The following is a 56,457-nucleotide window of genomic DNA, read 5'->3' as shown; positions in this document are numbered from 1 at the left end:
CCTGTCCACCGTCAAAGTCCTCGAAGACGCCTAACCCCGATCCGCTACAACGTCCTGACGGACATCCAACTCAACGCAATAACGATGCGGGACAGGTGAGACGACCTGTCCCGCTTCGCCCCGACGTGGCCGCTCAGATGGGCAATGTCAGTTCGTCCTGCTAGCGTGCTCACCGAGAGCCTGGCCAACCGGACCATCCCCCCGGTCCTGGGACCACTCCCCCCGGTCCCGACACGTTTCTCCCCAGACCTGTGTCGCGTTGGCCAGGCTTCTCTCCCCCTCAGTCCGCGTTCTCGGACCTGGCGGTCCGAGCTTCGCCGTGGTGGTCACCACAGGGGGCGCGCGCCTTCTCATGGTGGCTGGCCGGGGACCCCGACCTGTCAACCCACGCCCCGGCGGTGTCGCCCGTTCTCCGCTGCGCTGCGCCCGTGCGCTCCAACCACTTTCACACCCCCACTCGCTGCGCTCGCGTGAAAGAGGCTTCCGGCCGCCGGGACTCTTCGGGGTTGACAGCCCACCCCGGCCAGCCCGACCGCGAGGCGTCAGCGCCACCCACCGAAAGGCCACATCATGACGTCTGCACCACCATCGACGGAGTCCAGTACGGACCACTGAACCCCGGTGTCGCTGATCTGCAGACTCGTTTGCTGCGCTACTCCTCGATGTATCCGGTGTTGGGGTTAATCATGCCGAGGAAGTCGCGGATGCTGTTGCGGTAGTGGCCGAGTGTGCCGGTCGGCGGGGATGGTGGGGGTCGAACCTTCGTTGCGTCGTCTGCTGAGATCTGTGCCGTTTGAGGCGCGCTCTCTGAGAATCCGTAGTCGGGGTTGGGTCCGTTGTCCCAGTTGTAGTCGTGTCCGCCGTCGCGTTCGGTGATGGTGAAGGTTTGGCCGTCGACGGTGAGGACGATCGGAAGTTGCGGGACGAGGTCGTCGGGCGCTGCCGTGTCGATCAGGACGGGCGGGCCGGCAGTGGTGGTGGACGTGTTGCTTGAACGCAATTCGGTGGCGCTCGATGATCCAACGTCACCGTCGCTGGTGGTGCAGGCGGTAAGCGTCCACATCAGTACGCAGACGAGGCCGAGGACGGCTCTGGGGATGTTGATTCTGGTGCTCGGAGTGTTCATCACGGTGCCGGGAATGCCGGTTGTTGGCATGTTGCTCTGGCGGTGAACGTCTTCGTGCGCGTCGGGGCGAGGGGGTCGGGTGCGCTTCCGGTGACGGTGTAGGTGTCTGGGGATTCGATTGTTGCGGTGGCCGATCCGGTGTTGCCCTCGCCTTCAACGTTGTTGGCGACGTACACCCAGATACCAGCGTCTGGGCCGGTGGGCTGGCTGATGTTGACCCGCTTGACGGTGGGGGCGGCGTTACGAAGTCCGACGAGTTCGATGTCAAAGCTTCCGAGGCCGACTCCGGTGTTGTAGTTGTTGTTTCTGTTGTCGTCGTACCCGTAGCCGTGAGTTTCGGCGGACACAGTCACGGCATCACCGTCACCGCTGCGGGTGCAGATCTTGGTGAACTCGATGATGGTGATCGGTTGGCCGTCCACGGTGGTTTCGATGGTGGCGCGTTGAACCGTCGCACCGGGGTCGGGCGTTGTGGCCGTCTCACCGGAACCGATCTCGACCCCGATGTAGCCACTCTCCGAGGTGTCCGGCGGTGGCTGGGTCGTGCAGGCGACGAGCATGCATGCCGCAGTGGCGAGCGCGACCATGCCGACAAATTTCATGTGATCCCCCTGATGGCAGTGCTGATGGCTGCCCAGGACGGATTATGCAGCACGGGTTCCGCAGGGCCGGGTGCGTTCGTAGTTGACACGATGGCCGGCCGTTCCCCGCATGCTCCGCTCTGAGGCGGGGAGCCCTTTCAGACGGAAGTCCGCCGGCCTTCTCGCGGTTCCGTGCCGACCCGGTGCCCGGGAATGTCCGCTGCGCGGTCACCTGATCGGAAGCGCCTGCGGCGCACTGTAACCGGCCTGGCGGCCGGTTTCATCGTTTTGTCCCTTCTGGCCGTTCGAGTGTGACCGGCGTCGTCCGCCACACAAGACCGCGGCTGCGGCCCTGCGGGCTCGAAAACTTTTCACACCCGCACTCCGCTGCGCTCCGCGTGAAAACTTTCCGCCCACGGTCTTGTGTTCTGTCCTCCTGAGCCGGTCCACCTCTCCCTTGCCAGAAGGGCAAAACAGTGGGTGGACACCAGGTCTGCCGCACCGACCCGAGGGAGACGCCAGTCATGGACATTGCCGAGATCGCCAATCGCATCAACCCGCGCCGCGCCCAGCTCGCCGTCGCATCGGTCCTGGCCGTGCTCGGATCCGCCGAAGCGTGGCGCGGGGACCAACTGTCCTCCATCAACCATGAGATACAGCCCGCGTGGGCCGGAACCGGGCTGCCGCCCTACAGCGACCAAAACGCTGAGGCGCTGGAGTTTTGGCAGAGCGCCGTCGACGTCGGAACCCCGGCCGAGGCACCCGACGCGCTGACTGTGTGGGCCGACATCTTCGGCGGCCTCGACGTGGCCGACGACATCGCCGGTGCCCTCACCTGCCTCGAAGCCGAAGCGACCGTCGCCGCGTTGCGGGCGGCCGGAAGCCCGACCGCCGCCGACACGTTCCTGGCCGCGCACCTACGCCGCGACACCGCAGACGGCGAAGGACACACCGATCACTGATGTGGGTGGGCGGGCCACCCCCCGACCCGGTGGCCCGCCTGCCGCTCATCATCACCGAAAGGCACCCGACATGAACAGCGTCACCGAACTGGAGTTGTTCGCCCGGTGCGTGCTCCCCGGGTGCGCCAACCCGATCGCCGAGCAAGGCGACGTCTGTTCGGACTGCACGCGGGCGTTCACCGGTTACCTGCGTGCCGGCACCCGGCCGCCGCTGACCGAGGCCGAGCAGCACGACCGCGACCAACAGGTCCGCGCCGCCCACCGCGCCCAGCTCACCGTGGCCGCCGCCGCAGCGGCCGCCGATCAGACCGGCGACACCATCACCCGAGCCAACCAGCGGTGCTGGCTCTGCGAGCAGCGACGCACCTGCAGCCGCATCAGCGGGCAATGGGAATGCCGCCACTGCCGCACCGTCACCTAACCCACCGTCCCGAAATGTGCTGAGCCACAGCCCCCGATCCAGGAGAACCCCCATGAACGCCGTTGCCACCCTCACCCTCCCCGACCTGCACGCCACCGTTTCCCCAGACGGAGACACGTTCGTTCTGTGGTGGACCGACTACGTCGCGAACGCGTGGACCGAAACTCACCCCGACCTGGGCACCGCCCTGGCCCGCCTCGCCGTGCTGCACCACTGCGTCACGCACGGGGAAGGCTTCGACGTCGAGCCCGGCGACTTCGTACCCGTCGCCACCGCGTTCCTGGACGCAAGCACCACCATGCCCGCTGCGCGGTCACCTCAACGGAGCGCCTGGCGGCGCGCAATGATTGGCCTGCGGCCGAGATCCGCGTGACGTGACCGGCCTTCGGCACGGTCACGTTTTGTCCTTCTGGCCTTCCGAGTGTGACCGGTTCGTCCGCCACTTCGAACAGGTGACTATCGCCCCTGCGGGGTCGAACACTTTTTCAACCCGCACTCGCTGCGCTCGCTGAAAAACTGTCCGATCACCTGCCACTCCGTTCTGTCCTCTGCCGGTCCACCTCTCCATTGCCAGAAGGGCAAAAAAGTTGGCGGACACCAGGTCTGCCACCGATTTCGAGGGAGACGTCGCCATGGTCGCAGGGAAAGCACGAGCACAGGCCCAAGAAGCACGCCGCATCGCCAGCAGCCGCCCCGAACACATCAAGACCCCGCTACCGCTCCGCACCAACGGTGTAGTCACCAACGTCGCGGTCACCGTCTGCGGAGAACAACGCGCCCGCGTCGACGTCATCGCGGCCGGGACCGGCGTCGCCATGGTCCAAGTCCAATTCCCCGGCGTCACCATGCAATTCCTGAGCTGCGAACAGGTCCAGCACGTCCTGGGACTGTTCGCCACCGCCCGCCAGGCCCGCATGGGCATGGCCAAAACCACCATGCTCCCCGGCATCCTGCCCGGCGGATACCCCGAAATGCAGACCACCCTGCGCTGGACCCGAGGCCCCCTCGGTGCCGCTGCCCGTGAACAGTTCACCCACCCCGCGACCCAGAAAGTGCTCCCCTACGTCCGGCTCACCATGTCGCCGCTCACCCTGGCCCTGATGGACACCACCGCCATCGACACCATGGTCGCCACCATGAAAAAGGCCCACAAACTCGCCATCGCCACGTTCGACGACGGCGACCAATTCGCCGACAACTCCGCCGCCGAAAGCTGGCGACCACGCGCCGCCCACCGCTACAAAATCACCGGCACCGGATGGCTCGCCAGCGGCCCCGTCCCACCCGCCGACCAGCACTAACCCAGGCTTATCCCCAGACCCGGACCACTCTGCACAACCGGGTCTGGGGACCCACACATGCCGCGCGGCCCGAGGGGCCGCGCGGCATCCTTGTCACCACCACAACCACTCGCCGACAAGGAGACCTCACTGATGATCTGCTGGAGCGTCACCGCATTCACCCTCACCGACCCCCACAACGGCATCCTGATCGCCAACGCCGACACCACCTACACCGACGCCCACCACGCCGCCGGCGACGCGGCACTCGCTGCGCTCGACCACCTCGCCGGCCACCAACCCAACGGCGCACCATTCCTCACCATCAGCATCGACGACAACCCCCTACTCCTCGCCGGCGCAGGCAGAGACGAACACGGCAACATCGACCGCGAGTGGCTCACCAACGCAGCCATCCACGTCCGCGACACCGGCACCGCCTACTCACCAGAACCAACGCTCTACTGACAGCACTCCCCGCCGTCAGACACATATGGCACCCTGGCCAACGGGAGGGGACACCCAGCAACCAGCAACGCCACGGCATAGCTCTGCTCACCGATCCTCGACTACCGAACAGCACCAACAACAGTGAAAGGTTCTGACTGATGGCGTCCAGTCACAACGACATTCGCAGCATCGACACGATCGAACCAGTGCGTCCACCCCTATCTGACGGGGTCCTCAACGCCCTCCAATGGACCGGATTCGGACTCGCGCTCACCATCGCAGCCATCGGCCTCTTCGTCGCGATCTACAACCGCACCACCAGAGACGAGAAAGCCGGCTTGGGCGCACTCATCGTCGCAGGCCCAACAGCATTCCTCCTCAGCATCTTCGTCGGCGCGTTCTTCGGCAGCCCCGTGTCCCTCCCCGTCGGCGTCCTCATCATCGTGACCACCGCAGCACTCACCACCGCCGCAGCACTCCTCGCCTCAAAGCTCAACCACGATCACCGCTACTGAGTGGACGCCCTCACTGACCAGACATGTGTCACAGCACCAAACCGATCACCAAATGATCCGTAACAGGCGCTGCCAGAACCCATTTGGGAATGAGGCGACACCCTCAGTCGCGAGCGATGGCCTGGTATCGCAGCCGATACGAATGGTCACCAAAGTGACCTGTCGTCACACCAAGCAAAACGTCATCTACCAGGCCTAACGACCGACGGACGATTCGTTAAAACGACGCGCTTTGTGGATCTGGCAAAAGAAAAAAAATCTCGTTACAGTGAAGGGGTCCGCCGCCGCCACGGCAATGACGACGACGGACACGGTTAGATGTTCCTCTCGACGATCTGATCAGAGAATCGAACTACATCTGATCAGAGAACCAACGGATGAACTGATATCCATTCCGGACGAGCTGGGTCAGCACAAAAAACTTGGTCCAGCCGTTCCGGATTTTTTTATTTCCGGCGGCGATAGCCATTACCTCCTTCCTCATATCGGGGACAGGGAGAGCCCGAAGGTACTCCCAGACAATGCTTCCCCTTCGAAGGGAAGTGTTCTCCATACTACTGGGTAAGGCGACAGGGAATGGCCCTGCAACACCCCTGACTTGTCCGCAGACGGATTTTCTCGGATGAGACCTAGTCCGACCAACACAGCGGGTACGTCGACCACGTTCTGACGGAATCCGCCGCATCCGGGCTAGCTCTTACTCAATTCAAGAGCTGCCGCGGCACCGAGCCCTCCCGCGGCGTAGCGCAGCTCCCGCACAGCTAGCTTCCGGCGGGATCGCGTGGAGCCACACCCGTTCCGTTTAGGCCGGTCACCTGATCTAGGTGGCCGGCCTTCTTTGTTTGCCCGCTGCGCGGTCACCTGAACCGAGCGCCTGCGGCGCACTGTGACCCGGCCTGACGGCCGGGCTGGGTCGTTTTGTCCCTTCTGGCCTTCCGATCATGACCGGCGTCGTCCGCCACACAAGGCCCCGGCTGCGGCCCTTCGGGCTCGGAAACTTTTCACACCCGTACTCCGCTGGCGCTCCGCGTGAAAACTTTCCGCCCGCGGTCTTGTGTTCTGTCCTCCTATGCCGGTCTTTATCTCCATTGCCAGAAGGGCAAAAAAGTTGGCGGACACCAGGTCTGCCGCACCAAGGCCGGGAGGGTCACCATGCCGAAGTTCACCACGAAAGAGACTGCCGCCGAGCTGCGTAAGCACCTGCGCGCCACCTGGCCCACCGTGAAGTTCTCGGTACGGTCCGGACGCGGCACCGCCAGCGCATGGCTGCGGGTCGCCTGGGTCGACGGACCGGCCTACACCCAAGCCCAAAACGAGTGGTTCGGGTTTCAAAGCGCCCAATTCAACGGGATGACCGACAGCTACGACCAGCTCGACGACCGCCTGGTGTGCACGGACCCGGCCAAGCTGCCCGACGTGCGTTCGTACTCGTGCGACGGGATCAACGGCGAACGCACATTCACCGACGATGCAGTGCGCACCACCGTGCGTCAGCTCATGGACGAAAACACCTGGATCTCAGCAGCATTCGCCGTTGAAGGTATCGACCCCGACGCCCTGACCTACAACACCCTGCACCGCTCAGCGTCCATGCTCACCCTCGACGCCGGCCGCTGGCTCTCCTACCTGGGGGAACCGCTGCCCCGTAACCCCTACGACCTGGGCACCGCGATCACCAGCGCCCTATCGCTTACCGACTTCACCACGCCCACGCCGGCACTGCACACCCGCTGACCTACCCCACCCACCGAAAGGACCCCCGTCATGACCTCGACCACCAGCGCCTACGCTCCCGCTGTCATTCCCGACGAGCTGGCCCGCACGTTCACCGGGATCCTGTGGGCAGCAGCCAACATCGCCGCCACCCGCCCCGAGGTGGTCGACGCCATCACCGAAGCTGTCCGCGAGATCGGCGGAGTCAATTACGACCAGCAGCTCACCGTGGAATCGGTGTGCGTCAAAGCGGCCGCCCGCCGCGACCCCTGCGCCCTGAACCCGATGCTTCCCGGCCGCCGCTGGGCCAGCTGGGCACCAGGACTGACCGAACGCGAACGGTGGGACTGCCTCGCCGAGATCGCCGACCGGTGGAGCGACCCCAGCGACCGCGACACCGGGCTACGCCCCGGCCGATGGGACGAGCCCACCACCTCGTAAACCGACCGGCCGGGTGGCTGCCCGACCCCTCACACGGGCAGCCACCCACACATCAATATCCACTCCACAGGAAAGAGTTACGCCGCTATGACGATCACCATTCGCCACACCCACGCAGACGGAACCCTCGTCGAGGGCACCAGCAAAGGCGACGGCACGAACACGATTTTGAAAGCCAACGGGTTTCGCTGGTTCCGCACGCTGGGGCTGTGGGGCATCGCCGGAAGCCGCGACCGCCAGCCCAACGACTACAAGATCAACCGCGCCGCCCACGCCTTGCGGGAGGCCGGCCACACCGTGACCGTGGAGATCGACCGCACCCACCGGCCAGCGGCCGAGGCCGAGGCCGACCGCCTGGCCCGCCAAGACGACCGCGCCGCCGCCCTGGCCGCGAAAGCCGAACGCAAGAAGAGCGACGCCGAAGCCGCGTGGGCGAGAGAACGCGCCGCCACCGACGCCCTGCCCCCAGGTGGGGAGCCGATCAAGATCGGCCATCACTCCGAACGCCGGCACCGGGGCGCGATCGACAAAGCGTGGAAGACACTCGGTCAGGCCGTGGAGGCCGAGAACACCGCCAAGGCTGTCGAGCAGCGCGCAGCGGCGGCCGCCGCGACCACCGAGCACCGGTACAACCCGGTCACCGTGGCCAACCGCATCGACACACTCGAGGCCGAACAGCGCGCCGACCAAAGAAGACTCGACGGGCACCGCCGCACCCTGTTCACCGACGCCGCGGGCGACAAACGCGAAGAGGTCACCACGGCAGCGGCCGGCCCATACCGCGAGCGGGTCGCCGCCCGCATGGCCCAACGCGCCGAGGACATCGCCTACTGGACACAGGTCCGCCAGCAACAGATCGCCAGCGGCGACACCACCAACTACACCCGCGACACCATCAGTGTCGGGGATCTGGTGCGCGGCCGGCACGACGACTGGTATCGAGTCCGCCGGGTCAACCCCAAATCGGTGACCGTGGAATATCCCGCCTACGGCGGCGGCACCCTCACCCACACCATCAAATACGCCCACCTCACCGGCCACCGCACCACCACTGCGGACCAGAACACCACCGGCGCAGGCGAGGCGGACAAGGCCGGCTAAAACGGTGTGGCCGCGCAGCGTGACGGTATGTCCGCTGCGCGGCCACCCGACTAGTCGGGCCTTCGGCCCGAGCTTCGTCCGTGTGGTCACCAAGGGGCGCGCGTCTTCTCATTCTCTCAGTCCGGGGGCCCGACCGGTCAACCCACGCACCGGCGCTTCCGCCCGTTCTCCGCTGCGCTACGCCCGTGCGCTCCAACCACTTTCACACCCACACTCGCTGCGCTCGCGTGAAAGTGGCTTCCGGCCGCCGCTGCTCTTCGGGGTTGACCGCCCACCCCGCACTGAGCGACTGCGAAGCCGACAGCGTCGCCCACAACGAGGAGAATCTTAATGACGATGTCAAGCAGCGGTAGCGGCTCCTGGCACGTCGACAGTGAACTCCCGCCCATCACGCAGCAGTGCCCACAGGACGTCGACGAGTCGCCGCGCGAGGGCGATCAGAGCCTTGGTGTGAACCATGTTCTGGGCGCGTTTCCTGTCGTAGAACTCTCGAGACGGCCCTTGTGTTTTCAGGCTCGAGAGAGCGGCCATGTAGAACACCCGTCGCAGTCTTCGGTTATAGCGTTTCGGTCGGTGCATGTTGCCAGTGATTCGACCGGAATCGCGAGGAACAGGAACCAGCCCGGCATAGGAGGCGAGCTTCCCGGAATCGCGGAAGGCCACCATGTTGCCGCCGGTGATGACGAGGAATTCCGAACCGAGACCAGGACCCATTCCTGGCAGCGATTCGATGATTCTCGCCGACGGATGCGTCCGGAACAGCGCAGCGATCTCCCTATCGAGATCCTTGATCTCGCGATCGATCTCAAGCAGCCGGGCGGCCAACTTGCAGATCAGCCGTGCGGTGCCGGCTTCGCCGGGCAGCCGATGCCGCTGACCGTTCGCCGCTACGACCGCGGCCTCGGCCATCGCGGGGATGCCTTTGGCCCAGGCCTTGTTCTCACGCAAGTACTTCGCCACGCCAGCTTCGCCGGCGTTACGGATCGCCGCGGGTGTGCAGAACCGCGAGACGAGGATCAGCGGCGACCGAGTCGAGTAGTCAAACGCAGCCTCAAGAGCTGGGAAGATGCTGCCGAGCATGTCGCGCAACCGATTGATGCCCCGCACCCAGTCGGCCATCACATCGGTGCGGTAGGCATGCAACTGCCGCAGCTCCGCAACCAGATCATTTTCGACCACGACCGGCGACAGGTCCCGCCGCATCCGAGCCGTGTCTGCAATCACCCGAGCGTCCTTGGCATCGGTCTTGGCCTCGCCGCGAAACACCGGAGCCATCACCGAGGTGGTGCGGCCGGGCACATAAACAACGGTCTGCTCGCGCAGCAGCAAAGTGGTATTCAGCAGCGCGGCGGCGGGCGAAACAAGGTCAACGGCCCACACCACCGGTCCTTCTACGGTGGTCACGACACGGTCGATCAACGCCTCGATCTTGGTCTCGTCATTGGCGATCTTCTGGTCCCAAAGCTTGGTCCCTTCAGAGTCGATCACGCACGCATGGTGATGCGACTTGCCGACATCAATACCGATCCACGCTGCCATCGAATCCGGTCTCGTAAGGGCCATATACCTGCTGCCTTCCGACGAAAAGCCTCGGCCATAGGCAACCCCGTCGTCAGGTCCTTAGAGCAGCGACCACAGCCCATTCGCGTCAGTACGAGCAGCGTCAGATCTCAATTAGCGACCAGAGCCACCACAGCGGCGGGGCAGCCATTCTCCTAAAGATCCCGAGAATCAACCAACCATCAGCTTCACCCTGCCGCCCTGGCCATCTAGAGCACCTAACCCCAGACACAACGATCCTAAGGAACCCACCATGACCATCACCACTGCCTACGCCGACATCGACGGAACGATCATCATCCGAGAAGGCATCACCACCCACACGATCCGCCAGGACGGAACCAGCCAACTCGAAACCGACTGGCACCTGCCCGACGGCACACCATCTGACCCGTTCGCCGAGACCAGCTAGCGGCGGCCGCCAGGCCCCACCCGCAAGGGTGGGGCCACCTACGGTGCGTCGGCTTACAGGATGTTGATCGGCGCGTTCAAGTGCCACGGCGAGGTCATGCTGTCGGCACCGCACACCGCTTCATTGACCATGAACAATTCCGACAGCTGCGGATTCGATTTCGCGAAACCAATGCAATGATTCGCATCGCGAAACGGCCCGTATTCGTAATACGTCGCATTGTCCCACCAATGCCGCGTCTTTTGCACCACGTTAATGGTGTCAGCACCGGCGGCCGGCACCGCCGCCAATGACACAGCAGCAGCGGCCACAATTCCGCTGAGCCCAACACCGATTCTCTTTGCGATTGTCACAATGAACCCCCTTTATATGCGGAAATTCAGGCCCAGGGTTGAGCCGAATGGACAGAAAGGGTCAGCACACAGGGCGCCCACAACGCGCACCACAAACCACTCGCTCACACATGCATGCGAGCGAGTTCTGACAGGGTGTCCGACGCCAATCCGACGTCTCCACCCTAGCCCATACGTGTGGTGTGCGCTGCATGTTTGTCTTACCTGGCCGGTCATCCCCTGATGCGCCGATTCTGACTGGATCGGGGTGGCCCCGCGTCAAGCAGCTTCGTCGACAAAGACCCACGCGCTACCCGCCGCTGGCGCGCCGATCCGCTTATATCGCGGCCCTTTCTCTCCTCCACAACGTGACTCGAAACCACCCCGACAGGGCGGCGCTAATATCAGGAAATGCCCAAAAAAGGAATGACCGAAGAATGCACACCAATTCACGGAAAGTGTTGCGAATCAACGCAATAAGAAATAGAATAGACGTATCAACTCAACCAGTCGCACGTAACTAATCGAGAGGCCAAAACAATGACTGAGCACACCATCACCGTGTACACCAAGCCTGCGTGCGTGCAGTGCAACGCCACCTATAAAGCCCTCGACAAGAACGGCCTGGACTACACCGTCGTGGACATCACCACCAACGACCAGGCTCGTGACTACGTGATGGGACTGGGCTACCTGCAAGCACCCGTTGTGGTGGCCGGCGACGACCACTGGTCCGGCTTCCGGCCCGACCGCATCAAAGCACTCGCTGCCAGCGCAGCGGCATGAAGAGCTGAAACCCAATGAGCAGTTACAACGTCACAACCCCGGAAGGGTGGGCAAGTGCCGGCGAGCTCCACAGCCTGACCGACACCCACTCCCCCTCTCCCAAGCCTTCTTTGATCGGAGCCCACGCCGTGACCACAGATCGCCGCAGCACCTACGCCGACCGAGCAGCCCGCTTCGAGGCCCTTGCTGTTACCGCCCGCACTGCCGGCGACACCGACCATGCCGCTCACCTCGAGGCGATGGCCCACCGGGCGCACAAAGCCCACGAGGACCGTGCGTGGCGGCACGCCGAGGGACTGATCTACGACCACGACGAGTGCTGCACCGAATGCCACGAACACATCAGCGACCCCCACGGCCCTGGCTGCGTCTATGCCGATGCCGCCTACGCCACCACCTGACCCACGAACCGATGACTGACGAGGAGGACCCCATGACGATCACCGCCAGTGACATGGTTACCGACCCGGCGGCGGCCGCCGGCGAGATGCCCGCAGACGACGAGGTCCTGACCGTCGATCAGTTCCCCAGCCACCTGGGCCCCGACGTCAGTACCGAAGACGCCATCACCACCAGCGTTGAGGCTGCGTTCCTGACCGCGTTGATGTGGGCACCGAAAGACCTTGCCCAGCAGGTCCGTCAGATCATGACCGGACCCGACCGGTGGAATCCGTTCTGGAGCCCGGCTCACACCGAAATCTTCGACGCGGTGTGCAGCGTCTTGGACGAGGGCGGCCCTGCCAACCCGGTCCTGGTCCAAGCTCGCCTGTTCGAGACTGGCCGCCTGGCCCGCGTCGAGCAGCACTTGTTCGCGATCCTGTCCCCCGCTCAGGGACCGCTGATCGGTGGTGTGGAACTGCCGCACCTGGCCGCCAAAGTGATCGACCAGTGGTACCGCCGCGGCTACGCCGGCCTGCTGGCCCGCATGTCCCAGATCCGCGAGACCGTCAGCGTCGAGGAGCTCGCCGGCCATTGGGAAAGCCTCACCGGCCACCAACAGCGGGCCGAAGAACTGTGGTTGACCAAACGCGACCAGCTCGCCCGCCTGCACCAGGGCACCGCATGAGCACCGACTACGTGAGCGGGGGTCCGGTGTTGCGGGCCGAGGATCTGCACAAGATGGCCTGGCACATGCACTACGACGAAGGCATGAGCTGGGAACAGATCGCCGATGAGCTCGAAGAACCCCACGCCGCCGTGCAGCGGATGGCCGCCGCCTACGAACGGCTTACCGACACTGCCGCCGCCCAGGCCCAACACACCCTGTTCTGACCCGAAAGGACGACCTCTCGATGAGCTACTACGAAGTTCCCGACCACACCCACATCGCTGATGTGTCCCTGCGGCGCAGCGACCGCGGCTACGCCGTGACGGCCGCTTTTGTCACCGTGCCTGAACGCGCCATCGACGAGCCCTACACCGACACCCGCACCTGGCACGTCGAATCATCAAATCTGTGGCGCGATTTGGGGTCGGCAGGATGGGCAATGGACCACTACGACCGACTCGTCGACGGCCACCGCATCCATGCTGAACCCAGCGTCGGCAGCACCCTGCCACTGCCCGAGATGCTCGCCGTGGCCGCGAACCGGGCACAGGCCTGCGCCTCGGACTCTGAACGCCAGGCCTACAACGATGTCGTCGAGCTCCGTACGCAGCTGCGCGAGTACACCCACCCCCACACCGCGCACCCCGAACCTGCCTTGCAACTGGCCGGCAACCAGCACCTGCCCGAGCAACAGCACCTAGCCGCCGATCAGCGCCCTGCCCCGCAGCACTACGAGCAACACCCCGAACCAGTGCACTACAACCAGCTCCTCGACACCCCACACCGCGACAACGGCCCCGAACGGCCCGCCCACCACCGCGGCATCGAACGCTGACACAGACCACCACCACAGCACGCGAGGGAGAAATACGATGACCGTCATGACACAGGAACCCGAATGGGCAGTGCGCTACCCCGACCTGTTCGCCGAGCTGACCATCGAGCAAAAGTGGTCCGTGCACAACACGATCGCCAACAACGTGATGGAAGGGTGGACACCCACCCGCGACAACGTCGCTGACCTGATCGCCCTCACACGCGGCGACATCACCCTCGAGGAGTACGTGCGCCGCGGCCGCGCCGGACTGGCCGCCAAACGCTCACCGTCCTAAACAACCGACACGCGGGGGGAACGTCGAGTCGATGGACTGGGACGACTACTACTGGCCAGGAACCACGGTGCTGGCCAACAAACTTGGCCACCACAACCAGCACGACCTCTCCGGCGAGGAATACATCTGGACCGCCGCCCGAGAAGAACTGATCCGCAACGGCACCGCCCAGATTGAGCGCACGTTCGACGTCGAACACCTGCGAGCGTTGCACGGCTACCTGTTCCAGGACGTGTACGAGTGGGCCGGGCAGTACCGCGAAGTGAACATGAGCAAAGACGGCAAACCGTTCGCGCACCGCCACGACATCGACCACTACCTTGCCGCGGCCGCCACCACCGCCGCCGAAACCTCGTGGGCGACAGTGGACCGTGGCGAGTTCGCCGACCAATCAGCGGTCATCTACACCCTGATCAATCACGCCCACCCGTTCCGTGAAGGCAACGGCCGGGCCGCGAAACTGTTCATGGCCCAGATCGCCGAACAATCCGCCTACGACTACAACTTCACAGCCATCGACCCCTACGTGTGGAACATGCGCTCAGGGATGAGCCGCCCCGAGGCCGGCGACTTCACCACCCGGCCCGCCGCCCTGACCCCGGTGTTCGAGTTCATCACCATCGAACGGCCCACCCCCACACCCGCCGCCGAAACCACCAGCCCGGCGCACGACCACCAGCACGAGCTGAGCTACGACCAACGCCCCGAACCCATCGCCTACCAACAACATCCCGAACCGGTCCATTACAACCAGCTCCCCGACACCCCACACCAGTACCGCGACAACGGCCCCGAACGCCCCGGACACCACCACGGCATCGAACGCTAACCACCGGAGCACGCAACGCAGGCCGCGAAGGAAGTAGATCCTAGGTGAACACAGAACCCAGCTACGCCGACCTATTCGCCGGCCTGACCATCGCGCAGAAGTGGAACGTGCACAACAACATCGCCAGCCACGTCCTCGACGGCTGGGCCCCGGACCGCGACGACATCGCTGACCTGACCGCGCTGGAACGCGGCGACATCGACGGCGACGAATACGTGCGGCGTGGTCTGGCGCGTGTGGACGCCCGGTTTCCGGACGCCTGAACGCGCAAGCCGACCCAGCCACCCACCGAACACAGGACCTCGTGCACATGGCCTCTCGCTACCGAGCACTCATCGCCGCCGCAACGCTCAGCGCAGCCACCCTGCTGGGAGGCTGCGCCTCAGTTGCCGACGATGACGTCGCGCCCGTGACTGACACGGCCGTCGATGTGATGCGCGGGCAGATCCCCGACACCGCCGGGCCCGAGGTGACAGTCAGTCGTGTCGTCGACGGCGACACCATCGAGGTCACCGATCGAGCCGGCGCCACCTCCACCGTCCGGCTCATCGGCGTCGACACCCCCGAAACCGTCAAACCCAACGCCCCCATCGAATGCTTCGGGCCACAAGCGAGCGACTACACCAGCACGATCCTCACCGGCCGCGCGGTGCGACTCGAACACGACCAGACCGTCGGCGACACCGACCGCTACGACCGCCAGCTGGCGTACGTGTGGACCGTTCAGGATCAGCGGTTGTTCAACCTGGCGCTCATCGAAGCCGGAGCTGCCCGTGAATACACCTACGACCGCACCCGCTACCGCTACCGGAATGCTTTCCGCGCCGCCCAGACTGACGCTCAACGCGACCGTCACGGACTGTGGGGCCACTGCCCGACCGACAGCTAACCCCCGCCACTGTCAGACCCCTACGACACACTCACCGGCACAGGCCCCAACTCACAGAAGGTGACCGCTATGGCGTCGCTCGTGTTCATCGCAACCGGTGTGCTGCTCGTCGCCATCCTGCTGTGGGGCATCGGCTCTGGCCTGGCTCGCCTGGTCGGCATCATCCTGTTCATCGACGGCATCGGCGGAATGTTCATCCACGGCGGCGACCTCGCCAACACCCGCTACCCCATCGAGGCCGGCATCGGACTGGCCCTGTGGCTCGCCGGCCACTGGCTCTACGCCCTCAAACACCGCCTGTGGCGCTCACACCTCGCGCTGGTGGTGTGGCGCCTGCCGGTGCTGTCGATGCTCGCACCGATCCCTACGCGGTAGCCGTTCGGTGCACTCACAGGAAGATGATGGCTCAGGGGGCGGCCCGTTTCAGGCAGCGAATACGTCACGGTCCGTCACGGCCACTCACCAGAAGCGCGTTAGGCAGCGTGGGTGCTTGTTGTTTACTTGCCCGGCGGCAGTAACGGTATGTCCGTGCGTCGCGACGTACGGGCATGTTCACGAAACGGTCGTTGCTGGGTGTGTGTGCGTTGGGTGTTTTGCTGACGGCCTGTGCCACTGACAATCCCGACAAGACCGGTGCGGCGGAGTCGTCGTCGACTGCATCATCGGTCGCCGTCAGCACCGTCACTGTCACTGCACCTCCGCCCTCGTCGTCGACCCCCGCGCCGGCACCGGCGCCGCCGGCAGAGATCGTTGTCGAGGAGACCGTCGTGGAACCAGAGCCCTACATCGTGGGCTGCCAAGTTGGGTTGGGTCCGATCGAAACCTATTGGTCCGATGGAACAGTCACCGGTTACTCGGACTACTGCCAAGCCCAACATGACAACTCATTGAGTCGCGAACGTGAAGCCAACACCCCTGTCTGTGACGGGACCGTCTGTCGCTACCCCAACGGGGCGCAAGTCCCGGACCCCAACGCGGTCATTGCTGACCGCTGTACGAACCAGATTGACTACGCCGGGGATCCGCGGTCGAACGCAGAAATCAACTCGATCGGTGCTCAAACCGGGCAATGCCCAGCCCCCATTTCGTGAACCGCCCACGTGCGTAACATCCTGAGCTAGCCAGCGCCTGCCTGGCATAACCGTCTCCGACCGCCAGGGAAACTCCATGAACGCTAAGAAGGCCGCCGCTGCTCTGCTTACCGCCGTCGCGGTGACCCTCGTGGCCGGCGGGTGCAGTGACAACGAGGAGACGGGCCATCCCACGGCGCCGGTGGGCATCAACAACTTTGCGCACCCGGATAACGAGAACTCTGGCTCGGGCGAACACGAAGTGTCACAAGTGGCGTGGGGTGAGGCGGTTCTCGTTGAGGACTACGACATCATGGGCGACAAGACCGGAGACGCTGCCACCATCACCGTCAACGCGCCCGAGATCCGCGAAGACGGCGCAGACGACAAGCCGTATTCAAAGGTGTTCGTCACTGTGGTCGGCGAGAACGGGAACTACGACGCCAGCCAGCTGGCCTACGCGCACGCGTACGCTCTGCTCGCTGACGGCACCAAGGTGGAAATTAACTGGGGTGTCGCCAATGACAACGCACTCCGAGGGCAGGTGAAGCCCGGCGAAAAAGTCAGTGGATACATCGCGTTCGAGACGGACCAGCCGTTGCACAAGGTCGTCGCTCGAGGCATGTACCTCGACGAAGCCGAGTGGTCCGCGCCGTAGGTCATAAGGGCAGAAACTTGGAACCGAACTGGTCGGTGTTGCCCCATCGAGGAGACCCCTACGGAGGCAAAGACGGGGTGGATGGCCCGGACTAAATGCCGCCGTGAAGAGCGAACAGAGGTTCCTGGCCGGGCATCCCAGCACCTAACGCTTCTGAGACCGCCGTGCGGTCCCATCCGTTGATGAGTGCGGCGCGCACGGCGTGGGCGCGGGCTCGTCGGGCTTGGCGATCTAGACCGCTGGCGCCGCGGCCCCATCCGCTGCCGCCGCCGCGGTGTTTGCGGCCCATGTCGGTGAGATTGTCGGACTGGGTACCGATCACGACGTGACGGGAGCCCACGCGCACACAGAGTGGGTTGTCGCATTCGTGCATGGCGACCATGCCGGCCGGCATCACGCCGTGGACGGCGGCGACGGCGAACCGTTGAGCGCGGACCACTTTCGGACCGCCGGGTCGGCCGAGCCAGAACCGGCCGTAGCCGTCGTCGCCGATCGCGCCGACGAACACCGCACAGTCGTGCGCGCTGGGGCCGACGATGACGTACCGGGTGAACCGCCGGATCTCGCCGGCGTCACCGACCGGGTCGACAACCAGCCGGTGGCTGGTCACGACCCGGCCTTGACCGAAACGGCAAACGCGGTGGTGATGTCCATGGGTGTGGTCTACCCCAGGGCTACGACGCGAGTTCTGCCGGCGACTGGACCGGCTGACTTTGACCGTCTCCCCCGGCCGCCGGTGCCGGCTGGTGTGGTGCATTGTCGGTGTCACTGTGCTCGGTGCCTGGCGCCGCGGCCTGGCTGTCTGTGGTGGCCTTGGATTCGTGGAGCCTGATCAGCCGGCGCACTTCGGTGTCGGGCAGGTCGGAGAGCTCGGCGAGCGCGGCGATCGTTTCACCGCGATCGCGCATCGCTGCGAGCGCGGCACCCATGCGGGTGTGTGCCTCGTCGACTTTGCTCTGACATTTGGTCTTGGCCGCGGCGATTGCTTTGTCGCGGACCGTTTCTGCAGCCGGTACCGCTTCGGCCGCTTTGAGGACAGTGGCCAGATCGGTTTCGTTGGCTTGGTCGCGCAGTCGCTGCGCTTCGCGTTGCGCGGCGACCTTCTTCCGTGCGAGATCGCGTGCGGACATTCTTTTTTCGGTGGTAGCCACGAGGGCCCTCCCTCATCTGAACCTGTGTAAGCCCCGTACGTGCATACGGAACTTCTTGCAGCACTCGACGCCAGTTGAATGCAGCCCCAACATTACCCGCTGACGCGGCCGTTGGGGGGTTCTGGCAGACCGTTGTCGCCTGGTGGTCGAATCCCGGTGTTGCCGGCCCCGGGGGGCCTTGCACCGTCTTTTCGCCCTGTCTGTCTCCGCTGTCTGCTCTGTGCCCGATTTTTGATCTCGGTTCTTCGAACCATCGCCTTGTGCCATGCCCTTCGGTCATGACCTGCTTGTTTGATCCCACAGCTTTACTGTGAGTGATTAGTTCTGACACACCTCTGGCAGATCTTCTGACTTTGGGGGCGGCGCGTTTCTTCCACCACGGCCGTGGCCGGGTTATGGTGCGGTGGTGATGACCCTGCACGTGCTGCATGCCGGTGACGGCTACAGCTATCTGACGGACCAGGTAGCCAGTCAGGATCGCGAGCGCGAGCGGGGCCAGGAGATGGCCGATTACTACACCGCCCATGGCACTCCCCCGGGGTTGTGGTGGGGCGATGGGCTTCTCGCGCTCGAGGACCACCGCCTGGCCGGGGGGGTCGGACATGACGCTCTGGCCGTCAATGGCACGGTCCGCGAAGAGCAGATGAAGGCGCTGTTCGGAGAAGCGTTGCACCCCAACGCCGATGCTCTGATCGACACGATGGTCGGCGAGGGTATGAAGCCGGCGGCGGCGATTAAGACCGCCCGGTTGGGCCGCAAGTTCCCGCACTACAACAACGACATCGAGTTGGTGAAAGCCACCGAAGCGAGCATCGAATCGTTCGTGGCCACCCACCACCGTCGCCCGAAAGTGGCTGAGGTCCGTGACATCGAACGCGAGCACGGCCGCCGACTGTTCACCGCCGACAAGGGCCGGGCCCCGCTGACCGAGCGGGAACTGTCGTCGTGGATTGCCTTCGAGAAAGGCAAGGTGCGCCAACCCGTTGCCGGGTTCGACCTGGTGTTCACTCCCCCCAAATCGGTGTCCACGCTGTGGGCACTGGGTGATGAGCACACTCGCCGCACCATCGAACGCTGCCACCACGAGGCGGTCAACGACGCCTTGACCCATCTGCAGCAGGAAGCGATTTTTACTCGCTCCGGTGCCAGCGGTGAGCTGCAAGTGGACACCAAAGGGCTGATCGTGGCCCAGTTCGATCACTACGATTCCCGGGCCGGGGATCCGAACTTTCACACCCACGCCGCGGTGTCCCAGAAGGTCCAGGGCACCGACGGTGTGTGGCGATCCATCGACTCCAAAGCCCTGCACAAGGCCGCCGTGGCGCACTCGCAGCGCTACAACGGCGCAGTGATGGACCTGGTCTGCCGCGAGCTCGGTGTGGGCCGTGAGGTCCGCCAGATGGGCGACGGCCGCCAGGCGGTCATCGAGATCGCTGGGGTGCTACCCGAGCTGCGTGAAGAGTTCTCCGGCCGCCGCACCGCCATCGAGGCCCGCTACGACGAGCTGCTGCGCGCCTACCGCGACGAGCACGGATACATGCCACCCAAACGCACCATGTACCGGCTCATGCAGCAAGCCAACCTCGACACCCGCGAAGGAAAACAGGTCGGCAAGTCACTCGCCGAGCTGCGTGAGGGGTGGCGCGATCGCGCCCTGACCGTCCTGGGATCCGAACGCGCACTGGGTCGGATGATGGACCGAATCTTACAGCGTGAGAACGCCGTAGACCGCGACTTTCTCGGCGTCGACACCGAAGCCCACCAGGTCCTTGAGCACCTGTCTGAGCGTCGCTCATCGTGGACGATGCACTCCCTACGTGGCGCGGCCGAAGCACATCTGGCGACCGTCGCGTTCGATGATCCACCGCAACGCCGCGCCGCGATCGACGCTGTCATCGACCACGCCCGAGCCGGTGTAATCGCGCTGGCCACCCCCGAGTTCGCCCCCACCCCAGCGGCATTGCAACGCGCCAACGGCGAATCGCAGCTGGTGCGCCACGACGAGACTCTGCTGACCACCACCGCAGTTCTGGCCGCCGAAGACCGCGTGCACGCTGCAGCGAACACCCCCACCGGCCACGTCCTGACCCGCGCCCACGTCGAGCACATCTGCCAGCAACTGCAGGCCGAGAACGGCCGCGAACTCAACCCCGGCCAACGCGCCCTGGTCGACCATTTCACCGGCTCCGGTGCCCTCCTCGCCGTCGGCGTGGGCCCCGCTGGTGCCGGCAAAACCACCGCCATGTCGGCTGCGACCAAGTCGTGGGAAGCGGCCGGACACAACGTCATCGCCCTCGCACCCTCAGCTGTCGCCGCCGAGAACCTGGGCGAAGAAGTCGGCGTTCAAGGGCTCACGGTTGCGTACCTGACCTACCCCTATCGCGGGAAGATGGCTGACAAAGGGATCCCCGCCGGCACCATCCTCGACTCTCCCATCCGCCCCGGCACCGTGCTCTTGGTCGACGAAGCCTCGATGATGTGCACCGCCGACTGGGACGCCCTGGTGGCCATCGCCCACGAACGCGGCGCAATCATCCGCGCCCTGGGCGACCCAGCCCAGCTCGACGCGGTCGAGTCCGGTGGCCTGCTTCGCTCCCTCGCTGATCACACCCACGCACCAGAACTCGACGAAGTCGTGCGGTTCGGCGACGACCACGTGCAAGCGAAGAACTCCATCGCCCTACGGTTCGGCGACCTCGCGGCCATCGACCTGTATGCGCGGCGCGGGTGGGTCCACGACGGCACCCTGGCCGAACTGAAAACCCACCTGGTCGCCGACCACATCGCCGACCTGGAAGCTGGCCGCAACAGCATCGTCCTCGCCTCGACGACCAACGATGTGCGCGAACTGAACTCAGCCATCCAGAGCATCCGGCGCAGCGAAAACGCTGCACGCACAGACCGCGTCGTCGGTCTGTCCGATCAGCACATGGCCGGCGTCGGGGACCAAGTAGTCACCCGATCCAACGACCGCGGGCCCGGCGGCCGCACCAAAGGCGGCACCCGACCAGGCTCCTACGTCCGCAACGGTGACGTGTGGACAGTCGTGAAAGTACACCGCGACAAGTCGCTGACGGTGCGCCACCGTGACCATAAAGGCACCGTGCGTTTGAGCGCCCAATACGTGCGTGAACACACGGAATTGGGCTATGCGATGACGATCCACCGCGCCCAAGGCTTGACCGTCGACGTCACCCGTATGCTGCATTCGGTCACCGCCGACCGCGCCGGGCTCTACGTCGGAATGACCCGTGGCCGCTCCCAAAACCATGCCTACGTGCCGCTGGATCAAGAGCTGCCCATCGACGTGGAAAAGGTCCACGTCGACGGCGTGCAACGCGCCCCGACCGCTGTGGAGCTGTTGCGGGTCTCGGTCGCCCGCGACAACGGACACCGCACCGCCACCGAAGAACTCCGGGCTGCCCTGGCCGCCGCACACGACCCCGAACGCCTCTCGGTGCACTACCACGCAGGCCAACGAATCCTGCGCGATGAGTACCTGAACCGGGTGCTGGATCAAGCGCTGCCCGAGACGATTCACCTCACCATGCGTGAGGCACACCCCGACAGCTATCACCGTTTGCGTGAGCTGTTGGTCGCCGAACACGACGCCGGCGGACACCCGGTGCACCTCCTCGCCGCCGCGCTGGGTGACCACACGTCCTTGGCCGACGCGCACGATCCGGCCGCACTGATCGCCCACCGCATCGCCGAACAGCAAACCCGCACACCGCGTCCGGTCAACGATGACCCGAACCGGTTGGCTCCCCTGCCTCCGCGCTATCCCGGCACCGACGCCGAGCTGGCCGACTGGTGCCAGATCGCCGCGAGCACCCACCAAGAAGCCCTTAAACGGCAGACCGATCCCCTGGCATCCGCGCTCACCGACTACCGGGCAGCGGTCGCCCAGATCGACTCTGCACGACTCGATACAGCACTCTCCGTGCTCCCAGCCGAGGGCCGCAACCACGTACGCAACGACCCAGCCACCCGCCGCCTCATCGCACGCTTAAGCGCAGCAGACCGCGCCGGATACTCCCCCGACCGGGTCACCGCAGCGGCGGTACGTGACCTCCAGCTCGCCGACCAAGAGATCTCAGCGGCCGCCATCGCCGAACACCTCGACACCCACCTACCCAACGCACTCAACATCGCCCGCAACCGCTGGATCGACGCCCACCAGGTCGAAGTGGAACGCCTCGAAAGTGCCGGCATCGCCATCCGCAGTGGACACCCGACGATCGGCACACTCATCGACGACATCGCTGCGCGAGAACGACTCTCTGGTGAGACCGCGATGCAGCTGGCGGGCCAACTGCAAGTCCGCAGCACACGTGCGCGGACCGCAGCCGGCGACGTAGACCCCGAAAAATTGCTCGCCGCATGGCGTGAAGACCACCCTGTTGCCGCGCTAGCAGCCGATCCGCGCGCACCGTCCTGGCTGCCAGCCCCTCCGCTGGCCGAGGGCAACGAACACGCCGTCGCACACCACCGCCACCTAGCCGAAACCATTGCCGCCGCCGGGTCACAACTGGCCGTCGACCGACCCCTATGGACCGAAGCGCTCGGCGACTACCCCACCGACCAGACCGCACAGCACCGATGGGAACACCTCGCCGGCCAGATCCAGGCGTGGCGCACCGACCACGACATCACCTCCGACGTCGACCCCATCGGACCCAAACCCGTTGACACCAACTACCTCCACCAGCAGGCCCACCGGAACCTACAACGAGAACTCGAGGAGCAGCGGCGCGAACACCACGCCGCCATCGCACACGCGGGCGCGGCCAACGAACTCGAGCACGACCCCCAGATCTACCGCGGCCACACCCGCGACACCGCCGAGCACGTCACCCGCGAGCACGAACACAACCGGCGGCTGTAGTTCGGCCGGGTTCCCGAGAAGGAACGGTTAAAGGCTGGGCTGGGTCTGCGCCGGCGGCGGCATCAAGGGCGACACGGTGAGCTACGCTCGGCCGTATGGCAGGACTCTCGCCGATAAACCGTGCGCTCGCGCGGATACCCAAGCGCGCCGAGAAGAGCGAAAACCCCCACCTCCACGAGACCTTCGTCGACTCCGGAGTTGCCGATATACTCGATGTCGTCGACCATCAGGTTCTCAACGGGCGACGCGGCACCGGCAAGACTCACGCATTCGCATACCTGGCCTCGGAACGTCGGGCACTTGGCGACATTGCAATCGTCTTGGACCTGCGAACCGTGGGCTCGCCAGACGGTCTTCTTGACCCAAGCGCAGCAAGTCCACAAGAACGTGCGGGTCGATTGCTGATCGACCTCCTAGGCCAGCTGCGCGAAGCAATCCTAGACGCCGTGCTGGAAGACGAAACACTGGTCAATGACGGGGACTTCGTCGCGAAAGTCGACCACCTGCTGACGGTGCTTACGGATGTTCGTGTGACGGGTGAGGTAGAGACGTCGCAGCAACGGCAGTCCACACAGAAAGAACATTCCGGTCTCAAATTCAACGCAAAGGTGAGCTCTTCACCCACCGTCGACTTGTCGGCTGAGGCCGGTGCCGAAGACCAGAAGGTGAGTTCGAGGTCCGAAACCCGACGGGGGACAGAACAGGTCGCACTGAACTTCAGTGACATCGCGCGGGCATTGCGCGATGTCGCAAAAGTGCTAACCACAAGGCGAATTTGGATCTTCCTCGATGAATGGAGCAGCGTCCCTCGGGATTTGCAGCCCTATCTAGGTGAGTTCTTACTTAGGTGCGTGATGCCACTGCAGAAGTTTACCGTCAAGATTGCTGCGATCGAGCAACAATCGAACTTCATGGCCGTTGTCGCCCAGGAACGCATTGGTCTTGAGCTAGGGGCAGACCTCGGTGCGACCGTGTCGCTCGATGACTACATGGTCTACGAGGGCAATGAAGACGTCGCTAGGGAGTTCTTCCGCGGTCTCATCTTCAAACACCTGTCCGCCAGCGACGCGCCGGAGGCATTCGGCGATCTGACTGTCAGGAACACATCCGACGTCATCCGGCTCGGTTTTACCGATACTCGGGCGTTCGACGAACTGGTACGGGCGGCTGAAGGCGTACCTCGCGACTTTCTGCACATTGTGTCGCGGGCCGCGACGCGCGCTGGTAGCCAGCCAATTTCGGTGGATATCGTCAGAGAAGCAGCAAAGTACTGGTATCAAAGCGACAAGGTGGAGGCCCTGGAGAGCCGAGAGCAGGCCCGAGCGCTTCTGACCTGGCTGATTGATAAGGTCATCCGAGAAAAACGCGCGAGAGCGTTCCTGGTCCGTGAAGACGATATGCGCGACCCATTGCTCGTGACTCTGTTCGACGCGCGGGTGCTTCACGTTGTCAGACGCGGATACTCGGCACAGGATCGACCCGGAGAACGCTTCGACGTGTGGACGATCGACTACGGGGCGTATGTTGACCTCGTCCGAACCAAGTATGCCCCCCAGGGTTTGTTCCAACTGGAGGACGATACATATGTAAGCGGTGTCGACGTGCCAACTCAGGATTTACGGGCAATCCGAAGAGCCATCCTGGATCTTGATTCATTTCGTCAGTCAATCGAAACATTCTAGGCCACTTCGTTGTTGGCGGGATCGCCGCCAGACGTGCACAAACAACTCGGATGAAGGCCCGGCGCTGATCGCAGTGCTGTTCCTGGCCGGGAATAACAGCGTTGCGGCTCAGCGGCCGGACCTTCACCTGTTGCGGTGGCCAACATTTTCGTGCCGGCCACCGGGTATGTGGGTGCGCCTATGAGGCGCAGTCGAACTCGCCGGTGGCGTTGTTGTAGACCCAGCGACTGTCTCGACAGTGAATTGATCCGTCGTCGGCTGAGATCGCGTCTCCTGAGGCGACGAGTTCTGCCATAGCTCGCTCGGTCATCGTGTGGTGCTGTGCGGGTACCGCTTTGCGGGCTTGGATGTCGGCGTTGATTGTTGTGCGTGTTGAGGGGTGCAGGGGTTTGAGCTCGCGTTCGTACCAGTTGCAGTCTTTGGAGTTGCAGTCGCCGAATGAGGCGTGCTCTTTGAGACGCGACAGGCAGGACCACAGCTCAAGTCGATGCCAGACGATCATCGTGTCGTGGTAGCGAACCACGACACCATCTTTGGTCGATAGTGCTTGGTAGGCGGCGGTGTAGGAGCCCATCAGGGCCGTGAGTTCTTCCACTGCCACAGGGTGGTTGGGCCAGCACCCGGGGAGTTTGGAATGGCTCAGTCCGTAACGGCGGCGGAGCCATTCCACCCAGTCGACCAGCTCGTCCCACAGGTCACCGGCCTGGTCGGTGTCCAAGTGTCGCCAGGTTAGCGGCCCCCAACGGACCTGGACGGTCACGCCCACACTCGCACGTCGGTGTCGCCGTCTCCGTCACTGCTGAGCAGGGGTGCGACTTTGTCGAACAGCGTTTTAGAGGCATCGACTTCTTTGCGCCACGGCTTGTTCTCCCACACGGTCGGCAGATGCACGACGAACGGTGCAGCGCCGCGAGCGACGAGCAACGCATGATCGGTGGGCATCTGGCGGATGTCGCTCGGTTCCATGACGTTTCGGGTTCGTAGGCGGGGTGTGTGGGTGGGGTCGGTGATGGGTTCGTACTCGTCGATGGTTCCGCACAGACGGGAGAGCTCAGCCAGTTCACGGTCGCCGGATAGGCCCGGCAGGATCAGCCGAACGGGTGCTGAATCGGTGAACAGTTCACCCTCTGCGTTGCCCCACCGTTGGATGTTCTGGGCCTTGTTGTGGGCGAACGCCCAGATGCTGATACCGCGACCGCCGGTGTCGTTCATCATGTTCGGCAGACCTGGGATCGGTGCGACGGTGTTGACTTCGTCGAGTACGAGGCGAGCTGGTGGGTCGAGTCGCTCGCTGCGTGTGCGCAGCGATGCCCGGTCGAGGATGTGATAGACCTCGGCGGCGAAGACGGCCACGATCGGGGCGACCGAACCGCTGGTCCCCTTGGACACCAGGTAGAGCGTGTTGGGCCCACCCAGTACCAGCTGTTCGAGGTCCACGGATTCGTCAGCGGGGGTGTCGACGGCCGCCAGCAGTCGCGGATTCGACAGGGGTTCGACCAGGGTGGCCACCGCGTGGAACATGTCGTCGCTGGAATCTGATTGTGCGTCGACGATTTGCCTGATCTCGGCCGCCCATGCTGGATTGACCGAGTCCAGGATTTCCAGGGGCTCGCTTGCTCGCCGGTTGGTGACCCACGAACACACTGCGGCCAAGCCCTTTCCGCGGTGTGCGGCAGCGTGCAGGTAGCAACGCATCAGGGTTTTCGCTTTGCCTTCCCAGAAGGAGGAGTCCTTGGTGTCGCCCATTGGCACGGCTTTTACCCAGGCCTCGGCGCGTCGGGCAGCTGTCTCCTCGTCGTCGCAGCCGGCCAGCAACGACCAGCGCAGCGGGTCGGGATGGCCGATGAGCCCTTCGGGGTCGAAGATCTCTGCCTGACCCAGCGCCGACCGGTACCGCCAGGTTGAGGCGATCAGGTCACGTTTGGTGGTGGTGGCGAGCAGGAATCCTGGGGCGTCCCAACACCGTTGAATTGCCACACGGGAGGTTTTGCCGGCACCGGTGGGTGCCTCGCACAGGACGCAGTCGCGGTGTTGCAGATAGATCGGGGTGCCGGTCAGTACGTTCGATCCGAGCCTGATCGCAGCAGCTTGGCTGTCAATGGATCGCAGAGGCCGGTCTTGCAGCGACCGGAAGTCGTTCCGTGCACGCTCGGTCGCGCCCTTCTCATTCATTTGCAACCGCAGCAGCTCCCGGTCATCGCCCAAGCCCGATGTCTTTGCCTTATTGCGGTGGGCCCGGTTCTGGGCGATCGATTCGGCGATTCCCGCGCAGGCGCCGGAAATGATGAGGCCGATGGCCATGCAGATCCAGGTCAGGACCGGTCCGCCGGGCACGGGCTGTGAGGGCCACCGCGCGGCCGGGTCGCCGGGTGAGGTGAGTATGGCTTTGTATCCGCCCACGCCGAATGGTCCTGCTGGCCAGGCGAAGCCGTGACCGGATAGCAGGCCCGACATGGCCCCGCCGAACGGAACGGTCGCCGTGGCCACGAACACCAGCAAACACAGCGGGAGCACCCACCACGCGATCAGCGGTGTGCGGGGCGGTGCGGGTGCGGGTCGTCCTCCGATGGCGCTCACGATCGGGCCCCTGTCTGGGTTGTGGTCAGCTGGCCGGCGGGTATAGGTACCGGGCGTGCAGTGGGCAGGTTCGCGGCTACCTCACGCAGGTGAGCGGCCACGGTGCGGTCAGAGTCGGTGTCGGCGGCCGCGAGGATTGTCGTGGTGAAGTGGTCGGGCTCGCTGCCGGCTAGGACGGCGGTCAGTGCAGCTGCGGCCGCGATCCGGGTTCGCGCTTCGGTCGCGTCGATGCCGGGGGCGTCGGCCCTCCGAAACAGTTGGGAGATTTCCGCACGCAGCGCGATCCGGCGAGGATCGACGGTGTCGGTCATGACGCGGCCGCTTCGCTGTCGTCGACGACGAACAGGGTGTCCAGGCGCACTTCGTGCCAGCTCTGATAGCCGGGCACCCGGCACTGCGGCACGGCCGGGTTTTGCTCGGCGACGTCGACGGTGACCGCGACTTGGTGGCGGGCGGCGGACGCGGCCACCGAATCAGCATCGATGTCAGGGTGGCAGGTGTGCAGCTGCAGCCGCACGACCTCCAAACCTTGGTGTTCACGGGCTTTGCCGGCCAGGAACACCGCCTTTTCTGCCGCCGACAGTTCCGCGGACAGATCGTCGCCCCGGTCGTAAATGTTGTCGTTGGAATGGAACTCGCCGTACCAGGCTTCGGTGCCGTCGGCGTTGCACACTGCGTAGGTGTTGACTTCGGCGTCGCCGGCTGACCACAACTCGATCAGCGGCGCGTCCTGCGCGGACTCGACGACCTGGGCGGCGCGTTCGGCTACTACCCGGTCGCGGATCTCGTTGTAGTCGATGCCGAGTTGTTTACGCATCTCGGTTTTCACTTTCGGCCACAGGGCGCGGGTGTCGAGCTTGTGGGTTTTGGCCCACCCGTACAGGGCGGTGTGGGTGTCGAGGGCGCGTAGCTCGTCGGCGTTCTCGCGCACAGCCGATTCAGCGGTGGTCCAGTCAGCTTTGGTGCTCATCGGTCGGTCTCCTTGTCGTGGTGGGTGATCGGGGCGGATTAGTCGCGTCCGGCGGCGTCGGTTAGTGGGTCGGTGCGTGCGGCGTGCGTCAGCCCGAGTCGGGAGCTGTGGGCGACGACGTGATCACAGGCGGCATCCAGGGCCCGCCGCACACGGTGCTCAGATTCAGAAGTGATGACTTCAATCGCCACGAAGACCTCCCCGGCGCGGCGGGTGGGAATGACCTCCACGGTCGGCACCGCGTGCAGGTAGTCACCGATCAAGGCTGTGCACTCGCGTTCGATCGACCCGATATCGGCTGCGGTCGCTGGGGCGAGGAACCCGTGGACGATCGCGGTGTAGCGCCGGGGTGGCTTCATCGAGGAGCGGGCGGTGAACCGATCAACGCCGTCCATCATGGTCGGTACAGCTGTGAGCATCGTGGCCATGGATCGTCCTTTCGCTGCGGTGCAGGGGTTTAGGGTGTGGTGCCTTCGAGGACGTCGTTGGTGTTGGTGAGGGCGATTTCGTCGGAGGACCGCATGTGTTGCATGAGGATGGGGTCGCGGTTTTTCATCACGACCAGGCACTGGCCGCGGCCCAGTTGCATGAGGACGTCGCGGGTTTCCGGGGGCAGGTGGTACATGTCGCACACTGCTTCGGCGTCATCGGCGCGGCCCTGTTTGTAGAGCTTGACGATGTCGGCTTCTTGCATCAGGGCCCGTGACGGGGAGTCGGCGGGGTGATCGGACAGGTGGTGAAACGCACTCGACGTCGACAGACCCAGGCCGCGCGAGAGTTTCATGTTGGCGCGGGCGGTGTCGCCGGTGGAGCCGTCTCCGAGGGACCAGCCTTCCTCGAACACCTCGACGGTTTGGGTGCGGTTTTGTGAGCGGGCAGCGAGCCGGTTCGACAGCCACGTTTGGGCGGTGGTCATCACGACCTGGACGGCTTTGCCCTGCTCAGGCAGGCCGGAGATGTCGAAGTGCACGAACGGGTGCTCGAGGGCGTCGTGGACTGCTTGGCTGGTGGGCCGGTCGACGAGTCCGCGGAGCTCGCCGTCGATGAGCTCGAGCAGGGTCAGCCCGGCGTCCACGCCCCATTCGAGCGAGCGGGAGGCCCAGCGGGAGCCGAAGTAGCCGCCGTCACCGAGGTTGGACAGGATCTCTTCGGATAGTTCGGCGCCGTTGCGGACCGCGTCGTAGGCCGCAGTGGACATGCCGGGGTCGGGGTCGAGGAGTTGGCCGGCGACCTCGACCAGCAGCGGCTCTCGGTTGGCGGCTTTGGCGCGTTCGTTCACGATTGCTAGGGCGCGGCGCACCGCCGCCCGCATTTTCGGGGTGATGGGTTGTTCCATCGCGTCTTTGAGGACCGCGAGCAGCAGGGCTTGCTGGCCGGCCGGGACGACGCCGGCCACACCGCCCTTATGGCGGCCGTCGGTGGAGATGGCCGGGTCGAGCAGGTTCAGGCTCACCCCGGCCCCGTCGAGCAGGAACTCGATCGACGGTGCGCCCAAGGCATCGGCGATCGACCCGTACTCGCCCCGTCCGCCTTGGCGTTTCTTGTCGAAGACGACTACTTGCCGGTTGAGGATAAGTTGCCGGAACACACTGGTTTTCATGTCCGAGGACTTGCCGGTCCCCACATCGCCGATGTTGCAGGTGTTCACCCCGTCGATGACGCCTTCTTTGTACAGCTCGAACGGGTCCAGGCGCACGACCGATTGGCCCATCAGGTTTTGCCCGGTGATCAGGCCGGAGTGGGCAATGGCGCGGCGGGTGGTGAACAGGTTGAGCGCTTCGGCCTGGCGGGTGGTGGTCCAGCCGCCGGCGGGGCGGCGTTCGTACCAGCCCGCCCGATCGAGCCAGCGTTTACGCAGCGGCGGATCACGCCGCTCCATCATCGGGGCGTAGGCGCCCCATTCGTCGAGGTCGCCGCCCCCATTACCGTGGCGGGCTTGTTCTCTGAGCAGCTGCACATCGGCCAGGTCGGCGTCGTAGTGCTCCATACCGTCGTCATCGAGGTACACCGGCTCGTCGGCTTTACCCATCACCCAGCGCATCCAGCCGCGAATGGCCTGGCTGCGCGAACGCTCGACGTCTTCGTCGGAATAGTAGGGCTCGTCGGGGTAGGCGTGGGCGCCGGTTCGTGTACTCATCAGTGCGACCTTGGGGGCTAGTTGCGGGTGAACTTGGTACGGGCCAGACCACGCCCGAGGGGCAGGGTCCAGAACTGGGCGATGTCGTGATCGTCGGTGCACCAACGGATTTCCGGGATTGCTGAGTCGCCGGCGGCGGCGGTCACCCGGTCACACGCCCGGTCCAGGTCATCGGCGTCGCGGCCGGTGACCGCGACCGCCATAGACCAGATGACCCCGTGGTAGCCGGTGCCGGCTTTGAGGTCTTCGCGGCGCCGCGCCGACGACGAGGACAGCACTTCTTCCGAGCCGTCACTGATCTGCCCTTTTTGTTGCAGCTCAATGGCTTTGGCGGCGTCGTTGGTGGCATGTCGTTTGGTGGCCTGGCGTGCGATGCGGGCGGGCACCAGATCCATGCGGACGGTGATCGTGCGCATGGTCGGCGACGGGGGCAGATCATCGCCGGGGTCACCGGGATCGGGCTCGACGCGCGAGAGCAACGGGGTCAGCCATGCAGGTCCCAGCTGTACCGGCGGGATCTTGCTCGGCGGTATCACCCCGACGCGGGTGTGCCAGTACTCGTCGCGGCGGTCGGGGTCGGTGGAGGCGCGCACCAGCACCGAGTCGTGGCCACCGAAGAACGAGGGGATCCAGTTCCGCCAGCTCGCGCCCTGGTGGCGGTCCAGGGCGAACGAGGGGTTCATCATGGCCCGCATCACCGCACACGCTCGTTGTTCGCCGAGCACGTCGACCCGGCCGAACCCGGCCGACTGCAGCGCCCGTTGAATCCGGGCGGCTTCGTCGCGGATCACCTGTGCCACGCCACCTTCGGGGGTCGCGTTCTTACTGCGGGCGATCCGCGCGGCCTCCCGCATCAGCCGCCCGTTCTCCGGGACCGCAATCGACAGATACGAATACGGCTCTTCCGAGTACGGCCGGGCGTCGTCGATCAGATGCCCGTAGGACACGATCGCCGGGGTCAGTAACTCGACCCTCTCCGGTGAGGTTTCACGGAGCTGTTCGATCTTCTTCTGCACCCACTGCTCGTGCGGGTCCAGGTCGGCCGGCACTACCCGCAGCACCAGCTGCAAACTGCGGGTGAACACGGTGTCGCGGGCCGCGGCGTTGAGGACAGATTCGCTGTAGGCCGCCTGGTTTTGGGCCCACCGCTCGTTCGACCGCAGCCCTTCGGCCTGACCCTGGACAGACATGATCAGCTGGAAGTAGGGCCGCTCCCCCGGGTTGTGGTGCCACAAGATGAACAAATCATCCAGACCCGTGCCGGTCAGGTCGATCGGCTCGCACGCCCCCAGCGCCGGCGGGAACGTCCACCCCGGATCAACCTGCGGGTCGCCGTAATCAGGGTCAGGGGCGATACCCAGAGCGGGGTCGCCGGGAGTGAGCCAAATGTGGCGGCCATCGCGACGCCGCCACCACGTCGAGCACCGGTGCGCAGCAATCCCGGCCAGCGATTCGTCGCCGATCAACTTCAATGTGGACCCGGCCGTGGCCACGATGATGACCGCGCACAGTCCCAACCCGGTCAGGCCAGGCATCATGATCATGACGATGAGCCCGCTCAGTGCCCCGATCGTGCACAAGATCAGCTGGGCGGCCGGAAGGCCACGTGAGGCGACCTCGCCGCCGAGGACCGAGGTCCGAACCTCTTCGTGCATGGGGACTGTCATCGCGGTCGTTGTCCTTTCTGGTCAGGCATGGCTGGTCAGGTGTTGTCGGGGGTGGGCGCGGAGTCAGCGGCGACGCCGTGGGTGCGGCTGGCGGCGTTGATCGCTGCGGCCCGGGCACCGCCCGAGACTCCGGCGCTCGCGGCGTGGCCGGTCATCGACACGCCTCTACCGAGCCCGGAACCGGCGGCCGCCAGTAGTCGGCCTGCGGCTCCCCCTTCGGGGCCGGCGAGCGCTCCGGCTTTGCCCAGAGCTTTGGAGCCCTTGGTGATGCCCGACCCCAGCTCGCCGCTGTGTCCACCGCCGCCCTTGCCGCCGGTATGACCTCCGCCGGGGCTGGCGTTCGCGGCGCTGGTCGCTTTGTGGGCGGTCTGTCCGCTCTGCCCACCCACAGGTCCTCCACTACCGCCGCCTCCGCCGCCGTGGCCACCACCACCGGAGGCTCCGCGGGAGGCCCCGATCGCACCGCCCATGCCGGCGCCGATGATTTGGCCTGATCCGCCTCCGGAGTCGCCCATTCGGTCGGAGTCTTCGGTGTCAGGCAGGACTGGTGCCCATTTGAGCATCGAGAACGGCGCGAGACCGATGACGACGAACGCCAGCGCCATCAGCGTGAGCATGCCTAGCGATTGCAGTTCCCCGGTGCTGGCGATCGAGTTCTTAGCTGCGTCGTTGAGCAGGTCGCTGAGCAGCCCGAGCATGAAGAACAGCAGCGGCACACTGAGCATCAGCGACAGCAGGGTCATCGGGATCCGCAACGCCTTTTTGCGCATCGGCGGATAGACGAAGAAGGCGAACCCGATCGCCATCGCGCAGGAGGCCAACGGGATGCCGATTTGGTGCATCAACAGACCCACGTACAGCGCGAACGCCCCTATCGCCAGCAGGCCAAAGCCGATCAGTCCCATCAATGTTCCGCCGACCAGGGTGTCTTTGTTGACCGCGCCCAGGGTGGCCGAGACATTGTTGACCAGCTCGTCGACCGATGTCCCCATAAAGCCGACGAGGGCATCGGACAATGCCGCACAGAACGCTTCGATCATGTACGCCACTCCGGGCGCGAAGAGCATGAACGCCACTGCCATCGGCGCATAGCCCAGGGTGTTGAACAGCAGTTCTCGCCCCCCACCGCTGCGGGCGGCGCGCACGGTCGCGGCGAGGAACAGTACCGCCAGCACCGCGATGCCCAGCCCTACGGCCTTGGCGTACCAGGCGATGAACCATTGGGCCTTGAAGTCGAAATTGCCTACTTCGGCCAGGCCCGGTAAGACTTTCTGCAGCAGGCCGATCGAGCCTTCTTTCATCGTGTTGGCCCAATCGTCGATCACACTGCTGGGATCCTCGACGAACTTGGCGATCGCCACTGCCCCGGTCCAGAGCATCGAGAACGCATCGACTGCGGCGGCTCCGAGCTTGTAGGCCCCGGTCTCCTTGATTGCCTCGTCGACCCGGTCACTGAGCTCGGTGTTGCGGTCGATCCACGCTGCCGTCTCGTCGAACATTTTGCCCACGTTGATGTTCCAGTCCGTGCAGCTCGCGACATCCGGACCTCGGGCTGCTTGGTCACAGTTGACGAAGAATGCGTGTTCGCAGTACGCCCATCCGCGTTTCTCGCCGGTGTTGCAGGGATCTTCGATCCGGTTGCGTTGCGGGTCGCCGGCCTCGGCGTTGGTGCGTCGGGGGCCGTCCTCGGCGGCGGTCATGATGTCCATCGATGCCGCGTCGGGTTGTTTGGCCCACTTGAAGCCCCACGTTGTGATCGCTTCGCTGGTCCAGCGTTTGAGGTCGTCGGCGCACACCGGTGTGGTCGAGGGGTAGAACTCAGAACGGTCGTTGGGAAAGGTCTCCTGATACCAGTCACTCGGGGGTGCCCAGCCTGCGTCGACCGCTTCTTTGGCCTTCTTCTCGTCGCGCAACGCCTCAGCGGGCAGCGACTCCCCGCTGGGCAGCTCCACATTCGACACGACCAAGCCCATCGCCTTGGCCTGAATCAATTTGACCTTCTGATCAGCGGGAAGGCCCCAGTACCGCAACGCTTCCTCGTTCGGGAACATCGCGGCCAGGTAGCCGGCGAAGTCACCGCCCTTGTCCGCGCAGACCCCTTTGAACCAGGGGCCGTTCTTGAACTCGTCGGTGCCGGCGACGAATTGATTGAGCTCAGCGGGCATCCCTTTGGGGAGTTGTTTGCCGCCCGTCGTCGGCGCGACAGGCCCGTTCTCGGGTGCGGCGGCGGCCTGCCCGGCCCCCACGGTGACCAGCACCAGTGCTGCGGTCACCAGCAGCAGCGCCCGCACCCACACCGAGTGCCCACCAGTTCGGGGCGTACGGCGAGAGCTTGTGCGGATTCGACGAAAGATGCTGGTCCTCATGGGTTTCTCCTGTAGCCCGGCGACTTAGTCGACGTAGAAGCTGTAGTAGCCGTTGGTCGCCTTCTGCGCGAGCGGTGAATCGGCGGCCGGGAACGTCGTGTCGGCCGGGTTAGGCCCCGGCTCGAACTTCCAGTCGACTACTTTCCAATCGGTGCCGCTCCAAGACAGGGTTACTGTCGTTGTCGACCAGATCGTTTGCACGCCAACCTTGCCCGCGTCACCGATCTTCGATTGGCTGGTATCGACCTGCCACACACTGACAACTGCGCGGGCCGGGTCGAACGTCGGGACCGTGGTGACCACTGGAATGGTCGAGTACACGTTCTCGGTCGCCCCGCGGCCGGAGTTCTGCTCGACTACGTCGAGCAACGCCTTGCTCGCACCGGGGCCCACGGCCTGCTCTCGCAACTTGTCGCCGGAGATCCGGCCCTGCCCCGCTTGAGTGATGGCCTGAATGAAGTTGACGGCGGCGGTTACCGCGCCTGTCTTGTCGCGTGTGTATCCCGACGGTATGCCGTCAGTGATCGACTGCGGGCCATGGGCGGAGCCGATCCCCTGTGTCGAGTTCTTGTTCGCTGCGCCAGAGTCGCCGCCGTCACTACCGCCGCACGCAGCAGCGAAAACAAAAACAAGGACCACGATGATCAGCAGTGTTACGCCGCCGATCCACCACGGCGTACGCGATCGTGTCGGGGCACCGCCCCCTGCGGCCGAAGGCGTGCCGACTCGGCTGTAGTCGCGGGCCATCACCGCACACCCCCGATCGGGTTGGGCGACTCGCTCGGTAGTTCGTAGCCAATCATGCTGTGCTCCTTGCTTGTTAGGACGTTGGGCGCTTTAGAGGATGACGGTGAGCAGGATGATGAGCAGCGTGATCACGAGTGCTACGCCGAAGAACACGACGAACCGAACGCGGCGCAGCTTGTGGCGGTCGCCGCCAGCTCGTGGGGGGACGGGGGCCGCGCCGGGGTTGATGGGGCGGCGAGCGCGGGGGCTGGGAGAAGATGTCATGTCAATGTCCTTTTCTGTGAGTGGGATTGGTGGGTTTTGGGTTAGCCCGAGACGGCGAACAGGACGCCGCCGATGAGGATCGAGGCCCCGGCGCAGGCGCCGAGCCCGGTGAGGGCGTCCATGAAGGAGGCTTTGGCCTCGACTTGCTGTCCGGCCATACCGCGCCGGTTGGCCATGGCCATCTTCACCGAGGCGGCGATGACCCAGATGGTGCAGGCGGCCAGGCAGGCAGCCCAGAACGCAGCCATCAGCCGACGCCAGGTGTCCCCGACACCGGTACCCCAGAGAGAAAAGTCGGGGGTGATGCCGTCGAGTGGGCTGTCAATCGCGACGACAGTGTCGGCGCCGGCGACACCGGCGCTGGTCAGCCAGGCCAAGGTGACGATGCCGAGGATGGATGCGGCGCGAATACTGTTGCGCTGCAACCTGCTACCGCCGGTGCTAGTGCTGGTGGTCATGAGTTACCTCCTTGTGGTGGATAGGTGTTCATTGCTGGGTGGGGGTTGTAGGGACCGGTGTTGGGTGGTGGCCCGCCTGGTGCTGGTGGGCCGATGTACACAGCGGGTCGGGTGATCGAGGTGGGTACCGCACCGGCGGTGTACTCGATGGGTGCGCTGCTGCGCAGCTGGGAAAGCTGGTCGGCGATCTCCGCTGCCACCCGCGTGTAGGCGATGTGGGTGGGCGCGGCGAGCTGGGCTTCGGCGATGCGGGTACCGGAGCCCTCGAACAGCGGCTCGTAGGGAACGTCGATGATCCGGGTGATCCCCAGATCATTGAGGTCGCTGATGATGGCGTCCCGGTCGACCGGGTCAGCGCTACCGGGGGTGGCAGCGATCGCAACGACCGCGTCGGTGACCAGGCCCGGGCGGCCGTGCCGACTGCGCAGCCCGTCGAGCATTTCCAGCACCGCGCGCGCGGCGTCGCGGCGGTAGGTCATCGGGATCACCAGCTGGTGGGCATTGTGGGCAGTCCACTGCCAGTTCTCCGACAGGTCCTCTCCGGCGGTGTCGACGAACACGCCGTGGCGGTGTCGGCGCAGCACGGCGGCCACCGCATCGCATTCGGCGTTGCCGATGGCTTTGGCGCGTTTGGACGAACTATCCGAGGCCAGGACGTCCACCATGGTGCTGGGCTGGCGGCGCAGGTACGCCCCCAGCGCCCCGGCCTGCGCGTTCGGCCCGGCGAGCTCGCTGGCGTGCTCGAGGAGATCCCACACGTGCAGCTGCTCGCCGGGTGTGGTGGCTTCGGCGCGGTCGGCCAGGGTGCCTTTGGATTCGGTGTTGTCCCATGCCACCACGCCCGCACCGCGGAACAGCCCGAAAATGTAAGAGAGCATCAGAGTGGTCGGTGTTTTTCCCTGTCCGCCTTTGGGGTTGGCGATCATCACCACGAACCACGGCGGCAAGACCGCCCGGGAAATCAGCTCGACGTCGTAGCGGTAGTCGATCTCGGCGGGTTCAGCGCGCAGCTTCATCCCGAGGGTCTGATTGATCCGGCCCCACCGGCCCCACTCGGCCGGGTCGGTCTCGATACCCGGGTTCGCCGCGAGCAGCTCGCCGCGCAGCACCTGGTGGCGATAGTCCTCGTCGACAACAGGCGGCGCGATCGCGCGGACCGGCGGACCGAACTCGACGGTGGGGGCTTCGCCTGGTCCGACCGGCGCGGGCCGCACCACTTCGGTTTTCGCGGCGTCGGTCGGGTCGGTGGTCGCGGCGGCGAAGATCGCTGCGCGGGTGGCTTCGGCGGCCTCGCGGGTGGTGCGCGGACCCTCGACGGGTTCGGACGCCACCGTATCGGTGGAGTCACTGTCGTCGTCGGCGGTGTCGTCGATGGGTTCTGGTTCGGGTGGGCGGCGGCGCAGTGTTTGTGCGCGCAGGTTCACGGGTGTTTCGGCGTCGTACGGGCTGCCGACGCTCGATTGCGGATAGGCGTTGCTGGAAAAGCTCATACGGTCCTCCTTCGAGGTTGGGTCCGGGGCAGGGACAGGTCGGTGGTGGTCATCGTTGGGCGAGTTGACTCACCTCCCAGATCGGTCCGTTGCGCACGCAGATCACCCAGGCCGAGGTGGTCACCGGTGCACCGACTTGCTCACCGTCGGGGGTGCGCGCGGTCTGGGTGACCTCGTAGACGTAGTACTTGCGGTCGGGCGTTTGCGGTGCCCCTTGGTCGGGCATCAACCGGATCGTGGGTGTGACCACGGCATCTTGTTTGGCCCAGGTCAGCCATTGCCCGCCAGGACTGTTGGAGCCGGTGGCGAACAAGCTGTCCGCGAACTTTTGGGTCAGCAACGGGGCGGCGCGGGCGGTGGCGTCGTTGGGGCCGCGGTCGGTGGCGGTGTCCCAGGAAAACCAGATCTGCACCGCCGCTTGTGAGACCGCACCGGGGTTGGACCGGTCGAGCTCGGCCGCTGCGTCGGGCAGGGCCGAGCTGGGTGTGGCCGCGGTGGGCTCGATGGTGCGCGGGGGGTCGTTCGGATCCCACTGCTGGGCTTGGGCCGGGGTGCGCGGGGTCGTCGATGCCGCGGTGGGTTCGCCGTCCTCACCGGAGCACCCGGCCGTGAGTGCGGCGGTGATGGCGATCGCCGCCGCTGTGACCGTCAGTCGGCCAGCAGCTGATCGGCGGGTGGGTGTGTGGGTGGTGGTCATCCGAACCTCCGTGCGTCGATGCCGTCGCCGAGGTTCGACAACGGGGAGACCTTGACGACGTCTCCTGATTGGGGGGCTTCGACCATCTGGCCGTTGCCGATGTACATGGCCACGTGCTGGGGGTTGCCGCCGCCGGGGAAAACCACATCGCCGGGCTGTAAGGCGTTGATGGGGACGGGTTTTCCGCGTGGATCGTTGAGCTGGTTGACGGTGTAGTGGTCCAGGATGATCTTTTGATCGGAGGCTTGGGCGATCGCGTAGATCATCAGTCCCGAGCAGTCGAACCCGATCTTTCCGAAGTCGCCGGCCGCGTCGGCGGCACCGCCGCCGTCGGAGATCCCGCCGCTGGGCCCGTGTGCAGTGCCACCGCCCCAGGCGTAGGTGGTGCCGCGCCACTTCATCGCTGCAGCGACCGCACGCTGCCCGAACGGGCCACCGCGGGGAAGGTCAGCGCTGCCGGGGCCCGGGGCGGTGAACTTGGCGGCGGCGTTCGCGGGGATGTTGCGGACGTAGTTGCGGGTCTCTTGGTTGTCGCAGACCCCGCCTTGGGCTTGGGTGGCGCCGGGCCCGCAGTTGTACATTGACAACCACAGCTCGGTCAGGTCGCCTTTGAGTTTTCCTTGTTGCAGATCGGCTTTCGCGATCTGAGCCAGCTCGCAGTCGTAGGCGGCCTGCGACATCACCGCATCAGCGACGTTGCGGGTTTCGCGGCGGCCGTCGCCGTCGCCGTCGACCGCTTTGGCTTCCCACGTGCTCGGAATGAACTGGGTCGGTCCGTCCGCGCGAGAGGTGGCGTTGTGGGCTTCGACGTCGAAGTTCGACTCGTTCTCGATCTGGGCGGCGATCAGGGGGGCGGTGACTTCGGGGCAGGTGGTGGCGGCCTTGATGATCCACGGCTCGAACTCGGCCGGAACCGATCCTGGTTTGAGTCCTTCGCCCAGGCCGCCGGCGGGGGCGCAGCCGGCACCGGGAGCGGGTCCGCGTGCTGCGGCCAGCTCGACGGTGGCCGATTCGGGTGTGGACGCGGCCGCGTCGACGAACGCGCCGTCGGGTGCGGGCTTTTTGTCGGTGACACCAGCTTCTTTGCTGGTGACCGGCCAGGCACCCCACCCTTGAGTTTTGAGGACCCGGTTGGCGACCTCCATCTGCTCACCGGCAGTGGCAGCATTCGCCGTGGGGGCGAACTCGCCCCCGCCGTTACCGGTCCAGGTTTGCGGGTTGAACTGCAGCCCACCGAAGTAGCCGTTACCGGTGTCGATGGCCCAATCGCCGCCGGACTCGAGCTTGGCGACTTTCTCCCAGTCGGCGACCGACACCACGGCCGGATCGGAGACATGCTCGGCCGGTGGCGGTCCGCGGGGTGCGCCCGGATCTGCCGACGGGTCACTGGCCGGGGCTCCCGGCTCGCCAGCACCCGAAAGCCACGGCATCGGGTCAACAGCAGTGCCGGCCCCCTCCGGTAGACGGCCGCCGTCCCACACCTCAAAGTGCAGGTGGGGTCCGGTGGAGCCGCCTTCAGAACCGACCGAGGCGATCTGCTGGCCGGAGGAGACCTGGTCGCCCTTTTTGACCTTGAACGAGCTGCCAGGCATGTGGCCGTACACGTTCGAGTACTTTTTGCCGTCGGCGTCGAAGTCGATGATGATCCAGTAGCCGAATCCGCCGGCGGGCCCGGCTTCGGCGACCGTTCCGCTCATCGCCGCATAGATCGGGGTGCCCAGCGGCGCAGCGAAATCCACGCCCTGATGCATCGTTCCCCACCGCGGCCCGAACGGGGAACTGAACTGGTAGGTGTCCTTTTTCATGGGAAGCACCTTGGTGCCCGGGCCCTGCACGGTCGGGCCTTGGGCGGCGACCTGAGGTAAGCAATCGGTGGGTGGTTCGGGATTGTCCGATCCGAACCCGACGAACATGATCGCCGCCAGAAGCAGCCCGACGACACCAGCCAACGACAGTTTCTTGGCGGTGCCAGCTTGTTGTGCCATCGGGTCTACCTCCTCACTTTGGTTGCATTACTTCGCTTTTCACGCGCCCGGCCAGGACAAGCAAAAAGAGGAAAAGTGGTGCGCGCCCGTAGCGCGCACGGCGGGTGTCAGATCAGCTGCACATCACCCGCCGAGTGCTTCACGGAAGAAGTCATAGAGCCAGTCCAGGGCGGTTTTGCCGTCGATGATCAGCTTGTCGTATTGCCCGTGCGCATTGGAGGCGTAGAACGTGGCAGCGGTGAGGCCCTCGCCGACGAGCTTGGAAAGGTCCTGTGCGCCTTGGGAAGAGACCAGCTGGGTCAGCGACCCGAACATGCCGGCCATGTCCTGGCCCTGGCTGTGGGTGGCCAGTGCTTGCTGCTCGGGGGTGGCGCCCGCACCGAGCAGTTCCGGCGACATTTTCGCGCCTGGTTCGAGCACACCCAAGGCCACCGACGCCAGATCCAAACCGATCGGCAGGAGCTGGGTCAGCGCCATCAGGTTGTGCGATTCGAGGACCTGCCAGGCCACTTCTTGGAGCTGGCCGACGTTGCGAGCCAGGCGGACGATGTCGAGGTTGCCCAGCAATCCCAGGACCACCGACGCGATTTGGGTGGTCCCGGACGGATCGGGAATCAACGCCACGAGTTTGGCGGCGGTCTTGAAATCGATCTGGGCGGCCATCGTCACCCACGGCGACAACATGTTGTTGAGATCCCCGGCAGTCTTGTGCGCGCCGGGGATGTCGCCGGTAAAGATCTGTTGCGGCAGCCGTTGCAAGCCCGCCACGATGCCCCGGTAGTCGGTGCTGGTCACCGCGGTGACCACGTTGAGCCCTTGCCCGATCAGTACCTCCGGTTTGAGGCCACCGAGCACGGTGGCCGCCGACGTCAACGCTGTCTTATCGGCAGAGTTCAACGGTGCAACCTGGGCCACCAGCTGGGCCGTGGAGGCACCGAGAGCGGCGTAATCCGGAGCGGCGCCACCGGTTTGGGGTGTGGGGAGTGCATCGGTGCCCTGCCAGGCCGGTGCACTCCCCTCCCCTGCCCCTGTGGGGACCGTCGGCGAGACCGAAACAGCCTCACCGGTCGGAACAGCCGCCGCACCGCCGGCCTCACCCCTCTCGGACGTCGGCGATGCAGCGGATGGAGTGGTCGTCGACCCCGCACCGCTCGACGCGGTGGTGGGTGTGGTCGACGACGTGGTGGTGGTGCCGGCGAGGGGGACGGTGGGACTTGACCCGAGCGCTTGGGACAGCGACGACGCAATGGAGCTGGTGGTCGACAGGATCGCCGGAACGTCCATCGCGTTGAACGTCGAGAGCAGCGAGTTCGCCTGCGCGGCAGGAGTGCCAGGCTTGGCGTTGCTCAGGTACTTGTCTGCGCCGGGGGTGGTCTGCACCCACTGCTGGGTATCGGCCACCGCGGTGAAGGTTTCCAGGAGCTGTCCGGCCAACGACGCCAGCGAGGCGATCTGGCTGGCCTGACCGCCCGAGGCCGGCGCGGGCTGGCCCTGGAGCTCGGCGATCTGATCGTTGAGCGCGGTCGCCGCCCCGACGGTGCCTGGCACATCGGTGCGCGAGTAGTCACTGGTCAACGCTTGAGCATCGGCCGGCGATGTCACCGCACTACCCGTAGTCGGTGTGGTGCTGGTCGTGGTGTCGGCGACTGTGGTTGTGGTGGGTGCGGTTTCACCGTTGCCCGATGATCCGAGCATCTGCCCTAGACCGGCTATGAAGGAGTGCTCGGAGGAGTTCGTCGAGCAATAGAGGTCACCGGGTGCGCAGACCTGGCGGACCTTGTCGGCGAGTGTGCCGAAACCACCGGGACGGGTGCCGGCGATGCCTTTACCGGTCGGGGCGGGTCCGGCGACCGGGGCGTTGCCCTGTTTGGGGTCGGCGACCAGGCCGACCGCGTCGATCTTGTCCGGATCGACGGGGCCTTGTCCGTTGCCGATCTGCCAGGCCACATCGCCGGCCACGTCAGCGCCTTGGGAGTAGCCGCCGAGCACGTTTTGCGATTCGGGGCACTGTTCGAGCAGGCCGCGAAGACGTTGCACGCCATCGGCTTCCGAGCTGGCGTAGGTCTGTCCTTTGTCGAACGCTGACGCCGAATAGTTCGGGTAGATCACGGTGATCTGCGAACCGTAGGACTCTTCGAGTTCGGCGCCGACCTTGCCGAGCAGCCCGGCCGGTTTGGAGGGGTCAGCGGTGGCGGTGGTTTCCCACGTTCCGGGCACCAGGTACGCCATATACGGGGTGCAGCTCGACGGCTGGGCGGCGCTGGCGGTGGCGGGCACGGTGGCCACCACGGTCAGCGTCACCGACAGGGTCGCCAATCCAGCCACTAGTGGCCGCATCTTCGCTCGACTCATGTATGTCCCTACCGCCTAGACTGAGGGACGCCGATCGGCGTCCGCTTCGTGTGGATGAACATCGGCAACCCGCGGCCTGGGAGCGTCACTCGACGCCAATCTGAACCGCTCCCAGGCCGCCCTACTCGCAGTAGGACTGTGTGCGTGACCACTGGTCACTCCCCTATCGACACGTTTGTTGGAATCCCGGTGATGACCGTGCGACCCTCACGAACACCGGTCTCGATCACCTGAAACGTCAGGCTCGGTGCAGCCGAATTGGGCAGGAACTCAGCCAATCTGACCTCGTACACACCGCGGCCGGTGTCGGTGATCTCCAAGCAATGGGTCGTCCCGGCCGGCAGAGCGTCCACGGCCCGTTGGATCGTGGGCGCATCAGCAACCAGGGCCGCATCCGGTGCCACGACCGCGCGGGCCGCCTCGCCCGAGCGCTGCACGTAGTAGCCGTAGTCGAACGCCTTGATGGCGTCGACACCGTTGCTCGTGCCGCCGGCATCTCGGCCCCACGACACCTTGCCCACCGTGGTGGTGGGGCAGGCGGGATTGGTGACCGACGGCGGCGGCGCAGGAGACGGCGACGGAATCGTGGTCCAGTTCGCCTGATCGGCGGCCGGCAGGTCCACATTCGGTGGGTCCGACCGCAAAACCGACAACGACGACGTCAGCACCATCACACCGCCGGCCACCACGATCACCAGCACCACGATCGCCGCGGCCACGATGACCGATCCCCGACGACGTCGCGAACCCGTCGGGCGTGGTCGCCGCCGAGCAGCTGGTGCCGCCGGAGCAGCCGGAACCCGGGTCCCTGTGGGCATTGGCGTGGCCGCGGCCGGGCGGGCACCGGGGCGTTGCCAGCCCCGGCGACCGCCACGCATCTGCCGTGGCTGAGGTGCCGGTGCCGTCGGCATGCCCGCAGATCGGGGTCGCTGCCCCACCGAGGGGCGGCGACTCGCGGAGTATCGCGTCGCAGCCATTACTGAACCGGGCTCAGCTCACAGCAGGAGTAGCAGCCGGAATCAGCTGCGGGAACTCCACGCGCACACCGGGAATGACCTTCTCGATCTGCGTACTGACCTGCGCGGTCACATCAGCGACGGTGTCGCGGGCGGTCTGCGCCAAGAACCCAGCCGCCTCATACGGAGCGTCGGCCTGCTCAGCTGACCACTCCAATGGCACGTTCACCGGGCCGACATTCACGTTGCCGCTGACATCACCGCGAGAGTTGACGACATAGTTGACAGTGCCGTTGCCCGGCAGGCCCTGTGCGTTGAGCTCGTACTGGTTGGCATCCGGATTCGGCGGCTCCGGCTTGCTCAACTCGCTTTCCGGGGTGCCCGGCGCGGTCGGTGTATCTCCGTTCGCTCCTGGATCGCCAGCACCGAACAGCCACCCCAGGGTTCCGCCGGTCACACCACCGATCGTCAGCGCCAATGCGAGGCCGGTGGCCGCGCCAGCAGCAGCACCGCCGCCGGCTCCGACCAGCGGTGCTACCGGGGGAAGTGGAGTGAACGGTGCGACAGCGGCACCGATACCCAGCCCGGCCAGTGCGCCGATCAGCGTCGCCGGCGGGACGAACAGAACAGTCGCGATCAGCATTCCGGTACCCGCACCCACGGCCATCGCTGCGGCCTGCCGCGAGGCCACATCAGCAGGCACCCCCACCGAGATTAACGCGCGAGCGAACTCCGATTCACCGTAGGCAGACCACCGATTGATCGAGCGGGTGTCGGCATCGGAGAGCACACCTTGCGGGGCGGTGATGTTGCCGACCCGGACGTTGCCTGGCTTCGGCAGAATCGGCCGGACCGGCTTGGTGGCCACGGGTGCGTGGATCGGTCCTTGCGGGACCGGGCTGTAGATCGTCGAATACGACGGCGGCGCTTGGTAGTAGGACGGATCGTACGACGAGTCCTCAGGAGTTCCCTCGTACACCGGCGGAGCACTAAATACCGGGTCAGGGATGGAGCCGGGGCCGTCATCAAACACGGGGGCGACCGGTTCGGCCGGTGCCGGCGGTGCGGCGGTAACACCGCCCTGGCCGGGGCCTCCAGACGGAGGCACAGTCACCCCGCCCTGGCCGCCGGGCTCGGCGAACGCTCCCCCGGCAGCGGCGGTACCGCAACTGACCACAGCAGCCGTCGCGATCGCGGCCGCGATCACCCGCCGCGACGCCAACGACGTGGCCTCCAACGAGCGGGTGAAGCTGTTGCCACGCGCTGGCAAGGCGTGACGAGGAGTATGAACGGCGTTATATGGCAAGGCATTTCCTTTCGACGTGAACAAACTGAGGGGCTTTGTAGATCTCCGCGAGGCATCGCGGTATTAGCGATGCATCAAGGGATGTGGAGTCGTTCAACCGTGTGACCGAGGGGACAGGTCGGGGCAGCAGCTTCCTCGCGATGGGGAAGACAGATGAAGCCCACAGGTTGCGCCGGGCAGCCAATCCTCGAGGCAGGCTTGGATATAACGCCTAAGCTGGGGACGTTCGGCTCTGTGGGCACAAAATCAGCGGCTGGACAGTGGGGGCCTTGTGAGTGCTTGGACGGCAAATCTTGAGCACTCGTTAGGGCCTTTTCGCCCTGGGAGAGGTTGGACGGCAAATCTTGGCCTCTCCCAGGGCCCCCCGGTCTGTCAGGTGGCCGCCCGCGGCGAATGTTCATCCGTGGCTCCGTCTTTCGAATTGCGGTACCCGGCGGTCGGCTCGCGACCAGCGATTTATGGCAGGACTATCTCCCGCGACGGACGCCACTAGTACGCCGAGTGGCGTCTGGGCGTTGATGCGGTACTTGACGGGCGTAAGCCGGAGCGCGAGACCGGGCCCCCCGGGCACGCAGTGAAGTCCGTAGTCGGTAGCAACGTCGTACCTCCCCGTTCGCAGTTGCTGGCAGTAGCATAGCGCACACGGTCCACTCTTTGAGTACCACTCGTACGTTATAAAGGCACTGTAAGCCAATCATATGGTGGTTGCAAGGACTGCAAAACTAGGAGCAAAACGGCGATGTTCCCTCTAATAGACGATTCGGAACCCAAAGCGGCCCCAAACACGTCAGATCTTGGCTTCGAGGCGGCCTTTAGCTGGGATACGGTTTCGATCATGCCGGGTGATTTAGAACGCTTGCAGCGCCTTGCGAAGGCCGTACTAGAACGGCGTCGCGCGCTCGCCCTCACGCGCGCAGAGGTGCACGGAAATGGCGGTCCGGCCGACACTACGATGGCGCGGATCGAAAACCCCGATGCTCAAACAACCGAGCCGAGGCCGACAACCCTGCGGCGCCTGGACAAGGGGCTGCAATGGCCGGAAGGCACGGCCGCCAAGATGCTTCACGGCGGCACATCCTCGTCCGGTGCTCCCGTTGACAATGAAACGCTCGAGTTAACAGATGCGCTGTCGTTCACCACGATTGAAATGCCCGTGGCGATCGTTCGAGACATTGTTCGTGCGGCTGATGGAGCGATTGGCTCCCCTTCGCCCGATACGCATGAGGCTTTGCGGAGGTGTGTTCAGCGTTTGACCGCTATCTACGCCACCGAAGTACTCGAGCGTGTGGGCGGACCTGGTGCGACGATTGCGCCGGCGATCGAGCTGACCTTTCGCGCGCATCTGAATTCCCCGCTCGCACCCGCGGGCGACCCTGCTCGTGTCGATCAGTTGTACCGACGGTGGCTCGCCGGCATGCTTCCGGAGGATGAAAAAGGCCTCATTGATGTCTTTACGGCGCGGTGGAGGGCTAAGCGGCGATCGATTATGCTGCGTCAGGAGAACGACTAGGAGGGGGTTCCATGTCTACGACTCTGCCGCTCGAGGTCCGCATCAGCCGACTGCGCGAGTTGGCTAACTATGTCGGGGAGCAACCTAAAACTAGCGCGGAACTGTCCCGCACCCTCAGTGACAGGCTGCATCGCCACATCGACAGCCACACAGTGGACCGGTGGTTTGCCGGAGAGGCACTCCCCTCCCTGGAAGAACGCACTGCCTTGGCTGTCTCGTTCGGCTTCGATGGCGAGGCAGCTGCCTACTTGGTCTCGGACAACCCTGACGTCTACACGCCATATGCCCTTCAACTTGAGAATTTCCTCCTCATTGCGAACAACACCACCGGTCTTATCGCGCTACGCGCGTCCGAGAAGCCCATGAGTGACAAGGCCCGGAGTGCACTCGCGCGTCTGGCCAACCCTGACAACTCTCTCGATGACGGCGTCTGATCCGGAGACGGTGGCCGCGGCCGCCGTTGCGCAAGTACCGTTCCGTCGGCCGTGGACTATCGAGGCAGCGATCGCGACGCTGTCCCTTGAGCGTGACCGACCCATAACCCTGCACGATCTGCCACCTGATCTTGTCGACGAGTGCTCCGCGGCGTGGGTGCCGACTGCGAACAGCGACCAGGTGTATGTCCGTCCAGATCTCACTGGCGTGCCCAGGGAGATTGCCATCGGACATGAACTCGGCCACATTCTGCTGCAACACACGCTTTCTGCCGAGGAACGCGAAAGCTACCTCGCATCGCTGTTTCCGTTGATGCCAGCGCGAATCGTCGCGAACGTGCTCACGCTGCCGTGTTCTCTCGCTCGGTCCAACTATGAGCACCCGTTCGAACTGCAGGCCGAGTGGTTCGCTCGTCTGCTCATCGCGCGCGCAGATGAGTACCGCGACACCATCATTCCCGCGAACGCGACCGCAGCCCAGCGGCGGATGCTCGAGAAAGCCGCTCAAACATTCGGCTGGCCGTGACCGTGAACCGGAGAACCGGATGATCTCTGTATTGACCGCCGGCATCTGCCTACTCCTGGTGGCAGTGGGCGTAGTGCGAATCCGAAACGGCTCGGCACAATCGACGCCGACCTACTGGGCCTACACCCAAGTGTGTTTGCTGGTGGGGCTGGCAAAACTCGCTCGCACCCCGGTCATCACCGACGACGTCATCAACCCGGCCTTAAAGACTGTCACTGGCCTGGCGAACGTCATGACATTTGTTGGAATGTCGCTCGCTGCATGCGCGACCGTTCCGGCGGTAGTCCTGATGCTCGCGCTCACAGGTCGGCCAGTGGCCTACCGGCCCTGGTTCATCGCCCAGGCCGCCATCGCTGGCGCGATGTTCATCGCGTATGTGATCTCACCGATTGCTGATATCCCCAGCTCCTACATCACCACCGACATCCCGTTCACTTGGTCGGTCTGGATGTATTGGGGTGTGTTCCTCGGATCAGTTGGGCTTGCGGGCGCTCTCAACGCCGCACTTGCCGTTCAGGCTGTCCGAGTAGTGCGAAGTGGTCCCTTCGCGCTCACGCTGAGCGGCTGGGCGACGACCGCAGCACTGGCCTGCATCTACACGGTCAACAAAATTGTCGATCTCGCGATGACCGAGCTCGACATCGAAGACAACTGGTACACCGAGCACGTCAAGACCATCTCGCTGATACTTGCTCTGCTCATCGCACTCGCGGCGATGGCGACCGTCCTGATCTACCCGGCGGTCCGACTCCCCTACCGGGTGCGGCGCTTCAAAGTGCTGAGGAAATCGGCAGCGACCTGGCTCGCGGCACGACAGGAGTACCCGGAGTTCGCACTGCCTATGGCCGACCCGCCGGCCACCCAGTGGCAGTGTTGGACAGCAGCCAAGGACCCTCTGTCGGCCTACAGCCTTCAAGTGGAGCTGGCCGATGCCCGCAACGCGGCCGACCGTAAGGCTGGTCGCCCCGCCGACGACCAGCCCACTGGCTCTATCGCTTAACAGCCTTGATGAGCCAAGCAATCTCTTGGCCGGGAGTCTCCTCGATGTCGTAGGGAATAGTGCGTCCCAAGCGCTGTGCGGCACTACCGAAGGTTTCAGCCTCAACATCCCAGCCGTATTCGTCCAACCAGCCAACCGGCTCAGCGACAATCGACTTGAACCCGTACCCGCCGGCATTGGTTGCTGCTGCGGCCATCTCGCGCGTCTGGGCTTCAACGAGAGCCCCCGCGCCGAAGTGGACCGCAAGTAGCTGGCTGCCCTGTGCGCTGTAGTCCGAAACCGTCTGAATCAGCTTTGCGACGACGTCATCGGAGAAATAGAACAGCACCCCCTCGATCACCCAAGCAGTCGCCACCTCGGGGTCAAACCCCGCGGTGGTCAACTCCCCGATCCAGTCCCCTTCCAGGTCGCCACTACGCGGCCGCCAGTCGGCTGGCACCACAACACCTTCCTCGGCGTACACCCGCTTCTTGTAAGCGATCACGTTCGCTTGATCGATCTCGAAAACGACGCACTGCGAGGGCAGCTCAAGGCGCGCGACCCGGGTGTCCAAACCGGAACCCAAGATCACGACCTGGGTCACCCCGCCGGCAATCGCGGCCTGCAGCGACGTGTCCAGAAAATGGGTGCGCACGATATTCGACTCGAACAGGCGCTGGCCCGTCATCTGCTCCAGCTGCACCGATGCCATGTCCAGACCCGAGTGCTCAACGAGACACGCCGCGTAGGGATCTGAAATAAGTGGCTCAGGCCGATCAGTCTCCAACGCACGCATCTTCGCTGTCAGAACTGCAGTTGCAGCGATATTTCCTACCTCAAAGTCCGTCATAAAGGCCCCTTTGTGTAGCGCAATACTTGTGTTGTGATGACTCTATAGGTGTTGTACGGATGACAGTAGGCATTGAAACTGTTAGCCTCGTCCCGTGCTGCAGCTTCGCCTTCCGATCTGCCAACAACAAGGTAGACCTTCGGGCCGACTCTCATTACCGACACATGGGTGGAAGGCCGCCTGCCGAGCCGTGCGCCCGATTCTATTCGGCGATGCATTCGGCGCGCGTCCGTCCGCTACTCGTGCAGTTAGACCAATGGGTGTCGCGCCTACTCTGAAGGGGCGGTGTGGCAAATGACATGTCGCAGTGCGACGATCGAGATGACCAGTGTCTGAAAGAGATTGGTGGCGGTTCGCTAGCAGTAAGGAATGTCCAGTTTCGTGTGGCGGGTTGGTTCCGCAGAGCGGCGGATCTTACCCGCTCCCGGCAGGGGGTGAGTCGGTGAGTAAAACAGAACAGACCATTGAGTTCTCAACGGAGCGGTCGACCTGCCGGGGTGTTTTCACCGCCCCGGCTATCGACGAGGCGAACGGGCTGACAGTTGTCGTCTGCCCGGGGCTGGGCGGCACCCGCGACGGTCCCGTAGTTCAGAGTGCCGTTCGAGGATTCAATGCAGCTGGGTTTGCGGTGTTCGCGTTTGACTACAGTTCCTTCGGCGACAGCGACGGTTCTCCACGCCAAGTTGCAGAGGTAGCTCTCCAAATTGAAGAGGTCGTCGCGGCCGTGAAGGCGGTGGCGAGACACTCTCGCGTGGACGCCAATCGTGTGGCGCTATGGGGTACATCGCTAGGCGGTGCTCACGCGATCGCCGCTGCGAGCAGGCACCCCGTGCGCGGCGTTGTTGCGCAGCTACCCTTCGTCGGAGTCGCGAGCAAGTCAGGCCTCCCGGGGACAATGCGTTTCGCCGCAGCGGCCGTGTCAGATCGGATCCGGCGAGCGCTCCGGCTCGAGCCTCATTACATTCCGCTCGTTGGCGCGGTAGGAAGCACCGCTGCTATGACTAACGCAGAGCCAGAAAGGGTTTCGCGGCTTTTCGACGGGACCTCCTGGTGCAACAAGGTTTCGGCTGGAGTATTACTTGATCTTGTCCGCTATCGGCCGGCTGAGTACGCTGCGGGCGCTCCCCCACTACTTCTTTGCGTTGGCGAAGACGATCCCATGACCCCGGGCTATCTGGTTGACGAGGTGGTAGCTGCGGCGCCCACGTGCGAGGTGAAAACGCTTCCTGTTGGCCATTTCGAGCTAGAGAACGGAGTGCACGAATCGGCTTGGATGGCGGCACAGGTCGACTTTCTCGAGCGCGTGATGGCGATTTGAGGCTGTGGTAGCGATCTTCGTGCAATCGGCACGCTGAACCTTCACAGCCAGCCGCACGGAAGATCTGTCGGTGCAGTGTTCTCCAACGGAGAACCTTCGGGGAATCTGTTTCTGTTACAGGCGTGTCGCTACCTGTTACTGGTACAGGTTTGCGCGACTATGAACGTGCTCCGCTGGCCGGGCTGCAAGGAAGGAAGGTCACCGAATGGCTCAACCGAATCTCGGAAAGCGCAAGGAACACATGGTGCGCGTCCCTGAACCTGTGGACGTACCCGAACTTGCAGCGCACGCCGGATACAGCCAGGTCAGCAGGTATGTAGCGGACCTATTATGCGACATCGCTGGTCGATCTGATCTCAAGGTCGGCCCCGACCTAGTGAAGGAGGGGCAGCTGCCTCTGACGGCCTAACGGCATAGGAACACCACACAACTTCACACGGCGGGTTTTCGCAACAAATTAAGAAACCCCCTGGCTGGCGGGCCAGAGGGCTTCTCAAGGTTTTGAACTCAGAGCGCCAACTCTGGGTCAGGACGGTTGCGAAACCGCCCCATTCCCCGAAGGGACTGTCTTGTCGGACAGGTCTCAGGGTAGCGCGCACCCTCTGGCGCGTGCAATCCCTGCACATAGCGTGTCGGATACAAAATCCGACTCTTTTCTTCTGGTCCGCCGTTACTGCGGGTCCAGCCCGGTGCGGCCCAGACGTGGTCGGAGCACCACAGCCCCCGTGCGTCTTCGAAAACTTGGGTGCTTTGGGCTACAGCCCATCGCTCTTGATCTCGGCGACTATGCACATGCGGGTGTTCCGTGCTGGAATCGCGACGAACATTGGCTGAGGTGGACGCTGCCGATTGCGTACGCGCAGCACTATGCGCGGGTGCTTCCGCACCTCGGTGGCCCAAAGAACGGCATTTCTCTTGCTGTATTGACCAAGGTGGCGGCCGCCCATGCCGTTCACGCTGATTATCGCACCGGCCGTAACTGCCGGCCTACTGTCGCGCGGGTTGCTGCAATAAGCGGGTGCGCCGAACGCACCGTCCAGCGCGCCCGCAAAGTGATGCGGCTGATTGGCGTTGCCACCGAAGTCATGCGTGGCCGTCAGCGAACGCTTGATGAGCGACTCGCCTCGTACCGAGTCGGAGACCGAGGTCGTGGATGGGCCTCGGTGTACGCACTGCACGGTGCGCAAGTTGTGGATAAACGCGCAGGTAATAGAACTGCGGCACCCCATCCCGAAGGGCGCCCTTTAGGGCGCTCATCTCACGTATCGAAGAACTTACTAACCCCATCCAGCAATGCTGGAGAGCAACAACGCCGCGCTACGCGCGACCCAGCAACTACAAGAACCCCACCGTCACGGCGCAAACCGGACACCAGAGGCCTGTTGCTCGCTTCAAGATGGCGAAGCAATGCGCGTACGCCGCAGTGGGCTCGGCGGTATACCCCTGCGGCCTGGTCACATGTCTTGGCGAAACCAGCGGCATACGGTTGGACTGACCGCGACCTCAATCAGTTGCTTCGCGACCACACGCTTCCCGGTAACGGCAACTGGGTCGCCCACGACCCGAAACGGCCGATTTTGTTGCTTGCGGGCATCTTGAATCGCCATGGTGACCTCAACAACCGACCTGCTGCTCTGGATGACGCTCGGCAAGAAGAATACGAAGTTCGCCGTCGAGGCGTGTTGCTATGCGACGCCTGCGATGATCACGGGTGGCTACTCCCCTACGGCGACGTCGCGGTTCGCTGCAGTCACGGAGAAAGGTGAAGAACTGCATGGCTCGAGCGTTAGCTGACAGGCAGGCCGATCATTTGGCTGCGGCGCCCTAGCTTGGACGTACGTTGTACCTGCTTAACGACAGGGTCGACGGCTTCGCTGGGTACGCACCACCAGGTGGACGAAACGGGGACGGACCTCAAGAAGCCCGATGCTGCTGATCCTGCGGTATTGCCGCGCTGCGGACGGCCTCTAACAGTCGGTTGAACTCCGTCGCCAATGTGCTCCCATCGTTAAGCCCGAGCAAGACTCCTTCGGCTCGCGCCACCGCGACTTCGATACCTGGAGCTACGGCGTGGTTGGGAGCGGCTGGTGCAGTATCAAGATCGAAAGCGGCGAGGTCGCGTGTGAGCATGTCGGCCATGGTCCGATGGTGTTCGATCTGCGCAGTAAGCCGTCGCGCGTCGCCTTCGGCCTCTCGCCGGCATTCGCTCGAACAGTACGTCCGCGGCCGCCCGCGCCCCATAGTTCGCCGAAATTCTTTGCGGCACTGAGGTCTTGCGCAGTAGGCAGTGACAACCGGTGCGCGTCCCGAGTCGTTCTCAAGGCCACGTGTGGTTGGGACAGCCTCGGCTACACGCCGGGTGCCAGGGGTCCGTTCCACATCTTATTGTCTCATAATTAGCGCAAAAATGCACCAGGCGCACTGCGTGTGACCTGCATCTTTGCGTAGCGGTAGTCCGGACTTGCGGTCGACTCGCCAGCATCGGCCGAGTTAAAAATGCGCGTAAAGCTCGACGATATACTTACATCGTTGTAATTCGGCCGAGTTTTCGCGGCTGGCAACATTGGCGACCGCCATCGCCAAGCCTGTATGCGCCGAACGATCGGAGTCCTACCCGCTCACTTAACGAACTCATGAACGCCCCGTAGCGCGGGCCCAAACGATAAGAACCCCCCGGGTACCAGCCGGAGGGCTCTTGATCTGGCATACGAGGTCGAGTAAGCGCTCGTCTCGCGGGTCTCGCCATTCCCCGAAGGGACTGTCTTGCCTGACAGGTCTCAGGGTAGCTCGCGCCCGAAAGCGCCCGCAATCCCTACACCCCGCGTGTCGCACAGTCGAACCCTTGATAGGCCCGCTTCCTCGTGTCTATCACTTCTGGCGTGGTGGCGGCGTTGGTCGCCACGCGCAACGGTGAGGCTCGACGTCGACAAAGATCATTCCTACCGCTCCTCGTCCTGGCCAATTTCACTGTCAGACATTCCGACCGCTAGCTATTTAGCAGACAGGTCTGGGGTCTTTCAGCTCCTAGCCTTCGACTTCGACGTCGGCCGGTACGGACGAGATGCAGTCGACGCCGATGCTTCGGTCATGGCCAGGGTGCTCGAGGAGCTAGGCGTTCCGCACCTCACTGTGCGGTCCGGCCCTGCCGGCGGCATCCATGTCTGGGTTCGATTGCAATACGGCGCAGATGCTCAATCAGTTGCTGCCTTGGCTCGAGCCGTTAGGTCCCACCTACCCACTCTCGATATCACTCCCCTTTGCAACCCGGCAACCGGCGCCGTCCGGATCCCTGGCTCAGCGCACCGCGCTGGAGGCTGTGCAGAACCGCTTCTCCGGGCCGATGACCTCGACGCAGCTCTATTGGCAATGGATCGAGATGCACCACCCGTGGAAGTCGTCGATTGGCTGCACGCTCGCTTCCCGACGCGGCCCACGCCTCGGGAGCACGCGCCGCACAAGGCGCTCGGAATTAGCACGACCGGTTCGGGTCCCGCCCAGAGATTAGACCGAGTTCGCACTCCTCTGACTGGGGGGACTGCGCAGCTACTCAACGACCCCCTTACGGCATCCTGCGATCGGTCATCCGTGGCGTGGAGAGTTCTGTTAGGCATGGCTGCCAGCGGGTGGTGTTGGACTGACGTCGTTGGTCAGATTCGAAGGCCAGGACTGACTCGACTGCGTGAGGATTACGAGAGCAACCCCGGCCGAGCTATCAAGCAGTGGCACAAAGCGTTAGCTGTAGCGGCACAAACAGCCTGGCCTAGAACAGCCTATGAGGTGTCGGATGATTCTGTCAGCGGCGCCATCGCTGAGGCAGAGAGTGCACTTCTGAGATGGCCTGCTCGATGGTCAGCTCCCGGCGGCGCCAGCGCCGAGCGAGTGCTGTGTGCGTTTCTCTCCGTTTGCATTTCGGCGCATAGCACTACGATTAACATCGACGTTAGACGCCTAGCAGAAGGTGCGAACGTGCACGCCGCAACGGCCTGTCGTGCACTGCATCGTCTCCAGGCCCAAGGTTGGATTACAAGAACCGCTGAAGCGGAGGGCACCTGTTCAGCAACGTGGAGGTTGAATCGTCCCCCACTATCCACAGCTGCAACACAAGTGGAATCACGCCCCTACGGATCTGGGCTTACAGAACGTCTCCAGCACGCTCAAAGGGACGTTTGGGTTTGGAATGGTGGTCTTGGAGGTGCGGCTGAACAAATCCACCGTGCCTGGGGGCTAGGGGTGGGCACCGTGGAGGACGTTGTTCGGCGTACGGGGTACGGACGCGTGGTGGTGTCTCGTTGGCTGGACCGAATGCAACGGTTGGGCCTTCTCGTGGAGTGGCCCAACTGGACTCTAAGTAGTCAGTTGCTTGACGTCGCGGGCGTCATGACCCGACGTATACATCGCCATCGCTGGGAGAGAGCGGTTCGCGACTGGTGGAATCAAGAAGTTGCTTGGCGTAAGCGTAGAGGTAAGCAACGAAAACGTGGGCCACGGCCCGCCGAGATCTACCCCGCCGCCATCGCACTGCCTATCGCAGCACCTGAGCGGGTCCGCTACGGCCGCTTTCCGACCAATGAGGTTCCCCCCAGGTAGTGGACACCGAGCTAGCGGGATCACAGGTTCCGCTGGGAGGATGTTCACATGTCGCGGAAGCGTCGGTCGTTTACGACCGAGTACAAGGTCGATGCTGCGCATCGAGTGATCGATTCTGGTCGATCCATTGCCGAGGTCGCACGCGATCTCGGCCTCAACGAAGGCCTGCTGGGGCGGTGGGTCGCTGATGAGCGCCGGCGCCTGGATGCGGCGCAGCGAGAGGGTGAGGAGCCTTTGAACGCTGCTGAGCGCGACGAGCTGACGCGGCTGCGCCGGCAGGTCGCCGATCAGGAGAAGGACATCGCGTTCCTAAAAAAAGCGTCGGCGTACTTCGCGGCGAACCATCAACGGTAGAGAAGTACGCGTTGATGGCCACGGAGTGCGCCACCACAGCGATCAGCCGCATGGCCTCCCTGCTGGGTGTGTCGGCATCGGGTTACTATCGGCACTTGAAGTCAACTGTGACAACGGAATTGGGGATACAGCGGCAGCGTCGGGAGGAGTTGGCGGTGCGGATAGCTTCGATCCACAAAGACTCTTACGGCGTGTACGGGTCGCCGCGGATCACCGCTGAGTTGCGCGCGCGGGGCGAGTTCGTGACCGAGAAGACCGTCGCGAAGATCATGGCCGAGCGGGGTCTGGCTGGCATCAGTCCACGTAGCTTTTCGCCTCCGACGACGATCGTGGATCCGTTCGCGACGTTCCCGCCGGATCTGGTCAACCGGATGTTCGACCAGGGTCGCATCGATGCGGTGTGGACGTCGGACATCACGTACCTGACCTGCGGCGGCGAAGACATGTATCTGTGCGTGATCAAAGATGAGCATTCGAAGCGGGCGTTGGGCTGGGCTGTTGCTGACCATATGCGTGCTGACCTGGTGACCGATGCGGTTGACATGGCTGCTCGTACCCGCGGTGGCCGGACCAAGGGCATCATCATGCACTCGGACAGGGGATCTCAATACACATCGACGCTGATGACGAAGGCTTGCGGGAAGTACGGTCTGCTCCGGTCGATGGGACGGACCGGGGTGTGCTGGGACAACGCCGGCGCCGAGAGTCTGTGGTCGACGTTCAAACACGAGCACTACTACCGCAACAGCTACGTGCATGAGACTGAATTGGTTGCTGCGGTTGACAATTGGTTCAACTACTACAACACTCGACGGAGGCACTCAACGATTGGGATGCTCAGTCCCATTAACTACGAGATGTCACTGACCGCGGCCCTTCAGGCCGCGTAACCACCCTCCACTATCCGGGGGGAACCTCAC

Annotated in this window: 56 protein-coding genes (1 of these 56 only partly in view); 32 read left to right on the top strand and 24 right to left on the bottom strand. The window is 64.4% G+C overall.

Annotated features, from left to right (window positions below; genetic code table 11):
* Positions 1 to 34: the end of a HigA family addiction module antitoxin gene (locus WIMU1_RS24590; protein WP_062801060.1), read on the top strand. 260 nt of this gene lie to the left of the window's left edge; 34 of the gene's 294 nt are visible here — the last part of the coding sequence; the start codon falls outside the window, past its left edge; the stop codon is at positions 32 to 34.
* A 618-nt stretch (positions 35 to 652) separates the two neighbouring features.
* On the opposite strand, the gene WIMU1_RS26555 is transcribed toward WIMU1_RS24590, so the two are convergent.
* Together WIMU1_RS26555 and WIMU1_RS24580 are read right to left on the bottom strand one after the other, a co-directional pair.
* Positions 653 to 1,126 carry a hypothetical protein gene (locus tag WIMU1_RS26555; protein ID WP_218017670.1) on the bottom strand — a complete coding sequence of 158 codons (474 nt, stop codon included), beginning with the start codon at positions 1,124 to 1,126 and terminating at the stop codon, positions 653 to 655.
* Positions 1,126 to 1,728, bottom strand: coding sequence for a lipoprotein LpqH (locus WIMU1_RS24580; RefSeq protein ID WP_062801057.1), 603 nt, complete (start codon positions 1,726 to 1,728; stop codon positions 1,126 to 1,128). The genes WIMU1_RS26555 and WIMU1_RS24580 overlap by 1 nt, the downstream gene beginning before the upstream one ends.
* Positions 1,729 to 2,231: 503 nt before the next feature.
* On the opposite strand from WIMU1_RS24580, the gene WIMU1_RS24575 reads away from it, so the two are divergent.
* From WIMU1_RS24575 to WIMU1_RS24530, 9 genes are all read left to right on the top strand, one after another.
* Positions 2,232 to 2,669, top strand: a complete 438-nt coding sequence (locus tag WIMU1_RS24575) for a hypothetical protein (protein WP_062801055.1) — start codon at positions 2,232 to 2,234, stop codon at positions 2,667 to 2,669.
* A gap of 70 nt (positions 2,670 to 2,739) precedes the next feature.
* Positions 2,740 to 3,090, top strand: coding sequence for a hypothetical protein (locus tag WIMU1_RS24570; protein ID WP_062801053.1), 351 nt, complete (start codon positions 2,740 to 2,742; stop codon positions 3,088 to 3,090).
* Positions 3,091 to 3,142: 52 nt separating this feature from the next.
* Positions 3,143 to 3,463, top strand: a complete 321-nt coding sequence (locus WIMU1_RS24565; protein WP_062801051.1) for a hypothetical protein — start codon at positions 3,143 to 3,145, stop codon at positions 3,461 to 3,463.
* A 259-nt stretch (positions 3,464 to 3,722) separates the two neighbouring features.
* A complete protein-coding gene (locus WIMU1_RS24560; RefSeq protein WP_084248551.1) occupies positions 3,723 to 4,391 on the top strand; it encodes a hypothetical protein in 669 nt (222 codons plus the stop codon).
* 132 nt (positions 4,392 to 4,523) lie between these two features.
* Entirely contained in the window at positions 4,524 to 4,838 is a 315-nt protein-coding gene (locus WIMU1_RS24555) for a hypothetical protein (RefSeq protein WP_062801047.1), read from the top strand.
* A gap of 140 nt (positions 4,839 to 4,978) precedes the next feature.
* Positions 4,979 to 5,335, top strand: coding sequence for a hypothetical protein (locus WIMU1_RS24550; RefSeq protein WP_062801045.1), 357 nt, complete (start codon positions 4,979 to 4,981; stop codon positions 5,333 to 5,335).
* 1,152 nt (positions 5,336 to 6,487) lie between these two features.
* Entirely contained in the window at positions 6,488 to 7,069 is a 582-nt protein-coding gene (locus WIMU1_RS24540) for an LPD29 domain-containing protein (RefSeq protein ID WP_062801041.1), read from the top strand.
* A gap of 30 nt (positions 7,070 to 7,099) precedes the next feature.
* Positions 7,100 to 7,489 carry a hypothetical protein gene (locus tag WIMU1_RS24535; protein WP_062801039.1) on the top strand — a complete coding sequence of 130 codons (390 nt, stop codon included), beginning with the start codon at positions 7,100 to 7,102 and terminating at the stop codon, positions 7,487 to 7,489.
* A gap of 87 nt (positions 7,490 to 7,576) precedes the next feature.
* Entirely contained in the window at positions 7,577 to 8,590 is a 1,014-nt protein-coding gene (locus WIMU1_RS24530; protein ID WP_062801037.1) for a DUF3560 domain-containing protein, read from the top strand.
* Positions 8,591 to 8,929: 339 nt separating this feature from the next.
* Here the strand turns inward: WIMU1_RS24530 and WIMU1_RS24525 are convergent, their stop codons facing one another.
* The gene (locus WIMU1_RS24525) at positions 8,930 to 10,129 is read right to left on the bottom strand and encodes an IS110 family RNA-guided transposase (RefSeq protein ID WP_062801035.1); all 1,200 of its coding nucleotides are present in this window, start codon (positions 10,127 to 10,129) and stop codon (positions 8,930 to 8,932) included.
* 274 nt (positions 10,130 to 10,403) lie between these two features.
* On the opposite strand from WIMU1_RS24525, the gene WIMU1_RS26300 reads away from it, so the two are divergent.
* Positions 10,404 to 10,562 (top strand): hypothetical protein, encoded by a 159-nt coding sequence (locus WIMU1_RS26300; protein WP_157366811.1) that lies wholly within the window; start codon positions 10,404 to 10,406, stop codon positions 10,560 to 10,562.
* A gap of 53 nt (positions 10,563 to 10,615) precedes the next feature.
* Here the strand turns inward: WIMU1_RS26300 and WIMU1_RS24520 are convergent, their stop codons facing one another.
* Positions 10,616 to 10,915, bottom strand: a complete 300-nt coding sequence (locus WIMU1_RS24520) for a hypothetical protein (protein ID WP_147431453.1) — start codon at positions 10,913 to 10,915, stop codon at positions 10,616 to 10,618.
* A gap of 519 nt (positions 10,916 to 11,434) precedes the next feature.
* On the opposite strand from WIMU1_RS24520, the gene nrdH reads away from it, so the two are divergent.
* The 11 genes from nrdH to WIMU1_RS24460 all read left to right on the top strand — a co-directional run bounded on the left by nrdH (position 11,435) and on the right by WIMU1_RS24460 (position 17,286).
* Positions 11,435 to 11,680 (top strand): glutaredoxin-like protein NrdH, encoded by a 246-nt coding sequence (nrdH, locus tag WIMU1_RS24515; protein ID WP_062801029.1) that lies wholly within the window; start codon positions 11,435 to 11,437, stop codon positions 11,678 to 11,680.
* Positions 11,681 to 11,694: 14 nt separating this feature from the next.
* Positions 11,695 to 12,081 (top strand): hypothetical protein, encoded by a 387-nt coding sequence (locus WIMU1_RS24510; RefSeq protein ID WP_245969323.1) that lies wholly within the window; start codon positions 11,695 to 11,697, stop codon positions 12,079 to 12,081.
* Between the two features lie 32 nt (positions 12,082 to 12,113).
* A complete protein-coding gene (locus tag WIMU1_RS24505; protein WP_062801028.1) occupies positions 12,114 to 12,746 on the top strand; it encodes a DnaB-like helicase N-terminal domain-containing protein in 633 nt (210 codons plus the stop codon).
* Positions 12,743 to 12,952, top strand: a complete 210-nt coding sequence (locus tag WIMU1_RS24500) for a hypothetical protein (protein WP_023961495.1) — start codon at positions 12,743 to 12,745, stop codon at positions 12,950 to 12,952. Before WIMU1_RS24505 ends, WIMU1_RS24500 begins: the two co-directional genes overlap by 4 nt.
* Before the next feature lie 20 nt (positions 12,953 to 12,972).
* Positions 12,973 to 13,563: a hypothetical protein gene (locus WIMU1_RS24495; protein ID WP_062801026.1), complete on the top strand. Its 591-nt coding sequence runs from the start codon at positions 12,973 to 12,975 to the stop codon at positions 13,561 to 13,563.
* Positions 13,564 to 13,609: 46 nt separating this feature from the next.
* Entirely contained in the window at positions 13,610 to 13,840 is a 231-nt protein-coding gene (locus WIMU1_RS24490; protein WP_120803102.1) for an antitoxin VbhA family protein, read from the top strand.
* A gap of 31 nt (positions 13,841 to 13,871) precedes the next feature.
* On the top strand, positions 13,872 to 14,669 hold the full coding sequence (locus WIMU1_RS24485) for a Fic/DOC family protein (protein WP_062801021.1): 798 nt from the start codon (positions 13,872 to 13,874) through the stop codon (positions 14,667 to 14,669).
* Positions 14,670 to 14,713: 44 nt separating this feature from the next.
* The gene (locus WIMU1_RS24480) at positions 14,714 to 14,932 is read left to right on the top strand and encodes an antitoxin VbhA family protein (protein ID WP_062801020.1); all 219 of its coding nucleotides are present in this window, start codon (positions 14,714 to 14,716) and stop codon (positions 14,930 to 14,932) included.
* Between the two features lie 47 nt (positions 14,933 to 14,979).
* Positions 14,980 to 15,558 (top strand): thermonuclease family protein, encoded by a 579-nt coding sequence (locus WIMU1_RS24475; protein WP_062801018.1) that lies wholly within the window; start codon positions 14,980 to 14,982, stop codon positions 15,556 to 15,558.
* Positions 15,559 to 15,627: 69 nt separating this feature from the next.
* Positions 15,628 to 15,933, top strand: a complete 306-nt coding sequence (locus WIMU1_RS24470) for a hypothetical protein (protein WP_062801016.1) — start codon at positions 15,628 to 15,630, stop codon at positions 15,931 to 15,933.
* A gap of 792 nt (positions 15,934 to 16,725) precedes the next feature.
* Positions 16,726 to 17,286, top strand: a complete 561-nt coding sequence (locus WIMU1_RS24460) for a hypothetical protein (RefSeq protein ID WP_062801012.1) — start codon at positions 16,726 to 16,728, stop codon at positions 17,284 to 17,286.
* Between the two features lie 91 nt (positions 17,287 to 17,377).
* Here the strand turns inward: WIMU1_RS24460 and WIMU1_RS24455 are convergent, their stop codons facing one another.
* On the bottom strand, positions 17,378 to 17,896 hold the full coding sequence (locus tag WIMU1_RS24455) for an HNH endonuclease family protein (RefSeq protein ID WP_062801010.1): 519 nt from the start codon (positions 17,894 to 17,896) through the stop codon (positions 17,378 to 17,380).
* Positions 17,897 to 17,960: 64 nt separating this feature from the next.
* Positions 17,961 to 18,416 (bottom strand): hypothetical protein, encoded by a 456-nt coding sequence (locus WIMU1_RS24450; protein ID WP_062801008.1) that lies wholly within the window; start codon positions 18,414 to 18,416, stop codon positions 17,961 to 17,963.
* A gap of 430 nt (positions 18,417 to 18,846) precedes the next feature.
* On the opposite strand from WIMU1_RS24450, the gene mobF reads away from it, so the two are divergent.
* A complete protein-coding gene (mobF, locus tag WIMU1_RS24445) occupies positions 18,847 to 23,325 on the top strand; it encodes a MobF family relaxase (RefSeq protein ID WP_062801006.1) in 4,479 nt (1,492 codons plus the stop codon).
* Positions 23,326 to 23,420: 95 nt separating this feature from the next.
* Entirely contained in the window at positions 23,421 to 25,007 is a 1,587-nt protein-coding gene (locus WIMU1_RS24440) for a hypothetical protein (RefSeq protein WP_062801004.1), read from the top strand.
* A gap of 178 nt (positions 25,008 to 25,185) precedes the next feature.
* Here the strand turns inward: WIMU1_RS24440 and WIMU1_RS24435 are convergent, their stop codons facing one another.
* The 17 genes from WIMU1_RS24435 to WIMU1_RS24360 all read right to left on the bottom strand — a co-directional run bounded on the left by WIMU1_RS24435 (position 25,186) and on the right by WIMU1_RS24360 (position 44,943).
* Positions 25,186 to 25,725, bottom strand: coding sequence for a hypothetical protein (locus WIMU1_RS24435; protein ID WP_120803106.1), 540 nt, complete (start codon positions 25,723 to 25,725; stop codon positions 25,186 to 25,188).
* A gap of 38 nt (positions 25,726 to 25,763) precedes the next feature.
* Entirely contained in the window at positions 25,764 to 27,584 is a 1,821-nt protein-coding gene (locus WIMU1_RS24430) for a type IV secretory system conjugative DNA transfer family protein (RefSeq protein WP_062801000.1), read from the bottom strand.
* Positions 27,581 to 27,895 (bottom strand): hypothetical protein, encoded by a 315-nt coding sequence (locus tag WIMU1_RS24425; protein ID WP_062800998.1) that lies wholly within the window; start codon positions 27,893 to 27,895, stop codon positions 27,581 to 27,583. The genes WIMU1_RS24430 and WIMU1_RS24425 overlap by 4 nt, the downstream gene beginning before the upstream one ends.
* Positions 27,892 to 28,554 carry a hypothetical protein gene (locus tag WIMU1_RS24420; RefSeq protein ID WP_062800996.1) on the bottom strand — a complete coding sequence of 221 codons (663 nt, stop codon included), beginning with the start codon at positions 28,552 to 28,554 and terminating at the stop codon, positions 27,892 to 27,894. The genes WIMU1_RS24425 and WIMU1_RS24420 overlap by 4 nt, the downstream gene beginning before the upstream one ends.
* Before the next feature lie 38 nt (positions 28,555 to 28,592).
* Positions 28,593 to 28,982, bottom strand: a complete 390-nt coding sequence (locus tag WIMU1_RS24415; RefSeq protein WP_062800994.1) for a hypothetical protein — start codon at positions 28,980 to 28,982, stop codon at positions 28,593 to 28,595.
* 29 nt (positions 28,983 to 29,011) lie between these two features.
* Positions 29,012 to 30,691, bottom strand: a complete 1,680-nt coding sequence (locus WIMU1_RS24410) for a putative type IV secretion/conjugal transfer ATPase (RefSeq protein ID WP_062800991.1) — start codon at positions 30,689 to 30,691, stop codon at positions 29,012 to 29,014.
* Between the two features lie 17 nt (positions 30,692 to 30,708).
* Positions 30,709 to 32,358, bottom strand: a complete 1,650-nt coding sequence (locus tag WIMU1_RS24405) for a hypothetical protein (RefSeq protein WP_147431456.1) — start codon at positions 32,356 to 32,358, stop codon at positions 30,709 to 30,711.
* A gap of 35 nt (positions 32,359 to 32,393) precedes the next feature.
* Positions 32,394 to 34,724, bottom strand: a complete 2,331-nt coding sequence (locus WIMU1_RS24400) for an ABC transporter permease (protein WP_147431457.1) — start codon at positions 34,722 to 34,724, stop codon at positions 32,394 to 32,396.
* 24 nt (positions 34,725 to 34,748) lie between these two features.
* On the bottom strand, positions 34,749 to 35,471 hold the full coding sequence (locus WIMU1_RS24395; protein WP_062800986.1) for a DUF8175 domain-containg protein: 723 nt from the start codon (positions 35,469 to 35,471) through the stop codon (positions 34,749 to 34,751).
* A gap of 90 nt (positions 35,472 to 35,561) precedes the next feature.
* A complete protein-coding gene (locus tag WIMU1_RS26295) occupies positions 35,562 to 35,735 on the bottom strand; it encodes a hypothetical protein (protein ID WP_023961859.1) in 174 nt (57 codons plus the stop codon).
* Positions 35,736 to 35,776: 41 nt separating this feature from the next.
* Positions 35,777 to 36,193: a hypothetical protein gene (locus WIMU1_RS24390; RefSeq protein WP_062800984.1), complete on the bottom strand. Its 417-nt coding sequence runs from the start codon at positions 36,191 to 36,193 to the stop codon at positions 35,777 to 35,779.
* A complete protein-coding gene (locus WIMU1_RS24385) occupies positions 36,190 to 37,683 on the bottom strand; it encodes a MinD/ParA family ATP-binding protein (RefSeq protein ID WP_062800982.1) in 1,494 nt (497 codons plus the stop codon). The genes WIMU1_RS24390 and WIMU1_RS24385 overlap by 4 nt, the downstream gene beginning before the upstream one ends.
* Positions 37,684 to 37,732: 49 nt before the next feature.
* Positions 37,733 to 38,380, bottom strand: coding sequence for a hypothetical protein (locus WIMU1_RS24380; protein WP_062800980.1), 648 nt, complete (start codon positions 38,378 to 38,380; stop codon positions 37,733 to 37,735).
* A complete protein-coding gene (locus tag WIMU1_RS26825) occupies positions 38,377 to 40,365 on the bottom strand; it encodes a peptidoglycan DD-metalloendopeptidase family protein (protein ID WP_062800978.1) in 1,989 nt (662 codons plus the stop codon). Before WIMU1_RS26825 ends, WIMU1_RS24380 begins: the two co-directional genes overlap by 4 nt.
* Before the next feature lie 123 nt (positions 40,366 to 40,488).
* On the bottom strand, positions 40,489 to 42,717 hold the full coding sequence (locus WIMU1_RS24370) for a cutinase family protein (RefSeq protein ID WP_084248546.1): 2,229 nt from the start codon (positions 42,715 to 42,717) through the stop codon (positions 40,489 to 40,491).
* Between the two features lie 155 nt (positions 42,718 to 42,872).
* Positions 42,873 to 43,436, bottom strand: a complete 564-nt coding sequence (locus tag WIMU1_RS26290) for a DUF8176 domain-containing protein (protein ID WP_023961849.1) — start codon at positions 43,434 to 43,436, stop codon at positions 42,873 to 42,875.
* Positions 43,437 to 43,707: 271 nt separating this feature from the next.
* Positions 43,708 to 44,943: a hypothetical protein gene (locus WIMU1_RS24360; RefSeq protein ID WP_023960016.1), complete on the bottom strand. Its 1,236-nt coding sequence runs from the start codon at positions 44,941 to 44,943 to the stop codon at positions 43,708 to 43,710.
* A 775-nt stretch (positions 44,944 to 45,718) separates the two neighbouring features.
* Here WIMU1_RS24360 and WIMU1_RS24355 point away from each other — a divergent pair.
* Genes WIMU1_RS24355 through WIMU1_RS24340 form a run of 4 tightly spaced genes read left to right on the top strand, consistent with a single transcriptional unit; the run spans position 45,719 to position 48,449 of the window.
* Positions 45,719 to 46,489 (top strand): hypothetical protein, encoded by a 771-nt coding sequence (locus tag WIMU1_RS24355; protein WP_023960018.1) that lies wholly within the window; start codon positions 45,719 to 45,721, stop codon positions 46,487 to 46,489.
* Positions 46,490 to 46,500: 11 nt separating this feature from the next.
* Positions 46,501 to 46,923 carry a hypothetical protein gene (locus WIMU1_RS24350; RefSeq protein WP_023960020.1) on the top strand — a complete coding sequence of 141 codons (423 nt, stop codon included), beginning with the start codon at positions 46,501 to 46,503 and terminating at the stop codon, positions 46,921 to 46,923.
* Positions 46,910 to 47,449 (top strand): hypothetical protein, encoded by a 540-nt coding sequence (locus WIMU1_RS24345; RefSeq protein ID WP_023960022.1) that lies wholly within the window; start codon positions 46,910 to 46,912, stop codon positions 47,447 to 47,449. Before WIMU1_RS24350 ends, WIMU1_RS24345 begins: the two co-directional genes overlap by 14 nt.
* A gap of 19 nt (positions 47,450 to 47,468) precedes the next feature.
* Positions 47,469 to 48,449 (top strand): hypothetical protein, encoded by a 981-nt coding sequence (locus WIMU1_RS24340; protein ID WP_023960024.1) that lies wholly within the window; start codon positions 47,469 to 47,471, stop codon positions 48,447 to 48,449.
* Here the strand turns inward: WIMU1_RS24340 and WIMU1_RS24335 are convergent.
* Positions 48,439 to 49,278 (bottom strand): class I SAM-dependent methyltransferase, encoded by an 840-nt coding sequence (locus WIMU1_RS24335; RefSeq protein ID WP_023960026.1) that lies wholly within the window; start codon positions 49,276 to 49,278, stop codon positions 48,439 to 48,441. The genes WIMU1_RS24340 and WIMU1_RS24335 overlap by 11 nt on opposite strands.
* Before the next feature lie 442 nt (positions 49,279 to 49,720).
* Between WIMU1_RS24335 and WIMU1_RS24330 the strand changes: the two genes are divergently transcribed.
* The 4 genes from WIMU1_RS24330 to WIMU1_RS24305 all read left to right on the top strand — a co-directional run bounded on the left by WIMU1_RS24330 (position 49,721) and on the right by WIMU1_RS24305 (position 56,427).
* Entirely contained in the window at positions 49,721 to 50,596 is an 876-nt protein-coding gene (locus WIMU1_RS24330; RefSeq protein ID WP_023960028.1) for an alpha/beta hydrolase, read from the top strand.
* A gap of 1,605 nt (positions 50,597 to 52,201) precedes the next feature.
* Positions 52,202 to 52,390 carry a hypothetical protein gene (locus tag WIMU1_RS24320; RefSeq protein WP_023960034.1) on the top strand — a complete coding sequence of 63 codons (189 nt, stop codon included), beginning with the start codon at positions 52,202 to 52,204 and terminating at the stop codon, positions 52,388 to 52,390.
* A 2,841-nt stretch (positions 52,391 to 55,231) separates the two neighbouring features.
* Entirely contained in the window at positions 55,232 to 55,537 is a 306-nt protein-coding gene (locus WIMU1_RS24310) for a transposase (protein WP_062800975.1), read from the top strand.
* Between the two features lie 11 nt (positions 55,538 to 55,548).
* Entirely contained in the window at positions 55,549 to 56,427 is an 879-nt protein-coding gene (locus WIMU1_RS24305; protein ID WP_120803110.1) for an IS3 family transposase, read from the top strand.
* The last annotated feature ends 30 nt before the right edge of the window (positions 56,428 to 56,457 follow it).

The sequence above is a fragment of the Williamsia muralis NBRC 105860 genome, assembly GCF_001598915.1.
Classification (GTDB): domain Bacteria; phylum Actinomycetota; class Actinomycetes; order Mycobacteriales; family Mycobacteriaceae; genus Williamsia; species Williamsia muralis.
Note: the sequence above shows the minus strand (reverse complement) of the source record. Positions and strands in the feature narration are given on the sequence as shown.

What these genes read in the sequence shown, in the direction of transcription:
- WIMU1_RS24490 (WP_120803102.1), top strand. Translation starts at nt 13,610, where the DNA reads ATGACACAGGAACCCGAATGGGCAGTGCGCTACCCCGACCTGTTCGCC.
- WIMU1_RS26300 (WP_157366811.1), top strand. Translation starts at nt 10,404, where the DNA reads ATGACCATCACCACTGCCTACGCCGACATCGACGGAACGATCATCATC.
- WIMU1_RS24370 (WP_084248546.1), bottom strand. Translation starts at nt 42,717, where the DNA reads ATGAGTCGAGCGAAGATGCGGCCACTAGTGGCTGGATTGGCGACCCTG.
- WIMU1_RS24550 (WP_062801045.1), top strand. Translation starts at nt 4,979, where the DNA reads ATGGCGTCCAGTCACAACGACATTCGCAGCATCGACACGATCGAACCA.
- WIMU1_RS24395 (WP_062800986.1), bottom strand. Translation starts at nt 35,471, where the DNA reads ATGGCCCGCGACTACAGCCGAGTCGGCACGCCTTCGGCCGCAGGGGGC.
- WIMU1_RS24505 (WP_062801028.1), top strand. Translation starts at nt 12,114, where the DNA reads ATGACGATCACCGCCAGTGACATGGTTACCGACCCGGCGGCGGCCGCC.
- WIMU1_RS24345 (WP_023960022.1), top strand. Translation starts at nt 46,910, where the DNA reads ATGACGGCGTCTGATCCGGAGACGGTGGCCGCGGCCGCCGTTGCGCAA.
- WIMU1_RS24470 (WP_062801016.1), top strand. Translation starts at nt 15,628, where the DNA reads ATGGCGTCGCTCGTGTTCATCGCAACCGGTGTGCTGCTCGTCGCCATC.
- WIMU1_RS24420 (WP_062800996.1), bottom strand. Translation starts at nt 28,554, where the DNA reads ATGAGCACCAAAGCTGACTGGACCACCGCTGAATCGGCTGTGCGCGAG.
- WIMU1_RS24415 (WP_062800994.1), bottom strand. Translation starts at nt 28,982, where the DNA reads ATGGCCACGATGCTCACAGCTGTACCGACCATGATGGACGGCGTTGAT.
- WIMU1_RS24440 (WP_062801004.1), top strand. Translation starts at nt 23,421, where the DNA reads ATGGCAGGACTCTCGCCGATAAACCGTGCGCTCGCGCGGATACCCAAG.
- WIMU1_RS26295 (WP_023961859.1), bottom strand. Translation starts at nt 35,735, where the DNA reads ATGACATCTTCTCCCAGCCCCCGCGCTCGCCGCCCCATCAACCCCGGC.
- WIMU1_RS24425 (WP_062800998.1), bottom strand. Translation starts at nt 27,895, where the DNA reads ATGACCGACACCGTCGATCCTCGCCGGATCGCGCTGCGTGCGGAAATC.
- WIMU1_RS26555 (WP_218017670.1), bottom strand. Translation starts at nt 1,126, where the DNA reads ATGAACACTCCGAGCACCAGAATCAACATCCCCAGAGCCGTCCTCGGC.
- WIMU1_RS24410 (WP_062800991.1), bottom strand. Translation starts at nt 30,691, where the DNA reads ATGAGTACACGAACCGGCGCCCACGCCTACCCCGACGAGCCCTACTAT.
- WIMU1_RS24485 (WP_062801021.1), top strand. Translation starts at nt 13,872, where the DNA reads ATGGACTGGGACGACTACTACTGGCCAGGAACCACGGTGCTGGCCAAC.
- WIMU1_RS24565 (WP_062801051.1), top strand. Translation starts at nt 3,143, where the DNA reads ATGAACGCCGTTGCCACCCTCACCCTCCCCGACCTGCACGCCACCGTT.
- WIMU1_RS24475 (WP_062801018.1), top strand. Translation starts at nt 14,980, where the DNA reads ATGGCCTCTCGCTACCGAGCACTCATCGCCGCCGCAACGCTCAGCGCA.
- WIMU1_RS24400 (WP_147431457.1), bottom strand. Translation starts at nt 34,724, where the DNA reads ATGAGGACCAGCATCTTTCGTCGAATCCGCACAAGCTCTCGCCGTACG.
- WIMU1_RS24355 (WP_023960018.1), top strand. Translation starts at nt 45,719, where the DNA reads ATGTTCCCTCTAATAGACGATTCGGAACCCAAAGCGGCCCCAAACACG.
- nrdH (WP_062801029.1), top strand. Translation starts at nt 11,435, where the DNA reads ATGACTGAGCACACCATCACCGTGTACACCAAGCCTGCGTGCGTGCAG.
- WIMU1_RS24495 (WP_062801026.1), top strand. Translation starts at nt 12,973, where the DNA reads ATGAGCTACTACGAAGTTCCCGACCACACCCACATCGCTGATGTGTCC.
- WIMU1_RS24500 (WP_023961495.1), top strand. Translation starts at nt 12,743, where the DNA reads ATGAGCACCGACTACGTGAGCGGGGGTCCGGTGTTGCGGGCCGAGGAT.
- WIMU1_RS24385 (WP_062800982.1), bottom strand. Translation starts at nt 37,683, where the DNA reads ATGAGCTTTTCCAGCAACGCCTATCCGCAATCGAGCGTCGGCAGCCCG.
- WIMU1_RS24580 (WP_062801057.1), bottom strand. Translation starts at nt 1,728, where the DNA reads ATGAAATTTGTCGGCATGGTCGCGCTCGCCACTGCGGCATGCATGCTC.
- WIMU1_RS24525 (WP_062801035.1), bottom strand. Translation starts at nt 10,129, where the DNA reads ATGGCAGCGTGGATCGGTATTGATGTCGGCAAGTCGCATCACCATGCG.
- WIMU1_RS24535 (WP_062801039.1), top strand. Translation starts at nt 7,100, where the DNA reads ATGACCTCGACCACCAGCGCCTACGCTCCCGCTGTCATTCCCGACGAG.
- WIMU1_RS24335 (WP_023960026.1), bottom strand. Translation starts at nt 49,278, where the DNA reads ATGACGGACTTTGAGGTAGGAAATATCGCTGCAACTGCAGTTCTGACA.
- WIMU1_RS24555 (WP_062801047.1), top strand. Translation starts at nt 4,524, where the DNA reads ATGATCTGCTGGAGCGTCACCGCATTCACCCTCACCGACCCCCACAAC.
- WIMU1_RS24450 (WP_062801008.1), bottom strand. Translation starts at nt 18,416, where the DNA reads ATGTCCGCACGCGATCTCGCACGGAAGAAGGTCGCCGCGCAACGCGAA.
- WIMU1_RS24405 (WP_147431456.1), bottom strand. Translation starts at nt 32,358, where the DNA reads ATGACAGTCCCCATGCACGAAGAGGTTCGGACCTCGGTCCTCGGCGGC.
- WIMU1_RS24570 (WP_062801053.1), top strand. Translation starts at nt 2,740, where the DNA reads ATGAACAGCGTCACCGAACTGGAGTTGTTCGCCCGGTGCGTGCTCCCC.
- mobF (WP_062801006.1), top strand. Translation starts at nt 18,847, where the DNA reads ATGACCCTGCACGTGCTGCATGCCGGTGACGGCTACAGCTATCTGACG.
- WIMU1_RS24530 (WP_062801037.1), top strand. Translation starts at nt 7,577, where the DNA reads ATGACGATCACCATTCGCCACACCCACGCAGACGGAACCCTCGTCGAG.
- WIMU1_RS24560 (WP_084248551.1), top strand. Translation starts at nt 3,723, where the DNA reads ATGGTCGCAGGGAAAGCACGAGCACAGGCCCAAGAAGCACGCCGCATC.
- WIMU1_RS26825 (WP_062800978.1), bottom strand. Translation starts at nt 40,365, where the DNA reads ATGGCACAACAAGCTGGCACCGCCAAGAAACTGTCGTTGGCTGGTGTC.
- WIMU1_RS24540 (WP_062801041.1), top strand. Translation starts at nt 6,488, where the DNA reads ATGCCGAAGTTCACCACGAAAGAGACTGCCGCCGAGCTGCGTAAGCAC.
- WIMU1_RS24380 (WP_062800980.1), bottom strand. Translation starts at nt 38,380, where the DNA reads ATGACCACCACCCACACACCCACCCGCCGATCAGCTGCTGGCCGACTG.
- WIMU1_RS24320 (WP_023960034.1), top strand. Translation starts at nt 52,202, where the DNA reads ATGGTGACCTCAACAACCGACCTGCTGCTCTGGATGACGCTCGGCAAG.
- WIMU1_RS24460 (WP_062801012.1), top strand. Translation starts at nt 16,726, where the DNA reads ATGAACGCTAAGAAGGCCGCCGCTGCTCTGCTTACCGCCGTCGCGGTG.
- WIMU1_RS24340 (WP_023960024.1), top strand. Translation starts at nt 47,469, where the DNA reads ATGATCTCTGTATTGACCGCCGGCATCTGCCTACTCCTGGTGGCAGTG.
- WIMU1_RS24350 (WP_023960020.1), top strand. Translation starts at nt 46,501, where the DNA reads ATGTCTACGACTCTGCCGCTCGAGGTCCGCATCAGCCGACTGCGCGAG.
- WIMU1_RS24390 (WP_062800984.1), bottom strand. Translation starts at nt 36,193, where the DNA reads ATGACCACCAGCACTAGCACCGGCGGTAGCAGGTTGCAGCGCAACAGT.
- WIMU1_RS24310 (WP_062800975.1), top strand. Translation starts at nt 55,232, where the DNA reads ATGTCGCGGAAGCGTCGGTCGTTTACGACCGAGTACAAGGTCGATGCT.
- WIMU1_RS24575 (WP_062801055.1), top strand. Translation starts at nt 2,232, where the DNA reads ATGGACATTGCCGAGATCGCCAATCGCATCAACCCGCGCCGCGCCCAG.
- WIMU1_RS24510 (WP_245969323.1), top strand. Translation starts at nt 11,695, where the DNA reads ATGAGCAGTTACAACGTCACAACCCCGGAAGGGTGGGCAAGTGCCGGC.